We start from the raw sequence: 57,671 nt of genomic DNA, 5'->3' as shown, positions 1-57,671 counted from the left end.
CCGGTTCACACCGGTTGCTGACGTTGCGCAACGGGATGGTGGCCGGGGAACCGCGGGGTTGCCGGGCGTGACGTCATCCGTCCGGTAGCGGGTCGCTGCCTCAGGCGCGACGTGTGGTGCCCCTTAGTTCTGTACGTCTCCGATTGTTCTGTGCGCCCACGGCGTCCGCCGGGGTTCTGCACACTCGTTCCTGACCGCTTCGATCCACGGGAGTCGTTCGTCATGCATCGGCAGTCTGCTCACGACGGTGGGGCCAGCGGCCTCCCCGCGTGCGGTGGTGCTGTCGTGCGGCTGCGGCTCTCCGTCGCGGACCGCGTGTGGCGGCTCGTGCGGTGGACGTTCGGTCTGGCCGGTGCCGTTGCGGTGCTGTGGATCGGCGCGGCGTTCCTCGCCTCGCCTGCATCCGCGGCCGTGGTGGTTCCGGTGGCGGCTGTCCAGCAGGGCGTGCTGAAGGGAGGGAACAGCAGGCCCGCCGGCGGCAAGAAGGACGACTCCGACTCCTCGGACAGCGACTCCGGCGACAAGAAGAAGTCCGAGAAGAAGGACAAGGAGTCCGGCGACGACAAGAAGTCGGAGAAGTCGGACGACAAGAAGAAGTCCGAGAAGAAGGACGAGGAGTCCGGCGACGACAAGAAGTCGGAGAAGTCGGACGACAAGAAGAAGTCCGAGAAGAAGGACGAGGAGTCCGGCGACGACAAGAAGTCCGAGAAGTCGGACGACAAGGAGAAGTCCGAGGAGAAGTCCGAGGACGATCCGGAGAAGTCGAAGGATAAGCGGGAGTCGGACGAGTCCGACAAGGACGGCAAGGAGCGGGAGAAGCGCTCCGCCTCCGAGTCCTCCTCCGATCAGGAGTCGAAGACCGACGCCGGTCGCGATGGCTCGGACGGCGACCGGGCCGGACGCGACGCGGATCGCGAGGACGTGCAGAGCGCACGATCCGAAGAGGGTTCCGACTCGTCGGATCGGAAGGCCGAGAAGAAGGCCGAGAAGAAGGCCGGTGAGAAGTCGGGCGACGACGAGCGGAACGGTGCCGATAGGCGGTCCGGGAACCTGCGGTCGGACGGGTCGGCCGGCGAGGAGGACGAACGGGTCGACGGATCGGGCGAGGAGCGGGCGGGCCGTGATGAGCGCGCCGACGGCGACCGCGCCGACCGTGACCGCGCCGACCGTGACCGCGCCGACGGTGAGCGCGCCGACCGTGAACGCCGGGACGGCGAGGGCGCCGAGGACGTGCGCGGGGTGAGCGGGCGCGCCGACGATGGCGAGCGCGCCGAGAGCCGATCCGAGGACCGCGGTGAGCGCGCCGACGCCGAGCGCCGCGAGAGCAAGCGCGACAAGAGCGACGACAAGAGCGTTGACAAGAGCGACGCCGACGACATCTCCACCGCCGTCCGCGAGGCGCTCGACGACGGGGAGAGCGTCCGCGAGCGCGTGAAGAAGGCCGCCCGGGACGAGCGGGCCGACGGGCGCGACCGCGAGGAGGACGTCGACCGCGAGGCGCGGTCCGTCCGAGAGCGGGCGGGGCGCGACAGTAGCGAGCGCGACAGTAGTAAGCGCGATAGTAGTAAGCGCGACAGCAGCGATCGCGACGGCGACGCACGGCGCTGGGCCGAGGAGTTGGCCGACCACCTCGACCGCGGCAGCCGCGACCGGGACGAGGACGCCGGCGAGAAGCAGGCGAACCAGAAGCAGGCGAAGAACGAGAAGGCCCGCTCGAAGGACGGCGACGGCGAGCGGAGCGCCGATGCGCGGTGGGTTCGTGAACTCGCCGAGGGCATCGCGGATGCACGGTCCGTGGACGTGGACGTGGACGTGGACGAGAGCGACCAGGACGAGCGCAAGGACAAGAAGAAGGACAAGGACGAGCGGGCGTCGGCTACCGAGGCGCACTGGTCGGAGCTGTCCGAGAAGTTCGGTGAGGACCGCGCTGGGGAGCGGGACGGCGAGAGCAACCGCAAGGAGGCTCGCCGGTGGGCGCGGGACCTGGCCGAGGAGATCGACGGGACCCGCGCCGACAAGACTGACGACAAGACCAGCGACAAGACCGACGGCGAGAGCCGTCGGAGCGCCGACCACGCCGGCTGGAAGTGGGCGCAGGAGGCGGGCGAGCTCGTCGAGCGGGTCGAATCCGAGCTGTCGGACCGCTCCGACGAGCGCGCCGAGGAGAAGGACACCCGGTCGGAGAAGGCCGTGCGGAAGGAAGTGCGCGACGCGCGAGACGCGGCACGCAAGGCGGGGGAACGGGACTCCGACGGGGAGCGCGACGCGTCCGCTGCGGTCGGCGATCTGGTCGACGGGGCGGTGCGGTTCGCCGCGGACCGGGCGGGGGTGTCCGACGACGACGCCGAGCGGGTGACCGGAGCGGTGCGCAAGGCGGTCCGGAAGGCAGCTGAGAAGGCAGCGGAGAAGGGCGCCGAGCGTGGTGACGGGAAGAAGGACGGGAAGAAGGAGAAGCGCGACCGGGCCGCGGCCGAGGAAGCGGTGCTCGCGCAGCTGTTGGGCTCGGGCGACGGCGAGCGCGTCTCCCCCGACGGTGTCGAGGGTGACCGCAACGGGCGCACCCAGGCCTGCGGTGGTGGAAGCGACGGGTGCGAGGGATCGCTGCTCGGCTCGCGCGAGTTCTCCGACGCGCGGTCGCGAGGCCCGCCGGCCGACCGACTCCTGCGCGCGGAGGCCGAGGACTCCGACCGCGACGAGGACGAGGACCGCGAGGACGAGGACCGCGAGGACGAGGATCGGGAGTACGACGACTCGGCCGAGCGCACCGAGCGGGTGCTCGAGGGTCGGATCGAGGCCGACAAGGGCGAGAAGGCACTGGCGCGGGACAAGAAGAAGGTCGCGTCGGGTGAGCTGAGCAAGGCTGCGTACGACAAGAAGGCCGCCGACCACGCCGAGCTGGAGCACCAGGTCGCGCAGGACCGGGCGGAGCTGTCGGAGGATCGCGCCGAGCTGGTCGACGAGGTCGTCGACGGGCACCAGGACCTGGACGCGGCGAAGAAGGAGCTCGAGGCCGAGGAGAAGAAGGTCTCCGCGGGGTCGGTGACGAACAAGGCGGCCAAGAAGGAGCACGCCCGCAATGCCGCGGAGTTCGAGGAGCGGCGTGACGAGGTCTACGAGGCCACCGACGAGCTGATGGAGGCCACCGACCGGGACGCGCGGGTCGTGCCCGAGGACGGCCTGGACGACGAGGGCTCGGCCGCGGGGTGCGGTTCGGACGGCGCGTTCGTCGAGTGCGGCTCGGTGTCGGAGTCCGAGGACGGGGAGCGCGACGAGGACCGGTGCGTGGCCCTGTCGGGTGTGTCGTCGGGGTGCGGTGCGTCGTCGAAGTCGGGGGAGAGCAAGAGCGAGGCCTCGTGCGACCTGTCCGGTGCCGATGCCGGCTGCGGGTCCAGCGCGTCGAGCCGGGGCGCCGACGGCGAGGAGACCAGCGCGTCCGCGCGGTGCGACGGCGACGCCCGCGGGTGTTCCCAGCACAGCGTCGCGACACCGGGCGGCGGGGCGTCGGCGTGCGAGTCCGGCGGCGGATCGTGTCGCAGTGACAGCTCGGGTCCGAAGCGGGCCGACGCGCCCGAGGACCGGACGTCCGCGGCGGCCTCGTGCACCGGCGAGTGCGGCACCGAGTCGCACGCCGATCGGTCGCAGGCCGGGTCGGACTGCGACACCGACGGCGGGTCGTGCGACAGCAGCAGCAGCGGATCCGGCACGGACCGGAACGCCCGTGCGGCCGACGTGGACGGCGAGGGCGGTGCCGAGGCCGTCACGGCGGGCCGGACCGTCGCCGCGGCGGGACCGGTGAGCGAGCAGCGTCGTGAGGGCACGGGTTCTGCCCACTGCGATTCGGCCGCGGGTTGCGGCACCTCCAGCTCGGTCGAGGTGTCCGACGAGGGCGGCGAGGCGCATGCGGAATCGTCCGTCGACTGCGACGCCGCCTGCACCGGCACGGCCACCAGCACCACCGACGCGGGCCACGACGACGTCACGGACGCTGCGGGCGCTGCTGCCGCGAAGAGCTCCCCGCGGAGCGCGACGAACGGATCGGCCACGTGCACGGTCAGCGGCGGCGGCTGCGAGACCCGCAGCGACTCCGCCACCGACGCCGAGGACGGCGACAGCGCCGGCGCGAGCGAGGCCGACGCCTCGGTCGACTGTGCCGGCGCCGCAGGATGCTCCGGCACGGCGAAGACCACCACGGGCGGGAAGGTCACCGGCACCGCCGCGCTCGCGGGCGGGGCTGCCCCGGTCCGCGAGACCAGCGCCTCCACGAGCTGTGAGGCCGCCGCGGGCGGCTGCTCGACCGACTCCACGTCGGAGGTGAGCGACCGGGCCGGGGAGCAGGAGTGGAGCGGTTCGGACGATGCGCTCGCCGCGGTGCGCCCGGTCGCCGCCCGCGAGCTGGTCGCGTCGAGCACGGCGGGATCTCGGGTCGACTGCGACGACGTGGCCTGCACGGGCTCGGGTCGTGCGACGACCTCCGGTGCGGCGTCGGGGGACGTCACCGGGGTGCGTGACAGCACGGCGACGTCGGCCTGTTCGGTGCACGGTGCCGGTGGTGGGTGCGGGGCGCAGGCCGACACGACGGTCGCCGACCGCGACGTCGTCTCGGCGCAGGAGGCCGCGGCCACCGGCGTGACCGCGGTGTCCGGCCCGGTCAGCGTGTCGAACGCGGGCGCGTCGGTGGCGTGCTCCGGCGGTGCCGGCTCCTGCGGCGGTACCACGGCGTCGGGGACGAGTGCGCGTGACACCGCGGTCTCGCCGCACGCCCGCGGGTCCCGCGCGTCCGCGGACTGCACGGTCACCGGTGGCGGGTGCGAGGGGTCGAGCAGGTCGTCGGCGTCGTCGGCGCCGGACTTCGTGGTGACCGACCCGGAGACCGGGCTCCCGGTGGCGGGGCAGCCGACCAGCGGCCCGTCCTCGACGTCGTCGTCGACGGCGAGCGTGGCGTGTGAGGGCGGGACGGCGTGCTCGGGCACGGTGAAGACCAGCACGGCGGCGTGGGACGGCGCGGTGAATGGTGGCGCGCCGCGCACGTCGGAGGGTACGGCGAGCTGTGCGAGTGGCACCGGCGGGTGCCAGGTGCGGTCGGTGTCGCAGGCTTCGACGGGTTCGGGGGCGGCGCTGGCGCTGTCGGGTGAGCAGGTCGATGCGAACGGGAACCCGAAGGCGATCAACGCCGCGCGGCTGTCGGCCGGTCCGTCGGCGGCGTCGGCGGCCGGTGCGGCGCTGACGTGTGACGGGTCGGTGGTCTGTGGCGGGAAGGTGTCCAGCGCGGCGACCGCGACGGACCCGTCGGTGTCGCCGGATGCGCGTGGCTCGCGCAGCGAGGGCTCGTGTGAGGGCGTGTCGGGCGGGGTGTGCCAGGCGGTGACGAACTCCGGGGCCTCGTCGGGCCCGGACGCGAACGTGATCGCGCCGCTGGTGGCGGAACGGTCGACGGCGAACGCGACGGTGTCGTCGGAGACCACTGGTGACGCTCCCGAGGAGCAGCAGGCGCCGGCTGATGGCCAGGACCGGCCGGCGGTGCCGCCCGCGCCGACTGCGCCGGGTTCGAGCGCGAACACCGGTGGCCCCACGGTGCCGGGTGCGTCGAGTTGGACGATGGCCTCGGCCACCCTGGACTGCGCCGGGAGCTCGGGCGACTGCGCCGGCACCACCCGGACCTCGGCCGCCGGCAGCGACGGCCCCACCGCCGTGAACGACGGGAACGGGGCGCGCGGCCCACCGGCCGGCGGATCCAGCACCACCGCGAGCTGTGCGGCCGGTGAGTCCGGTTGCCAGGCTCAGAGCAACTCCACGGCGGGATCCGGCCAGGTCGTGGCCGACATCATCGCCGAACAGCAGAACGACGCCGCCGAGCAGCAGGCCCAGCAGGCCGCGCAGGTGGAGAAGGACGCCGCAGACGCAGCGCGGATCGCCGCGCGGCCCGGCGCCACCCCAGAACAGAAGAAGGCAGCCCGCGAGGCGGCGACCGCCGCCACCGAGGCGCGCAAGGCAGCCGGTGAGGCGGCCGAGCTGGCCGCGAAGCCGGTGACGGACGCCCCGGCCGCGCTGGCGCAGTCCTCGGCGGCCGCGCAGTGCGCCGGGGCGGGCTGCACCGCCCGCACCACCGGGGAGACCTCGGGCCTGGCGGGCGAGTCGCGCACCGACGCGAGCTGCACCGCCGCCGAGGGCGGGTGCGCCGTCGCGAGCGATGCAGTCTCCACGGTCGTGCGCAACGCCGGGCAGACGCAGGGTGAGAAGCCGGAGACGATCCCCGGCGCCACCGTCACGGGTCAGACGAGCTCGCAGCTCTCGTGCCCCGAGGCCGGCTGCACCGGCACGCTGAACGGTTCTGCGGACGCGACGGCCGGGCCGGACGACCGGCGCAGCCACAGCACGGCCGACGGCACCACCGGATGCGTCGGCACCCGGGCGTGCCAGGCGCAGATCAGCGCGAACGCGACGGTGTCGATCAGCACGGCGGGCGACGCGGCCGCGAGGTTCGCCACCACCACCGCTGCGGTCGCCGCGATGTGCGACGACGGAACCGCTGGTGGTTGCGCGACCCGCACCTCGTCGACGACCGACACGACCGGCGCCACGGACGGCGCCGTCCGCGCTCGGGCCACGGCCACGTGTGCGGCGGCCGGAGGCTGCCAGTCCACGACGAGCGGGTTCGCCGCGAAGGACATCGTCGAGGTCACGGGCAGCTGCGTGGGCACCGGGTGCCGCACGCACACCGAAGGAACTGCGCAGGCCGCCGCACCCGGGGGGACGAACCGGGCGGAGACGCGCACCGACTGCACCGCGGGTGTGAACGGGCATTGCGCCGGCTCCGGCCAGGTCGGTGCCACCGAGGGCGGTGCGCAGGTCACCGCGGCGTGCCAGGGCTCGGAGGGCTCCACCTGCAGCCACAGCTACTCGGCCATGAGCAACGCCGCACAGGGCAGCGGCGGCAACCGGGCGGCGGCGCAGGCGAGCTGCGGCACGAGCGGAGGTGCCGGGTCCGGGTGGTGCGCGACGAGCGCTGTCGCGCAGACCGCGCCCGGCCAGGCGATGGCTGCGGCGACGTGCCAGGGCAGCGAGGGCTCGGGGTGCCGGCACAGCTTCTCCGCCTCCAGCTCGGCGGCCGACTCCGCCGGCGGGAACACGGCGTCCGCGAACGCGCGCTGTGGTTCCGGCGGTGGCGCCGGCTCAGGGTGGTGCGCGACGAGCGCGATGACGGACGCCGGCCCCTCGCACGCGATGGCAGCGGCCTCCTGCACGGGCAGCCCGGGGTCCGGGTGCTCGTACTCCTACCGGGCCCACAGCTCGGCCTCGGCGGCAGGCGCGTTCGCGACGGCGACCGGGTCCGGCGCGGGCGCCTTCGGCGGCGGCCAGGTCATGACGAGCGCAACGGCGACGTCGGGGCCCGGGTTCGCACAGGCGTCGGCGTCCTGCACGGGTAGTGCCGGTACGGGCTGCAGCCACTACTACGAGGCGTCGGTCTCGGCGTACGACTCGCACCCGTCGGGATCGTGGGCGTCTGCGTCCGCGTCCGGCTCGGGCGGTGGCGGCATGGGCGGCGGTGGGGTCGCCGTGTCGGCCTACGCGGTGGCAGGGGACGGCTTCGCGAACGCGGGGGCCAGCTGCACGGGCGCGGCGAACTGCTCGGCGACCTACACAGCGCACGCGGCGGCTCACGACGAGCTGGTCACGCCCTACGGCACCTACACGGCGGACAAGTGGGCGACGTGCTCGGGTTCGGGCAACGGCGGCTGCGGGGCGTGGGCGGTCGCGATCGCCGGGCCCGACGGTATGGGCGTCGCCGATTCGGGCTGCTCGGGTGACGGTGGGTGCAGCAGGGGCGGCGACGGTCTCGGGTTCATCGCGGCGGAGATCGACGTCAGCGGCCTGGGCATGGCCGTGGACGAGAACGGCGATCCGATCCCGATCGAGGAGGTGGGACCGGACCAGGCCGCGGTGGAGGTCACCCCGGGCGAGAACGGCACGATCATCATCAAGATCAAGCCGCGGGGCCAGGACACCGCGACGACCTACACCTGCCAGGCGCCCTGCACGGAGACGAAGGGCGGCATCACCGGCGGCAACGACAAGGGCCAGCAGAACGCCAACGGCGACTACTACGCGGGTATGCCGGTGGAGGGCGAGCCCGGCAGCCGTCACCATGTGCGGGGCGAGAACGGCGTCGGTATGGCCCAGGACGCGCAGGGCAACGCCGAGGCATGGGTGCGCGGCAAGGGCAAGGCCGTCGACGGTCGCAGCGGCAACGAGATGGTCTTCACGCGCAAGTCGGCGTCGGAGGCCGGGCAGAACAACGTCCGCTTCTCGAACAAGGCGGGCTCGCCGTTCGCCAGCTCGTGCAACGGTGGCTGCGAGTGGACCTCGCCGACGGGCGAGAAGCTGACCGTGAACGGCAATTGGGGCGAGATCCAGGCCCAGGACGCGGGCGGCGCCCCTGCGCGGATCAAGTTCCACGGTGGCGGCGAGTTCACCAACGAGCAGGGCGACGTGGTGCACGCGAACGGCTCGGAGGGCCCGGGCGCCGGCCTCACCAGCATCATCGGGCGGGGCAAGGACGGCTCGCCCGGCATCTACTCCATCAAGGGCACCACCGGGTACCTCCAGTTCAAGGACCCGAACTACAACAAGGACAACAACCCGAACTTCTCCGACGCCGCGGGCACGGACCTGTTCAAGGTCGAGCTGACCGGCGGGGACCTGACTCACGGGATCAAGGGCACGACGCCCGACGGCGAGGGCAAGGGCGGCTCGCTGTGGTGCGAGGGCAACTGCAAGCGCACGATGCCGGGCGTCTACAACGACGCGTCCAACGGCAAGCCGATGTACGACCCGGTGACCGAGTGCTCCAACTGCCGGATCACCGAGCAGCTGCCGACCGGGACGGGTCGGTTCCCCAACGGCTACGGCAGCGTGGAGCTGTTCGACGACAGCAACGGTGGCCCGGTCTCGCGCTACACCCCGTGGGGGGACAAGCAGAGCTGCACCGCCGGCGATTACTGCGGGTTCACGCAGTACAACCGTTCCCTCGCCGACGCGGACGGCAAGGGTGCGGGCAAGGGCGGCGGGGCGATCTGCAACGCCTCGGGCGCGGGCGGTGGCTGCTACGGGCAGAACGCGGCAGGCGACATCCAGAACGCCACCGTCCCGGTCGACAGCAAGGGCAACCCCCTCAAGGACGCTGAGGGCAACGAGATCGGGGTGCGGACCGGGCTGCTCTACCGCACCGAGACCGACGACTCCTACGCCGGCCGGTTCTGTGCCGGCGGTGGGGACGCCTGCCAGGGCTCGGGCGCGCCGGAGATCAAGGCGCCCGGCGAGTCGAACGGGGCGATGGTCGCGGTGCTCGACCCGAGCCTGAAGGTCTCGAAGGAGACCGCCGCGGACCTCGCCGCGATCGAGGGCCCGGACGGGGAGTCGCTGCTGGGTCGCGACGCCGACGACCGCCGCCCGCTGAGCCAGTCCGAGTACGACGCGCTGAAGGACGCCGGCAAGGACGATGAGCTCGCCGCCTACAACGACGACCTCGGCCAGCTGTCGCGCACGCAGCTCGACGGCGCGCAGATGTCGATCCTCGACGACACGGTCACGGAGCGGAACCTCGCGCCGGAGTACGAGGCGATGGAACCGAAGATCGACGAGCTGGCGCAGCTGACCGAGGACGCGTTGGCCGGCGACGACCACATCGACGCCGGCGAGTGGGCCGAGATCTCCCCGCTGCGCGAGGAGATCGATGACAAGGCGCCCGGCCTGCTGGAGAAGTGGGCCCCGGTCCAGCAGCGCCTGCAGCAGATGCGCTCGGCGTCGTGGACCATGGACGACTTCCGGGCGGCGAACCAGGAGGTCGGCAACAACCGGCAGCTCATGGAGCACGTGCTCGGCGACGCATACGACCCGTCGAAGGCGCCCACGGCGGAGCAACAGCAGGACGCGATCGACGTCGTGGCCGGGCAGCAGCAGGCAGTCGGGCAGGCGCAGCTGGCCCTGCATTCGGCGACCGGCGAACGCGCCATGGCGCTCAACGAGCGGATCACCCGCTTCAACGCCGCGTACGGCCGCGTGCAGGAACGTGGCGGTCCGAACCAGGCCGAGTCGATGTGGCTGCTGGGTGAGCACAACGCGATCACCCAGGAGCAGGGCGCGATCGCCGACATCGCCAGACCCCTGCAGGGGAAGATCGACGACAAGGAAGAGGTGCTGCGGCGCACCGACCTGGCCTACGCCGACGCCTCGGGCAACCCGGGCTGGGCGGGTGAGCTGCACGGTGCCTTCGACCGGCACAACCGGGTCAACAATCTCTACCAACGCCTGTCGGTGTCGCCCCAAGCGCGGCAGAAGGACCTGTCGACGACCTTCGGCACGCTCTCGTCACTGACCGAGTTGCGGTACAACTACGTCCGCGACAAACCGTTCGAGGCGCCGCGGAACTACAAGCCGGGCGATTCCATCGGGCCGAACCAGAGCCTGCTCGGAGGCAGATCTCTGCCCTCGACGATGATGCCGGACTTCCGCTACATCCACACCGCGGCGAAGTTGCAGCCCAAGTGGCGCAACTACGGCGGCGAGCTGCGCACGCTCATCGACGACACCATGGATCTGGACGCGCAGGCTGCCTCGGCCGCCGTCGGTCGGACGCCACTGCTGATGGAGGCGGAGCGGCTGCCGCATGCGATCGAGAACGATCGCGAGGTCATCGCGGACCTGCTCGGCGGCGACGACGAAGCCGCGGGGAAGGTGCGCGACCGGATCGACGAGCTGAGCGCCGACGGCCGGGTCGAGGCCATCGACATGCCCTACTACCAGCCTGAGACCGACGAGAAGGAAGGCTTCTGGACCACCGTCACCCTGTTCCGGGTGAAGCAGGACGACGGCACCTACCGCTTCATCGACGCCAAGGGCGGGCATTACGACGGGCTGGAGGACTTCCGCAACGAGAACGAGATGCTGGCCGAGGACGGCAAGCTGGTCTCGCCGACCGACCTCACGATCGCCGGTGTCGACGCCGACGGCGAGCTCGCCGACGGTTCGAGGCCCGAAGGGTGCAACGGGTGCACCCTGACCACCGGCGAGGGCAAGCACATATCCGGATGGGACAAGGCCAAGGGCTGGGTCGTCGGCGGGGCGATGGTCGTCGGCGGTGTCCTGCTCTGGGCCGGAGGCGGCGTGGCCACCCTCGCCACGCTGGGCGCGGCGTCGCCGCTGGGCGTGGCGGCAGCGGTCGGTGGCACCGCGTTGATCGCCGGCGGGGTCGCGTACACGACCTACGACGCGGTCAGCAACATCGTCAGCCGCAACAACCACGGGCAGTCGAACAGCTGGTCCAACCCGGCGGCCAGGGCGGACTACCTGGGGCTCGCGGGCAACGTGCTGGTCGTCACCGGACTCGGGGTCGGGCTCAAGGCCGCGGCGAGCGGCGCGGCCGCGGCAACCGCGAACGCCGGTGGACTAGGGGTCAGAGGCGCGAGCTCCAGCTCCGGGTTGTGGGCCCGCGCCACCACCGGAGCGCCCGGGTGGAACGCCGCGTGGAGCGGTGCCCAGGCCGCGTCCAGCACCAGCTGGCGCGGGATGGTGGGGCTCACCGCCGCGAGCCCCGCGAGCCGCGTCGTCTACGGGGCCAACGCGGCCGGCATGGGTGTGTTCGGCTCCATGGCCGTGGAAGCGACCGGGTCCTACTTCGCCAATCGCGGTTCCATGACGGACGGGCAGAAATCCCAGGCGGTCTCCGGGCTGTTCCAGAGCTGGGGGATGCTTGCCGCGCCGCTCGCGATGGGGGGCGCCGGCAAGTTCTCCGGCCACCGCGCCTTCGGCCTGCCGCGCATGAGCCGCAGCGGCGTCATGGTGCCCCAGAAGGGCGCGATCGCGCCGATCGCACGGCCCGGCAGCACCCCACTGCGGTCGGTGACCCCGGTGAAGCCGCTGCCCGCCCGCGGCGGGAAGGTGGGCGAGGGAGCCTCGTACCGGCCCCCGACCGCCCGGCAGCTGGCGCGCGAACGCGGTATCAGCACGTCGGCGGCACGCCAGATCCTCCGGACGAAGGCGAACGCCCGGCTCCGGGAATGGGTGGGCTCCGGGTCGCGGAGCGCGGTCCGGCCGACCGCATCAGCGCTGGCCAAGCAGCTCGGTGTCACCAAGGCGCAGGCGCGCGACGCGCTCGCCCACACCGGCGTCCAGCGGCTGAACGAGCGTCTCGCCGGCCTGAGCCAGCGGGGCGTGCAGGAACCGGTCCGGGTGCTGGCCCGCGACCACGGCGTGAGCCCCTCGGTCGCGCGTGCGGCGCAGCGCATGGCGAGCGTCAACCGCTTGGCGGAGCGGATCGGATCCGTGCCGACCACGACCAAGGTGGCGGACCTCGCCCGGGAGTTCGGCATCTCGAAGGCCGAGGCGCGGGCGGCGCTGAAGACGGTGAAGTCGGCGCGCCTGGTCGAGCGGATCGAACTGCTGTCGCACACCACCGATCGCCCGTCGGTCACGCAGCTCGCCCGGGAGTTCGGGATCTCCAAGCTCGAGGCCCGTGCGGCGCTGCAGGCAGCGGGCAACCCCCACCTGGCCGCCCACATCGCCGAGATCGCCCGCAGCGCGGCACGGCCGAGTGTCGATGTGGTGGCGCGCGAGTTCGGCCTGACCCGGCCCCAGGCGCGGGCCGTGCTCCGGGCCGCAGGCAACCCGCAGCTGGTCACCCGGCTCGGTGCGATCGCGCGCGGCGCGAAGGCGCCGTCCGTCGGCACCATGGCCCGAGAGTTCGGCATCACCCGGGCCACCGCGAGGACCCTGCTGCGGGTGGCCCGCAACCCGCAGGTCGTGCAACGGATCGCGGAGATCGCGCAGCGTCCGGCCCGACCGACGGAGGAGGGGATCGCACGCGAGTTCGGGATCGGCGTCCCCGATGCGAAGGTGCTGCTGGGCATCGCGCTCGGCGAGTCCGGGCACGGTGCGCTGGGCACGCAGACGGCGGCCGCCGCTGCGGGATCGGCCCGTCCCGGGGCGCGTAGCAGCGGCGACGACGCGAGCGGTGGCGGTCCCGCGGCCGGACGCAACCGTGTCGCCGCGGACCCGAGCGGACAGGACCCGCAACCCGGGCGGCAGGCACCCGGTGACGACAGCGGAATGCCTGTCGAGTCGGCCGGCAACAACCGGTCGGGACAGACCGGCGGTCCCGGCTCGGGGGGCGCCAAGTCGGACACCCCCGGCTTCCAGCCCGGGGTGAACCGTCCCGCCGGGTCCGGTGAACAACCCAGCGCCGGCTTCCCGACCGAGCCTGCACCGATGTCCGGGCGCAGCACCGGCATCCCGCCACCGGGGACGAAGTTCACCGTGGAACTCCCCGGCGGCCAGAAGGTCGTCGTCGAGATCGTGGCCGCCCCCTCGCGGGCCGGTGTGAAGGAACGTGTCCAGGCGCTCCAGGAGCGCATGGTCGAGATCGAGACGGAGCTGACGGCTGCGCGCGCAGCGCAGGGAGAGGCGGTACGCCAGGACATCACGACGAACAGGCAGCTTCGGGACGAGCGGTCCCGGCTGCAGAACCAGCTCGACCAGCTGCGCAAGCCGGACGACCCGGGAGCCCCCGAGGCGACCGACATCCCCGGCCTGCACTACCGCGACGTCGGTGAGCCGATCGAGGTCGCACCCGGCGTCACCGTGCAGCGCGTCGAACCAACACCGCAGCGGGCGCAGCTGCGGGCGCAGCGCATCGCGCAGATCGAAGCGCGGCTCGCGGAGATCCAGGCACGCCTGGGTGACCGCAGCGGCGGAGTCGCCGCGGGCGAGCGTGTCGCAGTGCTCGAGGCCAAGCTGGACGGGCTGCGGTACGAGCTCGCGACCGAACGCGCCGAGGCGGACGGGCCCGGCGTGGTCGACCTCGGGTTCCTGACCGGGATTCCGGTGCGCAAGTCCGGGGTGGACGCCGACGGCCCGTCGTCGACGAGGCAGAAGACGGCCGAGGCGGACGAGGGCCCGCTGCCCGAGGCGCCGACCACGCCCGCGAAGCCGTCGGGCTGGACCAAGACGAAGGCCCGCGCGCAGGCGTTCTTCGTCAAGGGCGTCATGACGGTCGCGGTGGGGCTCTACTCGGTCGTGCCACATCCGCAGGCCGCTCCGGCGCACGTGTTGCAGTCGTCGCACACCGCGGTCGTGTCGCAGGTGGAGGCGGTGGGCAAGCCGGCACTCCCCGGCGACGGCCTCCTCGCTCCTCAGGGAGCTCGCAACCTGCCCGAGCCCGGCGCGCGCCCCGCGAGCACCGATGCGAGCGCCGGCACGCCGCACGCCGGGACGCACAGCGCGCCGGCGCGCCAGTCGCCTGTGCTCGACTCCGCACCCGGAGGCGCGCCTGCCGGCGGGACGGCGTCCGTCGCGTCGCTCCCGCACACGGGTTCGGTGGCTCCGGCGGCCGGGAGCGGACTCGGTTCCGGTCCAGGGGCCGCGAAGGGTGTGCCGGAGATGCTGACGGGCGACGATGCCGGCGCCGTCGTGGCGGAGACCGGATCGTGGCTTGCCGAGGTGGCGCCGCGGTTGGTGCCGATGAACCCCGTGCCGGGTGCCCCGACTACGAGCGTCGGGCCGATTCCGGTGTGGGACCGGCGGCTCCAGGAGATCGACGGCAAGATCCACTTCAGGGTGTTCCCCCGCAGCCTCTCGCGTGCCGAGTCGGTGCGCCCGTCGCACATCAGCACGGCGGAGTGGGCGGGCTACACGCCGGCGCAGCGGGCGGAGGCCTGGTACGTCGCAGGCGACGCCGCGCGCCAGCAGCAGGTCGGTGATCTCGACATTCAGCTCGGCGCGATGCGCTCACTGCTGGTGCAGGTCACCGAGGCGTTCCGCTCCCTCGACCGCGCCACCACGAAGATCCGCGCGAAGCAGGCGATCCCCCAGCGGACACGGAAGAAGGGCGACCGCTTCACGCGCCCGGAGGTCTCCTGGCAGCGCGAGGCCGAGCGGGCCCGCGAGCAGCTCGCGGAGCTGCGCGAGGAGCGCGACGCGCTGCAGGAGCAGATCGCCGAGCTCGAACGAAAGCGTGTCGACCTGGTCGAGCGCCAGGCCGCGACGACGTGGCCCGCGGCGGGTACGCCGCGCATGCCCGGGTTCGGTGCTTCGCCGAAGCTGCAGGAGTTCTCCCGTTTCGCGCAGGGCTACGGCGACATGCACCGCAAGGTCGCCGAGGGCAGCCGGGGCGGGAAGCGGCAGATGGCGCAGATCGAGCGGCACCGGGTCGAGGGCCGGACGTCGGTCCAGGTGCGCGACGCGGCGTGGGCGCAGCAGCTGGGCCGCTGGCTCGCCCGCCGGGTGCCGGCCGAGGTGATGAGCGATCTGCAGCGCTTCGTCGACGCCGGCGACGCGCGGACACTGATGACAGTGGTGGGAGCAGGCCTGGCGCGAGAGCATGCTGACCTCGTCCTCGCCCGCTTCGCGAAGGCCCACGGCTTCGGCTGGCACGTTGACACCCGGGACGCGCTGCTCCGGGGGCTGCCGAGGACGATGCGACTCGCATGGCGTGTCACCCAGCCGCCGCGCAACGCGGCCTGGCCCGACACGCAGCAACGCAACCACCGCTTCCGGGTGGGGGCCGCTGCCGTCACGGGGACACTGCTGCTCGGCGGCGGACTCGCCGTCCTCGGCGGGGGTGGCTCGGTGCTGCTGGTCCTCGGCGGGCTCGGCGCGCACTGGCTCAGCGCGGCCGCGCTGCACCTCGTCCCCGACGCCGTGCGGATCCGCGGACCGCCAGCGCTCGCGCGGATCGTCGCGGCGGCAGCGGGACTGTCGGCCGTGCTGCTCACCGGCGCCCCGGTACTTTCCGAGGCCGGTGCCCTCACCATCGCGGCCGGTGCGGTCGGGGCGACGCTCGGTGCTGTCGTGTTCGCCGCCCGCGGGGGCGACGAGGCCCATGCCCGTGTGGCGGAGGGCAACGGCGGGCACGGTGGGGTCGGCGGTGGACCGATCGCCGAGGGTGGGCTCAGCCCGGAGGAGATCCGGCTGGTCCAGGGCGCCCTCGAACGGATGTGGCGGGCCGAGTCGGCCCGTCGCGACGCCCTCCCGGTGCGCAACCGCGGTCCGCCGGCCGCGCTGCGCGCGGAGGCGGGGCTGCGCGAGGGCGAGGAGCTGTTCGTCCTGCCCGTGTCCGATCTGATCGGGGCCATCCGGCGGCAGGACGGGGTGACGCGGCGCCAGGCCGCGGAGATCGGCCGGCGCCTGGTCGAGTTCTCCTGGCGGGACGAGGGCACCGGCATCGGTGTGATCGTCGTGCCCACCCACCGCCTGGCGGAGCTGCGCGGACGGAAGTTGCTCGGCAGCGCCGTCGAGCACGCCCGACTGTTCCACCTCGACCCGGACGCCACCCACGACGAGGCCGTGCACGCAGCCGACGCGGCTCGCATCGCCGAGCAGCTCGGTGACCGGCCGGCCGGGGCGACGCCTTCCCGGGAGCTGACCGCAGACGAACGCGTCCTCATCGACCGGGAGGTGGAGCGACGGGGCGGCGTCCTGAGCCGTCGGGCGGAGCACCGAGTGAGGTTCCGCAGCGATCCCCGGGCCTACGCGCGCACCCAGCCCTGGGCGGGTCAGGTGAGTGGTGGTGTGCTGGAGGAGCTGGCCAGGCCGCTGATGGCGGAGCTGGCCGCCGGCCGGGGCGAGCGTCTGTTGAAGAACGTCCTGGTGCGGATGGTCACCGAGTCCGGGACGGTCTTGGGTGACCTCCTCGAGCTGGACTACCTCCTCGTGGGTGACACCGGCCCATCGCTGGTGGTCAGCGTGAAGGCGAACCCCGCCAGGTTCCAGGAGAGCCGCGAGCGGGACGCGGTGGCACGCCTGCTTGCAGATCTGCCTGCGGACTCGCCGGAGTCGTTGCAGCGGATGCTGGGCGAGCTGCGGGTGCAGATGCCCGAGACCATCGCCCGGATCGTCGACCTGAACGTGTCCTGGGACGGATCGGACGGCGCCATCACGCTGGCGCAGTTCCGGGACCGGTTCGTCAAGGGAGCCGACCCGGCGCTCGTCCGGATCGAGAAGCTCACCCCGGCGCGTCCTGGCGGCGACGGGTTCCAGGTGGCACTGTCCCGTGACGAGCTGGCGGCTGAGGTACTGCAGGCGATCGAGCGGTACGTCGGCCGGATCGAGACGCAGCAGCCTTCCGACAACGACCACCGCCCCGGTCGCACCGCCTCGGGCACCTCGCCACCGACCGGCGAGCAGAACGGCGGCGGCCCTGCCCGCATCTCCCTCGAGGACCTGACCCCGGACCAGCGCGTGGCGATCGCGGCGCTGCTCGCCCGGGCGCTCGAGGTCGACCGTCTGACGCCCGAGCAGGTGGCCGAGCTGTTCGGGCTCCCGCAGGTCGAGGTGGACAGCGCGGACTGCGCGGGCATGTGCGTGGTCCGCGGGATGACCAGGGACATCCAGCGGGTGAGCGGCGTGGACGACGTGGTGCTCTACGCCGACGCGCGCAGCGGCCTGCTGTACATCGACGCCGACGTGCTGGCCGCGCTGCACCGCGGGGTCCTGGACCACACGGCGCTGCGGATGCTGGGCGTCCACGAGCTCGCCGAGCTGCGCAACGGGCGGTTGCCGGCCGGGGAGCGGCTGTCGCACGACCGGTTGCCGACGTTGCCGGACCTGAGCCCGCTGCAGGCGGGGCTCGCCACCCCGGACGGCCCCGGGACGAACGCGTCCCGGCTGCCGTCGCAGCATGTCGGCGACCTGCCTGGCCGGGCGGACGCGGGGTTGGCGCGTTGGCTGGCGGGCCTGTACCGCAACGGTCGTGCGGTGGTCGTGCCGGTCGCGGTGCGGGACGGGCGCGCCCAGGTGGTCGGGGTGCTGCGGCTGCTGCCGGTGCGGGGCCTGACGGAGCAGGCGGCCGACAGGTTCGGTGTGGACGGCGTGACCAGGTTCGCGTGGGCGGGCAGCCGGGAGCGCCTCGTCGCGGTGGACGCGGGCTGGTTCCTGCGCGTCCAGCGCGTGAACGAGGTCGTCGAGGTGGCGCGCGACCGGGGCCACGACGATCTGGCCGAGGAGTTGCAGCGCCTGCTGGACGGCTGGGTGCTGGATCTCTTCCGGTACTCGGAGGCGCGCTTCGACCACCCCGGTGCGCACCACGGCGACCGCGTGTTCGACGGGCGGCGAGAGGTGCGCGACCACCTGCTGGACGAGGCTGCGGCCTTCGCCGAGTACGTGGACCGGCGGATCGGGGTGTCGATCGGCCACGCGCGCGGCGGCGCGTTGCGCGGGCTGCTGGACGGGCTCGCTCGGTTGCGCGAGACGGTGGGGAACGCGCTCGGTGTGCGGGGCTCCCGGGAGCCGGTGCCGGTGGAGCGGATGCTCGACCGGCTGGCGCAGAGCCACCGCGCGCTGCGATCGGCACGGCCTCAGGAGCGGGCGGCGTTGCTGACCGAGGCAGGGCATCTGCTCGCCGCGGTGGATGCGCGGCTCGGCAGGCGCCCTGTGCGGGCGCCGGTGGTGGTGGGCCGCGGGTTGCGCGCCGCGGTGACGAGTTGGGCCCGGCTGCCGCAGGCCCGGCCCGGTACGGGCGACGACGCCAGGTGGGACGTGTGGCGGGTGCTGGGCGCCGCGTGGTGGGGCGCCGAGGTGCAGGGGAGCAACCCGCACGGGGTCTCGGTCGGCGAGCTGGGGGTTCTGATCAGTGACCTCGCGCAGCAGCGCGTGCCCGGCGCCCCTGGCTGGATGGTCTCCACGGCGCGGCAGGTGGCGCGCGCAGGCCTGCACCGGGACGCGGCTGCAGGCAAGATCGCCGGCTGGCTGCACGAGCTCGAGAGCGCCGGGCTGCTGGAGCGGGTGACCGACGGCGCCGGTGTGGAACGGTTCCGGCCGGGCGGGGTGTTCGGGCAGCTTCTGGCCCGAGCGCCGCCGCAGGTCGTCGACGCGTTGTGGCGCAACCCGCTGGGCGTGGCCGGTATGGGGCTGGCTGCCCTGCCGTTCGCGGCGCAGGCCGTCGCGGTCCGCACGTGGTTGCGCGACGCGGTGCTGGCCTGGGGCGAGGGCGAGCGTGGGTTGTGGCGGGTGGTCCCGCTGCGGCTGCGCGCGTGGCGGTTCGCCGGCGAGGTGCGCCGACGGATCAAGGAGTCGCGGGAACGGTTGACCGACCTGGACCGGGCGTCGACGGAGCTGGCCGGTGCGGTCGCTGCGGGCGCCACCGACGCGGCGCGGGCGCCTCTGGTCACGGCCCGGGACACGGCGAGCCGGGCACTTGCGCAGAAGGTGGGTGAGGCACGCGAGGCGGCCGCGGCGCGCGGGCTGGGTGCGCACCGGGTGCGCAAGGTGGGCACGCACGCGCGTTTCGGCACCGAGGGGCGGATCTACGTGCCGATCGTCCCGGCGGGGATCTACGCGCTCGTCTGGGCGGCGCTGGGCCCGCAGTGGGCGGTGGTGGTCACCGCGTTCTGGTACATGTTCCCGCACCTGAAGACGACGCGGGCGCCGAACGCGGGGCCGGGGCTGCGGGGCTTCCTGGGCTCGATCCGCTGGGAGCGCACGTGGATGGTGGCGCTGCTGGTCCCGCTGGCGAGCGTTCCGCTGTGGACGCACGCGTTCGCGCCGTTCGTCGCGCTGGAGCTGGTGGGCGTCGCCGGGGTGCTGCTCGGCACGTTGTCGACCTCGATGTCGAGGGGCTTGCACGAGGAGCCGGAGAACCGCATGAAGTGGCCGTTCACGGTCATTCCGGATGGGCGGTTGTGGCTGCGGCTCAACGTGCTCGGGCTGCAGTTCGGGCCGTTCGTGTACGTGTTCTGGCAGAGCCCGGCCGAGGTCACGACGATGCCGGGGGTGCGCGCCCCGAAGGCGATCGGGTGGACGCGGATGTGGAAGCGGCTCGGGAACTGGGTCGCCTCGTACGACAAGGGCATCGCCGGTCGGCGGCTCACCCTGTACACGTTCCACTTCGCCGGGTTGCTGCTCGCGTTCGGTGACCAGCCGATCCTGGAACCGCGCCGGCTGTACAAGGAGATCGTGCGCGAGCGGAACGCGCGCAGGCAGGTGGTCGACCTCTGGACCGGCGTGAGCCGGGTGGTGGGCACCCTGATCACCGCGCTGGCCCGGGGCCTGGTCAAGGTGGCGCCCGGGCGGTTGGGCCGGTGGCTGGCGGGTGTGCCCGACCGGTGGGCGGACCGGGCGTTCCGGCACCTGGTCAACCACGCGCAGCGGATGCTGGTGCGCAACCTGACCGAGCAGGCGTGGCAGCGTGCGCAGCTGGGGAAGGCGCGTTCGGAACGGCGGCGCGCGCGGCTGCAGGCTGCGCTGGAGGAGAACGAGGCGCGGGCCGCGCAGATCCGAGAGGTCCTCGAGCGGCTGCCCGGCGAGTTCGCACAGCGGGCCTCGGCGAGCCGTTCGGCGACGATCGAGCGGTTGGCCGCGCAGCTGGCGAGGATCGACGAGCGGCTGGACTGGAAGCCGGGGCGCAAGTGGCTGTCCTCGCGGACGGCGCGCCTGCGTAGCGAGTGGATGCGGGTGGCATTGGCCGCAGAGGGCGCGGCGGTGCCGCCGTTGCACGAGAGCAGGCACCTGCACTGGGCGCGGGGCAAGGAGCACGATCGGCAGCAGCGGCTGGCCGCCGCCCTGGCGCGGCTGGACGAGCGGCTCGAGGCCGCGCGGGACGCGGACGCGCAGGACCGCGTCCGTGCCCTCGAAGCGCGGCGGGGTCCGCTGCAGGCGCGGCTCGCGGCGGCGAAGGCGCACGGGGACGCACTCGGCCGGATCCCGGGTGCGGAGGTTCGCGGATCGGACCCGGAACGAGCCGGACTCGTCCAGAAGTTGCGTGCGACCGGCGCTGCCTTCGCACGGTGGGCTGCCGCCCACCCGTGGACGGCGCGGTTCGCCGTGGCGGTCCCGGTCGCCGTCCTCGTGCTGCTGGTGTCCGCTCCGGCAGCTGCCGCAGCCTCGGCGTCGGCGTCGGCCACCGGGGTGGGCGCACCGCTGCTGACCGCCGCCACGACCGCAGCGGCGGCCGGCGTCGGCGTGCTCGTGACCCGCCTGGTCCGGCACCGGATGACCGCGACGCGCACGGGCACCGAACGCTCGGACCAGGCGGCGGGCTGGGGGTCGCGCGTGCTGGCGGGGGCGGCGCTGGCACTCGTCATCGCCGGTGCGGGTGCGGGCCTCCTGGCCGGGCCGGCTCAGGCGGACGCGCAGCCGCGGGCCCCGCCGAGCGGGACGGTCGCCATCGAGAACCGCTACATCGTGCGGCCCGGGGACACGCTCTCCGGCATCGCCGCGGCGAGGGGCACCACGGTCGACGCTCTCGTGGAGACGAACCCGGGCCGCTTCCCGACGCTCGCGAGCCGGGACCTCATCCACCCGGGTGAGCGTCTGCGGCTTCCGCCGTCCGAGGCTGTGCGGGAGCCGGGCCGTGAGGAGCCCGGCCCGCAGGCGCCGACTCCGACTCCGCCCGGGACGTCGGAGACTCCGGGGCCGACCGCGACGCCGACCGCGCCGGAGCCGGTGGACCCGCCCGCCGCGCGGTCCGGCGGCGACGGCGGGTTCGGTGGGTGGCGCTGGATCCTGTCCGGCGCCGGCGCCGGCCTCTCCGCGGCGATGCTGTGGCTGGGTCGGCGGTCCGCCGTGCGCACGCGGGCGCGGGAGCGACTGCGCAGCGTGTGGACCGCGGTACCGCCCGCGGGGCTCCCGGTCCGCGGCCGGACGACGGCGGATGCGCTCGTCGTCTGGCGGATGGTCGCGGCGGTCGCTCAGCGCGAGATCGCGGCAGGTCGTACGCCCTCCGTGATCGGTGCCGGTGACCTGCTCGCGCTGCACGAGCGGGCGGGCACGCCGGAGTGGCTCGCGGCCCTGTCGCGGGAGCTGGCCGCGTCGGGGCAGCGCGGTGGCGTCGAGGCGCGGCTCCAGGAGCTGGCGACCGCCGGGCTGCTGGTCGAGGTGGCGTCCCGGAACGGCGCGCGGCGCTACCGTGTCGGCGGCCCGCTCGGTCGGTTGCTCGCCAGGGCGCCGCCGGAGTACCTGGCCGCCCTCGTGCGGAACCCGGTCGACGTGCTGGGCGACCACGGGCTGCCCCAGCGCCCGGCCGTCGAGCTGGCGGGCATGCTGAGCGCAGGGCTGCGCGACGCCATCTGGCGCACGGCGCCCGCGTCCTCGCGGTTGCGGGGGCTGTTGCCGCTGCGGCTGCGCGGGGCCGGGCGGCTGCAGGCGCTGTTCGAGCCGGTCCAGGAGGCGCAGGCCGCTCTGGCCGAGGCGGAGCGCGGGCTGGCCGGGCGCAGAGCGGCACAAGCGGCGGCCCCCGCTGCCGAGCAGGAGGCGGCGGCCGCGGCCCTCGACTCCGCCGAGTACGCGGTCGACACGGCGCGCCGCGACCTCTGGCGCGCGGCGACGGCCGCGCAGAACGGCGCGCTGCTGGGTGGCTTCACCCGCGTCGACGTGCTCCGGGCGCTGGACCGCGCGCCCGGCCTCCGGGAGCGGCTGCGCCGGACGGTCCGCTCCGCGCCGCGCACCGTCACCGAGGCCTGGCGGGCGCGGGCCGAGCGGGCGGGGCTGCGGTCCGAAGTCGTCCTCGCGCACGAGGCCCTCGTGAACGCGGCGATCGCGGACCGCCCGGAAGCGACCGCACGGCGCGACGCCGCGATCGTCGCGGCGCTCGACGCGGGCGTCCGCCCCCGGGTGGTCGTCGGGCAGGTCGGATGGGAAGCGGCGCTGTCGGGGGGCCGCCACGATGCGTTGAACCTGCTGCTGGAGGCCGGTGGCCTGCTGGACCTCACGCCCGCATGGAGTCGCGGCCGCGTGCTGGCGCGCATCTCGGACGGGGCCCGGGTCCGGGTGCGTCCGGCCGACCTCCGTGCCGAGGTCGCGCTGCTCGCCGGCCGGATCGACGACGGTGCGCCGACCGACCGGGTGCGGGCGGAGGCCGTGGCCTGGTGGGGCGCGCACCTGGGCCTGGCGCTCGGAACCGCCCCGATCGCCGGAGTGCTGAACGCCCTCGGGGTCCTGCACGCCACCGGCGACCCGGCTGCGCAGGCACTGGCCGATGTCGTGCTCGCGTCCAACGGTGGCCCGTCCGCCGTGGACCGTGCCGAACTCACGGTGGACGGAGCGCGGCTCGGCGACGTCGTGACCGAGACCGGCCCCGCAACCGGAGCCGTGCTGGGCCGGGCGGCGCTGCACCGCGACCTGGACGAGCCGATGGCGGCGATCCGGGCAGGCGTCGAGGAGCTGGCAGGCGCGCCGTCCGAGGATCTGACCGGCCTGGTCACGGCGCTCGCGCGGACGTTCGGGAACGTGCACGGCGAGCTGGCCGAGCGGGCGAGGGCCAAGCGCACGGCGTCGGCGGAGGCGGCGACGCAGGCCCGCTCGGCGTCGGCGAAGGCGGGCCGGACGCGCCGCCACACCGACCGGTCGGCCGCGGAGCGGCGTCGCAAGGCGCTCGCGGACGCGCTGGTGACCCGGGAGCGTCGCGATCGGCTGGTCCGCACGGCGGCGGCGTACGACGCGGCGGCGACGGCGGCCATGAAGGCCCGCGCGGACCTCGAGCTGCTGGCCGAGGTGCTGCGACGGCTGCACGGCCTCGGTGCGGGTGACGTCCGGGACGCAGTGCTCGCCGATGCGCTGCGGGCCGCGGAGTCGGCGGCGCGCCGAGTGGGGTCCTACCAGGCCGCGCTGGACGACGCGGTGCCGCCGCGGTCGGCGCTGCCGGCCGGGGTCCCGACGGATCGGCTGCCCGCGTTGCCGGGCCTGACGTCGGCCGTGGCCGGCCTGCTGAGTGGGCAGGGGGTGCGCACCCGGATCACCGAGCAGGAGCTCGCCGACGAGCTGGCCGCGCAGTTCCGCCGCGCCGCGACCGCGGACGGCCTGGTGCTGCGCGTCGGGGGCGCCGAGCTCGCGCTGCGGTGGGTCGCGGGCCGGGTCGTCGAGGACGTCGCGACCGAGGAGCAGGTGACGGAGGTGATGCTGGGTGACCTGACCCAGGCCGGCGCGTCGGTGACCGCAGGGGTGGCGCGCAGCCTCGGGCTGTCGGTCGGTACGGACGTGTTCGTCGGCAAGGCCAGCGGCAACGTCGGGCGCAACGAGTCGACGTCGGGCGGCGCGGCGGGCTACCTGGTGGGCGGCGGTGTGGTGGACAACCGTGGCCCGTCCGTGCTGCTGGAGGTGTCCGGCGGCTGGGAGATCGCCGTGCGCCGCGGCGACCACCGGGCCCGCTGGTCCGCACCCACCCGCGTCGAGACCCGGGACGAGGTGTTGCGCCTGGCGGTCCCGCACACCTACGAGGCGCGCGGACCGCCCGCGACCGTCCGGCGCGCGGCCACGCGTCCCGGGTTGCCGTTCCACGCGCCCCTGTGGGCCGAGGGGCTGCAGGAGCTCGCCGACGGCGTGGTCGCCGAGCTGGGCGCCCGGCACGGCCGGGTCGGTGCTCTGACCCGTGAGCAGGTCCGGGCGTTGCTGGTGCACGGGCTCCCGTCGCGGCTGGACACCACCGTGAACGACCCGGACGGGTGGCGTCCGACGATCACGGACGGGCGTGGCCGGCCACTCGCCGTGCTGACGGTGCGCAGCCGTGTCACGGGCTCCTCGGCGCTGGGTACGCCCAGCACCAAGGAGCACATCGAGGATCTCCACGTCGCCTTCTCGAAGGTCTCCGGCGGGTGGAGCTCGGGCCGGTCGCGGGGCGTCGGGATCGAACGTGGCCTTCCGCGGCCGCTGCGGTGGCTGGTGCGCCTGAGCGCCGAGCTCAAGGGGTCGCTGTCGCAGTCGTGGTCGCGCACGGTCGGGGCGAGCGTCGGCGGCGACGCCATCCACCCGGGCGTGCACCGCCACTCCGGCTACACGCAGGCGGAGCTGCTGGAGCTGGAGCACTCCGTCGCGATCCGGTGGCTCGACGCGCCGGGGCGGACGGCGGAGCCGGTGCGCGCCGCGGGTCGGGTGCTCGTGCGGATGGCCGAGGCGGACGCCTACGCGCACGGCTTCGAGGTCGCCGCGGCCGCGGTCCGCCGCCACCGCGACGGCACGGAGACGGTGCGCGGCGCGCTGGACACGGCGGCACCGGAGGGCCACCTGGCCGCGCAGCCGACGTTCATCGGCAGCGGTCCGGGACAGATCCGCGGGGTCGGCCACGGTCTCGTCCGGGAGATGACCGGGTTGGACCGGCTGCGGGCGAGGATCGAGGACCGGCTGCGGGCCGAGGGCCTGCTGCCTCCCACCGACCCCGCGGAGTGGTCCGGCGACCGGCTGCTGCTGGCCACGCAGTGGGCCAACGCGGCGGAGATCGCGGAACAGCTCTCGGGCAAGCGGGTGGCGGGCAGCCTGGACCAGGCGGCCCAGCAGGGTCTCGTGCTGTCGCTGCGGCGCTACCGCGCCCTGCGGGCACCCGAGCACGTCACGCTGCGGGTCCGCGTCGAGGCCGACTGGGACGACCTGGACTACCTGGGCCACTCGACGCAGTGGACGATGGTCGGGCTGGACATCGGCTCCAACACCTCCGGCCGTTCCCGCTCCCGGTCACGCACGAGCAAGCTCGTCGCGGTCATCGCCGCCACGCTGCACCTCGGCCCGGACCGCGACGCCGCCACGGAGGGGCTGCAGGGGGACACGACCCCGGGCGTCGGTGGCGAGTTCGGCTACAGCCGCGGCCGCAGCTGGGGCACCTCGGTGGGCGACACCGTGAACCAGGTGACGTTGGTCGAGTCGACCACGACCACCGCGGCCTTCCGGCTGGGCTACCGGGTCGTCGTCGAACGGCTGGCGCCCCGCGGTGGCCCCACGGTGCTGGGCTCGGAGCCGGGCACCGCGAGCGTGTACCTGCCGAGCGACTGGCTGCCGTCGACGGACCCGATCCGCGCGGCGTCCCAGCCCGTGCCCGATGAGGTGCTGGAGCGGATGACGGCGCTCGGCCTCGACACCGGCCACGGCCCGCGGAACGTGGCGGTGATCGCGGAGCGGCTCGCCGCGCGCGCGATGCGGGGCGACACCCCGGCAGCCCAGCACCTGCGGGAACTGTTGAGCGTCGACGGCACGCGCTCGCACCTCGGGGAGCTGCTGGCCGAGGGGTACCGCACGTCGCTCGCCGTGCGGGGGAAGGGGTGGCGGGCGCGGCGCGTCGCGATGCAGGTGTCCGGGACGCCGGGCGAGGCGACGTTCCTGGGCGCCTCCGCGCTGGTGACCGGCGACATCAACCTCACGCTCGGCAGCCGCGGTGCCGAGTTCGGCAGCTCCGGCGGGTGGAACGCCGGAGTCAACGGCAGGTTCGGCTGGCGGCAGGTGTCCGGCCCGAAGGCCTCGGTGGGGGCGAGCGGATCGGTGTCGCGGTCGAGTGGCGTCCGCAGGCTGTGGCTGCGGATCTGGGGCCGTGAGCGGCTCACCATCGAGACCGGCCAGCACTACCTCTACGCGATGCCGCTCGAGCTGCGGGTCGCTGCGGGCCGCCCCGGGAAGGTCGGCGCACCCGAGGCCGCCGACGCCGGTCTGGTGTTCGCGCTGCCCGAGCGCGTCGCCCTCGACCTCTACGCCCGCGATCTGTGGCAGCTGCCCCGCGAGCAGGTCGCCGACGTGATCGCCCGCTTCGCGGAGAAGAACCTGCTGCTCGACGACGCGCTCGCGCACCGCGTGCTCGACCGGTTCCTGCGGGAAGGCGGCGTCCTGGCGCCCGGGCGGGGTGCGGCGCTCGAGCGGCGGCTCGACGCGCTGTTCCGCACGCGGGACGGCTACCCCGTCAAGCGGCTGCGCGGCACGGTGGAAGACCGGGTCCGGGCCGGTGTCGAGCGGGCGCGGCGCGCCGTCCGGGTGGTGCTGCCCGAGCAGTTCCGCACGCGGCTGGGGCAGTCGTCGATCGAGTCGGTGTCCCTGTCGCGTGACGACGTCCGGGCGCGGCTGTTCGACCAGGTGCGCGCGGCCGTCGCGCAGCAGCTACCCGCAGGCGCCCTCGATCACGATCCACAGGTGTGGCAGCGGCTGTGGAACGACCTGGCGGGCAAGCGCTTCCTGGGCAAGCTCGACGCGATGCTCGACCGGGGCGGCTTCAGCGTGCGGATCCCGGTGCGGGTCCGCGGCCCGACGCCGGGCGCCGACCGCGTGCACCGGGTGGACGTGCGGATCACCGCCCGCCTCGTCGACGACGCGGTCCGCCTGGACGAGACCGACGAGGTCGTCCAGATCGTCCAGGACTACGGCTACCAGCAGTTCGAGCGCGGTGCGACGTGGGGCCGCACGGCGGGCGCCGGCGTGAACGGCGACCACGCGGCCGGCGGCAGCGGGTTCGGCGGGGACGCGAAGCTGAGCACCGACCACGCCCGTGGCAGTGCCGGCGGCGTCGTGCGGCAGCGCACGCGGCTCGACGGCACCGCCTCGTTCCAGGGCGCCGACCGGATCCGTCAGGGCCTGCGCGTCACCATCGCGGCGCAGGTGGGCGGGCGGTGGCTGCGGCGGCCGAAGGTGGGCGCCCCGGTCGTCCTCGACGGTTCCGTCGTGCGGCTGGTGCCCGACGGGCTGTCCGAGGCGGTCACGGCGAAGCCCGCGCCCCGGGCGGCGGTGCGGGCCCGCACCCACCCGGGCCTGCAGGACGTGCGGCCGTTCGGGCTGCCGGCGGCGTTCAGCGTGGAAGCCGTCGAGGCGCCCACCCTCGTCGACACGATCGTGGATGCACTGAGCGGCGCCACGATGCTGGGCCGCATCCGCGCCGAGGAGCACCGCGCCGACGTCGAGCACGCCATCGCCGCGAACGGGCTCACGGCGTTCCTGCGCGACATGGCGACGGCCGACGGGGCCGTGCTCCTGCCGATCCCGGTGCGCGGCCGCACCGTCATCGACGTCGTGGTGCGAGCCCGGCCGGCAGGCGGTCGCAGCCTCGTCGACGATCGCGAGCTGGAGCTGCGCACGGTGCGGCGCACGGAGACCCGGGTCACGACCGGCGTGTCCGACGCTCGGATGCTGCCGGTGGGCCGCGGCGTGGGCGGGAGCAGCAGCGAACCCGCCGGGAGCGCGGGACTCAGTGGCGGGGAGCAGTCCACGCACTCCGGGGCGGTGACCGCCGGCGCCCGTGCCGAGACCAGCATCTACGTCAAGGGCAAGGGCGCAACGGTGGCGGCCGAGCTGGAGCTCGTCGTCGAGCTGCGACGCGGGGTGCTGCGAAGCGACGACACGCTGGCGGTGCGGCGCACCGCCACCGCCTACGACCGTGGCCTCGCCACGGTGACCCTGTTCGATCGGGATCTCGCAGCGTCGCGTGCCGTCCAGGAGTCCGCGAGCCCGCAGGACCGCGGCTGGTGGCTCTCTGGCAGGGGCGCGACGACGCCGTTCGTGCCGTGGACCGGCGCGCGCAGGCACCGGACCGACCTCGCGCAGCTGACCGCCGACGCCGCGCTGGCCGACCCGCTCGGTTTCGTCGCCGATCGGCATGCCGCCATGGCCGCCCTGCTGCCCGCCCGTGGCGACGTCACGATCACGAGCACCGCCACGCGGGACCGCAACGCGGTGCTCACCAACGTGCGGCTGATCGCGGCGCGGCTGCACCGACCGATCACCCTCGAGGGCACCCGCAACGGGCGGACCGAGCAGGTGTTCGTGACACCGGAGGGCGGGCTGCAGGGCGAGCGCGACGGCGGCTACGCGGCGGCGCTGGCGACGCTGCCGCCGGAGTTGCTCGCGGCGGCCGACCGGCACCTGCCCGACCTCGCGCAGTTGCACGCGGCCGGCCCCGCTTCGTTCGCCGACGCGGTGCGGGCGGCGTTGGCGGACCGCGGACACGCGGTCGAGACGGACGCGCCATGGCCGGTGCGCACCTGGGGCGAGGGTGTCCTGCTGCACGTCGGAGGGGCCAGCGGGATCGGCGGGGCCGGGGCGCTCGGCCTGCTCTCCGACGAGGAGACGGCGTTGGCGCAGCAGGCCTTCGCCGCGGTCCGGCTCTCCCCGTCGCCGAGGACGGCAGCCACTTCGAGCCAGGCCCCGGCCCTGCCCGTCGGACCGGGCGAGGAGCTGGTCGTTCCGGAGCCGGCGGCGGTGGCGGACGCGCTGCGCGCGCTCGACGCGACCCCCGAGCAGGTCCGGCGGATCCTCGGGGTCTGGGCGTTCAGCTGGCGCGAGCCGGGCGGCACCCTCGTCGTCGCGGTGTTCGAGCACCGGCTCGCGGTGCTGCGCCGGATCGGCATGTGGCAGGAGGTGCTCGCCCACGAGCGGCGCCACGCCCGCGACGGGTTCACCGACGCGGCGGAGCACGACCGCGAGGTCCGCGGGCTGATCGGGCGGATCCAGCGTGCCGTCGCCGACGAGTACCGGGCGGCGCGCGCTGCCCGCCCGTCCCGGCGCGTGGGTGGCATGCCGCTGTACGAGCTGAGCGGGCAGCGCTACCTGCGGGACCTGGCGCCGGGCCGGGCGCTGCGCGACGGTCGCCCGAAGTTCCTGCTGACCGTCGACGCGGCCGGTCGCCGCTGGGTGGTCAAGCAGCGGGCCGCCGACGTCGACACGATGCTCCCCGGCATCACGGCGGCGACCGTGTACCGGAGGCTCGCCGCGTCGGGTGTCCGCGTGCCGGTGGTGCGGTTGGCCGTCGCCGTCGAACCGATCGTCGACCCGGACTACGGCGACCGCGTCGTCGAGGTCGGTGACGTGGTGGAGCTGCACGAGTACGTCGAGGGTTCCGAGGGCCGGCGGCACGTCTCCCTCTCCGCCCCGAACGCCGCGCACCTGCGGGACGCCCTGGCGCAGCAGTACGCGATCACGGCGCTGCTCGGCGACTGGGACGGGTTGCTCGAGACGAACCTGCTCCTGGGACGCGGCGGGGAGCTCCACCGCATCGACTTCGACCAGTCGCTGGGCGGGCCGGACGCGTTCTTCGCCCTGGTGGTGCCGATGTTCCGCCAGATCTTCGGCCGGCTCACCGAGGAGGACGTGCTCGCGCAGTTCGCCGACCTGCTCGCGGAGCACCCCGCGGTCCTGTCCGTGATGCCGAACGAGGACCTCGCGGCTCAGGTCGGACAGCGCCTGGCCTGGTTCGCCGAGGTGCTCGCGGCGGGCGTGCTCCCGCCGGTGGAGGGCCGGTCGCTGCAGAACGCCCGGGAGGAGCTGGCCCGCGTGCACCCGCACGAGGTGGTCGCGCCGGGCGCCCACCGCCTGCCCCTCCCGAACGCGGAGCCGCAGGTGCGGGACCTGCTCGCCACGGGTGAGCGTCAGGTCCTCACGTCCGGGCAGCTGGCGGACCTCGTGCGCGCCGGCGGCCCGGTGTGGGTGCACGACCACCGAGGCGCGGGGACGTGGGACGTCACCACGCCTGGTGTCGGAACGCCGTCGGCACCCGTGGCCGCCCGCCCGTGGTGGAGCAGGCTGTTCCCGCGCCACGGCGGCGGTGCGCTGGCGGTCGGCGACCTCCCCCGTCGCGTGGCGCGGCGGGTGCTGCGGATCCTGCCGGAGCTGGCGTCGCGGATGCGCCCGTTGTCGGGCGAGGAGCTGACGCTGCTGCCGCGCGGGCCGCCCGCGACGGTGCCGATCCTGACCTGGGACGCGGACCGCGCCACGGTCGACGCGCTGGAGCAGGCCGGCGTGCTCGATCCGCGCGGGACGCTGATCGCGTTCGGGTGGGTGCATCCCGAGCACGCCCCCGGCGGAGCGATCGTGATCTTCCAGCACGTGCTGGAGGAGGTGCGCCGGCTGGTCGGGTCCGGCCGGCTGGATCGCGAGTGGTTCGCCGACCTGCTCGCCTACGAGACCCGGTTCCGGATCGAGGGCTACCGCCGGGCGGTCGACGGCCGCTCCCGGAAGGCGGTCGCCGGCGAGCTGATCACGCGGCTCGACCGGGCGACGGGCGGCTACCGGTACTCCGTGGTGCCGGGCGATCGGGCCGCCCAGCGGCGCGCCGACACCCTCGACCGGGTGCGCGCCATGGCCGAGCACCCCGACGAGTTCCGCAACCGCCCGCGGAGCGCGGCGGATCCGGCCCCGGCCTGGGCGACGCTGCACGATCTCACCCGGGCTCTGGAGGAGGCGGCCCGGTCGCCGCGGCCGTCGTCGCTGGACGAGCGCACCGCGCAGCTGGTGCCCCACGTCCGGCGGCGGCTGGCGCTCACCGAGGCCGTCCACCTGCTCCGTACGGGGCGCCGCCCGGTGGGCGTCGACACCCTCGACCTGGCCCGGCTGGCGCAACTGCTGCCGCTGACCGCTCCCGCAGGGGAGGTTCCTGCGGATGCGGCGGATGCCGTCGACGGTCTGGACCGGCAGAGCGCGGAACTCGCCGCGCTGCTGGTGGGCGTCGAGGGACTGACCGGGGCAACGGACCCCGACGTCCTCGGGGAGCCGGCCAGGTCGGTGGTGTCGAGCGCGTTGCCGGCCGCCGGGCGTCCGGGCTGGCTCGACACGTGGTCGCAGGCGGCTCCTCGCGCCCGGCTGGCGGTGCTGGCGCTCGCCCTGCTGCCCGGCACCGCCGGCCTGCTGGCCGAACTCGACACCTCGCCCGGGCCTGCCGACCTGCTCGGGTTCGTCGAGCGTGAGCGGGCCGTCCTCGAGTCCGCGCCGGCGCAGACATCGGACCTGGCCGCCGTCGGTCGCCGCAGCGCGCTCGCCATCGCCCTGCTGGAGCTGGTGGACGACCCGGGTGGGTTGTGGCGGCACTGGTGGAACTCGGAGCTCGCCCTGCGCCAGGACCAGGCACGGCACGACCTCAACCGACTGTGGGGCCTGACCGTCCTCCTCGGCGACCGCACCGGGAGCAAGCCGCTGACGTCGGCGCAGCGGCGCGTCGTGGCGGAGCTGTTCGCCACCACCGCGCGCTTCGGCACCGCGCCCGCGACGGCGGACCGCCGGCGGATCCGCGATGCGGTGTCCACGGTCGTGACGGGCGTGGAGCCGGAGACCCTCGACCGTGCCGAGGGCTGGGCGGCGCTGCTGGGCCGGGACGCGATCGACTGGATTGGTGCGGTGCGCGGGCCGGGGGTGTCATGGACCCGGCCGCAGTGGGCCACCACCTCGTCGCGTGAGCGGACGGCGTCCGCGGTCGCGCTGCTCACGGCGGGCCGGCCGCTGCTCGGGCTGCTGCCCGACCGGATCACGCCCGCGCTCGCGGCCGGGTCGCTGGCCGACTGGTACACCCACCCCGACTTCACCAGGCTCGTCGAGCCGATGGACGGGCTGCTCGAGCTCCTGCCGCGGACGGGGGCGGCCGAGTCCTTCGTGGCGGCCTGGGCGGACCTGGTCCTGCTGCTGGTCGCCGACAGCGAGGTGCTCAACGGCGGCCGTGGGTTCGGTGCGCATGCCGCCGTCCTGATGAACCGGCTGGCCGACGAGGTGCGGGCCAGGGGGCCCGACGATCGCGCCGCGCCGCTGGCCGAGGTGACCGCCGCGCTCCGCGCCGTCGTCGCGCGTCGGCTCGCCGTGCCCGGACGGAGGGCCGCCGGCACCGGGGCGCCGTGGCGGGAGCCGCTGGAGGCCGGGCCCCGCCGGACAGGCGTGGCGCAGTGGTCCGACGCGGAGCTCGCCCGGCTGGCGGCGCTGCCTCCGGAGGAGGCGGTGCGCCAGGTGTGGGCCGCCCAGGGCATGGACGGCCGACCGGTCGTGGTGCGGGAAGCCGACTGGCCGCGGTTGGTGGCGGCCGGGCACGTGCCCGTGTACCGCGGGCTGCACGACGTGCACGCGATCCGCAGGGCGGAGCAGTTCCGCGACGGGCGGGCGTTCGTCGGGCACTCGGCCACCTTCTGGGGATACGGAACGAACTTCACGACCGACCGTGAGATCGCCACCGGGTACGCCCGGTGGCCTGCCACCTTCGCACCGGGCCGACGGGTGGGCCGGTCGGCGATGCTGCAGGGCTACCTGCACGCGGATGCGATCGCGTTGCACCGCGACGAGGCGATGCGGTGGCGCACGATGGACGCGGCCGCCGCCCGGCGCCGCGGTCAGGAGAACCTCGCCGTGGCGCTCGAGTACGACCTCGGGCTGTGGGCGGCCCTGAGCGGTGTGGACGCACTCTCGACCGGGCTGGGGAACGACAGGCTCTTCCTGGTGGGCAATCGGGCCGCGATGTTCGTGGACGAGGCCGCGGAGCCGGGAGTCGGGCCGCACCGGTCCGGTGACGGGTGGGTCGAGTGCCGCTGCGGGGAGTCCCACTGGGGTCGCTACGGCGCGGCCGGACTGCTGCTGACCCACCGGGATCCCGAGGGCACCCGGTGGGTGCTGATGCAGCACCGCTCCGGGATGAACCAGCACGGCGGGACATGGGGCCTGCTCGGCGGCGCCGCGGACTACCGGGAGTCGGCGGAGGTGGCGGCCCGCCGGGAGGCGTACGAGGAGGCCCGGGTCCTGCCCGACAGGTACCGGGTCACCGGCCGCTACGTCGACGACCACGGCGACTGGTCCTACACCTGGGTGCTGGCCGAGGCCGAGTACCTGCTCGACCCGACCGCGAACCACGAGAGCAGCGAGCTGCGGTGGGTCCCGGTCGACGAGGTGCGGGGTCTGGACCTGCACCCCGGCTTCTCCGCGCAGTGGCCCACCGTGCGGGCCGCGCTGCTCGACGGCGCCGACTCCGAGGCGAGAGACGTGGGCTGGGCCGCGTGGTCGGACGCCCGCCCGTCCGGGCCGGAACCGGACCTCGGGCTGCTGCACCGGCTGGTGGTCGAGGAGTCCGCGCGCGGCGACCGCCCGGAGGCGCAGCGGCAGCTGCTGCGCTACGCGCGGGCGCTGGCGCACCTCCGCCAGAGCCTGGACAGCATCGGGCCGCAGCTGCCCCGTGCCACGCAGCTGCCGGGCGGGCTGGCCGCCGCCGGGGAGTTGCTGTGGACGGTCAGCGTCCTCGGGGCGGAGCTCGACCGGCTCCGGCCCTTGCCGGGCCAGCTCGATCTGCTCCACCCCGACGTGCTGTACCGGATCGCCCCGCACAGCGTGCTGGGGTATGTGGTGGCGCGCCGGCTCGGCTCGGAGCTGACCCCGCAGGAGCACCTCGAGCGCGTGCACGAGCCCTGGGTCGCGATCGCGGACCTCACCGACAGCACCGGTCTGATCGCGCCCGAACACGCGGGCACCGAGGACGACGGTCACGGCGGGCCGCTCGTGGTCGGTGGCCGGATGGACCCGGCGCACGAGGCAGCGCTGCGCGCCGTGCTGCCCGCCGTCGCGCGCGGTGCGCCGCTGGTCACCGGGCCCGCGAGCCCCCTCGGCCCGGTCGCGCCGCCGGTGCGGCTGCTGGACGGCGCCACCCTCGCCGCAGCGCTGCGCGAGGCCGGCGTCGCCGATCCCGCAGACCTGCTGGAGGGCCTGATCGCCTACGCATGGCCTGGCCCGTCCGGCTGGGAGATCGCGATGCTCGCCTCGACGGCCGCGGAGATCACCGGGCACCGCGAGGCCGGCCGCCTGCCCCGCGGATGGCCGGAGCAGGTCGCCACGCACGAGACGGGGCACTTCCACGGGCCGCCGGCCGCGGACCACACCTCGGTGGCGGCCGCGCTCGCGCAGCCGCTGGTCGACGCGCGTGCCGTGGTGGCCCGCGCCCGCAGGGGCCACCACGACCGCACCGCCGAGCCGCGAGCTCCCCCCGCGGTCGGCGCCGGGTGGGGACACCTGCTGCTGCACCTCCCCGTGGTCGCGCTCGCGCTGGTGGAGCCGATGAGCATCGCGATCGGCAGCGCGGTGCGCGATGCCGCCCGCACGGCCTGGGCATGGGGGAGGGGTCGGTGGCACGCGGCCGGCATCGGAGACCTCCTCCCGAACCTGGCGCACCTCGGTCTGCAGGTCGCGACCACGATCGCGGCCGGCGTCGGCGTCTGGATGGCGGTGTCGGGGACGGCGCCGCTGGACGTGGCACGCGGCCTGGCGATCGTGGCGAGCTCGCTCGTCGTCGGCCTCGGGGCGTGGTGGTCGCCCATCCGTTTCGGGAGCCGGTGGGCCGACTCGCTGGCGCGGTGGCTGCAGACCGGCGTGGTGGCGCTGGCGGTGGCGGTCCCGTCGGTGGCGCTGGCGCTGCTGTTCCCCGGCGGGGCGAGCAACGCCGGGTACGCGTTGCGGGGTGGGTTGAACCTGCTCCCGCTGCGGCCCGGGCCGGCCGGGGTGGTGCTGGCGGTGGTGCTGGTGAGCACGTTCGTGGTCAACCTGGCGTGGTTGGTGCCGTCGGCGGTGTCCGGCTCCGGGGCCGGCGCCTGGATCTCGGGCCTCTACGCCGCCACGGCGGCGATGTTCGGGGCGTCGGTGGTGAGCGCTGCCTACCGCAGCGTGCACGCACGGGGAGAGCGGTTCGACCGCACCGCGGCGTGGCTGGTGAGGTGGGTGGCGTTCCCGATCACCTCGAACGCGGGCAACGTGCTGCTCACGATCGACACGGGCTGGGGCGTGTTCGATCCGGTGATGCTCGCGGCCACCGTCGTCCTGACGGTGACGTTCGGCTACGCGAGCATGCTGGGGATGGTCCAGGCGGTCCAGCCGGCCAGGTTCGGAGGGTCCTACCTGCGGGTGATGGGCGCGGCAGGCAACGTCAGCTTGCTGTACTGGGGTCTGCTCGCGCTCTGGCCGGCACAGTGGTTGCCGCTGGTGGTCGCGGGCGGCGTCGTGGTGGTCGCGCTCGCAGCTCTGCGCGGGCCGTCGAAGATCCAGGCCTGGCGGGCGCGACTGACCCACAGCCCGCCCGGGGTGCGACCGCCCGGCCTCCGCCGGGAGCTGGGCGCGGTGGCGCCGGTCCTGGCCGCGGCACTGGCAGGCGTGGCTCTGGTGCTGGCCCTGGGCCCGGACCGGCCGACGACCATCACGGCGATCTCCGGGTGGCTGAGCGTCACCGGGCTGTGGCTCCTGCACCGGCTGGTCCCCCACGAGGGCGGCAGGACCCCACCCCGCACAGCGGTCCGCCGCTGGATCGGCGGCGGCGCGGCACCGGGGTTGTCCGTGCTGCTGGGCGCCGGCAACCGGGCGGCGCAGGCGCTCGCCCGGGCGATCCGGGCCAGGTTCGGCAGGTAGCCGATCAGCTCGCGGTCGGCTCCAGCACGAAGACCGGGATCTGCCGATCGGTCTTCTCCTGGTAGTCGGCGTAGTCGGGGTAGGCCGCGACGGCCCGCTCCCACCACTGCGCCTTCTCGTCGCCGGTGACCTCGCGAGCCACGAAGTCGCCCTTCTCGGTGCCGTCCTGCAGCTCGAGGTGCGGGTCGGCCTTGACGTTGTAGTACCAGACGGGGTGCTTCGGGGCGCCGCCCAGCGAGGCGACGATCGCGTAGCGACCGTCGTGCTCCACGCGCATCAGCGGCACCTTGCGCAGCTTGCCGCTCTTGGCCCCGCGCATGGTGATCAGCACGACTGCGTTGCCCTTGATGTCGACGCTCTCGGTCGTACCCGTCTCGAGGATCTTCTGGGTCTGGTCGCGGACCCAGCCCTCGGGGCTCAGCTCGAACTCACCGTCCAGTGGCATATGGGCATCCAACACCGGAGAGACCGAAGATCTTCCCTCCGCTCCCGGATCGGGTTACGGTCGGCCGGACGGGAGCTCGCAGCAGCGGGCTGAGAGGGTGGCTGGAGCGCCACCGACCGCAGGAACCTGTCCGGGTAATGCCGGCGTAGGGAGGCAACAGATGGCTCTGCCGACGGTGGGAACCACCCCTCCGCGGGTGCTCACGATCGCGGGCACGGATTCCGGGGGCGGCGCGGGCGTCGCCGCGGACCTGCGGGCGATGGCGGCGTGCGGCGTGCACGGCTGCGTGGCCGTCACCGCGGTCACCGTGCAGAACACCCTGCGGGTGAGCGACTTCCACCCGATTCCGCCCGAGACCGTCGCGGCGCAGATCGAGACCGTGGCCACCGACATCGGCCTGGGCGCCGCGAAGACCGGCATGCTCGCCGACACGCCGATCATCGAGGCGATCGTCGGCGCCTGCGACCGCGTCGGGATCGGGCGCGACGGGATCCCCCTGGTCATCGACCCGGTCGCGGCGTCCATGCACGGGGATCCGCTGCTCGCCGACTCCGCCCTCGACGCCTACCGCACCCTGCTCTTCCCCCGTGCCACGTTGGCCACCCCCAACCTCGACGAGGTGCGGCTGCTGGCAGGCGTGGACGTGCACGACCGCGCCGCCCAGTACGAGGCGGCGAAGGTGATGTACGCGTTCGGGCCCGAGTACGTGCTGGTCAAGGGTGGGCACCTGCGCGAGGACACCGACGTCTGCGTCGACCTTCTCTACGACGGCCACACCTTCACCGAGCTGCCCGGGCCGCGCTTCGACACCGGCAACACCCACGGCAGCGGCGACAACATGGCCTCGGCCATCGCGTCGGGGCTCGCGCGCGGCATGGACGTGCCCGAGGCGGTCGCGTTCGGCAAGCGCTACATCGTCGAGGCCGTGCGGCACTCCTACCCCCTCGGCGCGGGCCACGGCCCGATCTCGCCGCTGTGGGCGGTCCGCAACTGGTGGGAGCAGCCCTCCTGAACCCCTGATCACAACTCCACACATCGCGGGAGCTCGTGCGCGCAACGGGCTGAGAGGGCATGTGCAGCCGACCGCAGAACCTGTCCGGGTAATTCCGACGTAGGGAGAAGCGACGATGACCGCTGTCGCGCCGTCCGTCACCACCGGCCCCGTGCGGGGCTCACACAAGGCGTACGTGGACGGGCCGGACGGCCTGCGCGTGCCGGTCCGCCGGATCGCGTTGTCCACCGGCGAGCACCACGACGTCTACGACACCTCGGGCCCGTACACCGACGACACCGCGGCGATCGACGTCCGCGCGGGCCTGGCGCCGCTGCGCGCGCCCTGGATCGCGGCCCGGGAGCCGGGCACGCAGCTGTCCTACTCGCGCGCCGGCGTGATCACGCCCGAGATGCGCTTCGTCGCGATCCGCGAGGGCGTGGACGCCGAGTTCGTGCGCGCCGAGGTGGCGCGGGGCCGGGCGGTCATCCCGGCGAACCGCCGCCACCCCGAGTCGGAGCCGATGATCATCGGCAAGCGGTTCCTGGTGAAGGTCAACGCCAACATCGGCAACTCCGCGGTGACCTCCTCGATCGAGGAGGAGGTGGAGAAGATGGTGTGGGCCACGCGTTGGGGCGCCGACACGGTCATGGACCTGTCCACGGGCAAGGACATCCACGTCACCCGCGAGCGGATCCTGCGCAACTCGCCCGTCCCGATCGGCACCGTGCCGATCTACCAGGCGCTGGAGAAGGTGAACGGCGACCCGGCGCGGCTGTCCTGGGAGGTCTACCGGGACACCGTGGTCGAGCAGTGCGAGCAGGGCGTCGACTACATGACGGTGCACGCCGGCGTGCTGCTGCGCTACGTGCCGCTCACCGCGAAGCGCGTCACCGGGATCGTCTCGCGCGGCGGGTCGATCATGGCGGCCTGGTGCCTGGCCCACCACCGCGAGTCGTTCCTGTACACGCACTTCGCCGAGCTCTGCGACATCCTGCGCGCCTACGACGTCACCTTCTCCCTCGGCGACGGGCTGCGCCCCGGCTCGATCGCCGACGCCAACGACGAGGCGCAGCTCGCGGAGCTGAAGACCCTCGGCGAGCTGACGGCGATCGCGCGGTCGAAGGAGGTCCAGGTGATGATCGAGGGGCCCGGGCACGTGCCGCTGCACAAGGTCGACGAGAACGTGCGGCTCGAGGAGGAGTGGTGCGGCGAGGCGCCGTTCTACACCCTCGGCCCGCTCGCCACGGACATCGCGCCCGGCTACGACCACATCACCAGCGCCATCGGCGCGGCCCGGATCGCGCAGATGGGCACCGCGATGCTCTGCTACGTGACGCCCAAGGAACACCTGGGGCTGCCGGACCGCGACGACGTGAAGACCGGCGTGATCACGTACAAGATCGCCGCGCACGCCGCCGACCTGGCCAAGGAACACCCCCGCGCCCAGGCCCGCGACGACGCCCTGTCCGCGGCCCGGTTCGAGTTCCGCTGGCTCGACCAGTTCCACCTGTCCCTCGATCCGGACACCGCCCTCGCCTTCCACGACCAGACCCTGCCCGCCGAGCCGGCCAAGACCGCGCACTTCTGCTCCATGTGCGGGCCGAAGTTCTGCTCGATGCGGATCAGCCAGGACGTCCGCGACTACGCCGAGGCCCACGGCCTCACGACGGTGGCGGCGATCGAGGCGGGGATGGCGGAGAAGGCGCAGGAGTTCACGGGGAGCGGCGGGCGCCTGCACCTCCCGCTGGCCGACGGCTGACACGCAGGGCTGTCGGTCCTCCGGTGGCCGGCGCTCGACGGGACCTGGTGTCCCCCACCGGAAGCACGGGCCCCGGGTCGGACATGATCCGAACTTTCGGGTGCACATGGTCGTGATCACAACCATGGACAACCGATACCGCGGATCATGCGCGCGGCCACCACCCGAACGGCCTCTCCCGCCGCCGAAACACCCGTTGGTCACGTGGCGATCGCCAACGGTGGTCGCCACCGGGTTGCGGCCGCCCGACGGTCCCGTTCCACCTGCGTCATGCCGGTCCCGGGGAGTGGACGAGCCCCGCGGGACCGCCGGAACCGGTGGGTGAGCGCGGCGACCCGTTCGCGTGAGTCGTCGCCGGTTCGGGCGACCACCGGGGTGGCGAGCTAGGCTCCCCGACGATGAGCATCATGGGCACGCGCGTGGTCCGCACCGAGGATCCGGTGTTCCTCTCCCGGGGCGCGATCTACACCGACGACCTGACCGACGAGCGGCTGACCGGTGCACTGCACCTCACCCTCGTGCGGTCCCCGATGGCGCACGCTCGCATCACCGCGATCGACGTCGAGGCCGCCCGTTCGGCGCCCGGCGTCGTGGCGGTGTTCGGCGGCGCCGATGTCGACCTGGCCCCGGCCCTGCTGTTCCCAGCAGCCGCCAAGGGCATGGTCCGGCCGTTCCTCGCCACCGACCGGGTGCGCTTCGTCGGGGAGCCGGTCGCCGCCGTGCTCACCGAGCAGCCCTACCAGGGTCAGGACGCGGCGGAGCTGGTCGAGGTCGACTACGACCCGCTGCCGGCGGTGATCGGCCTCAAGGACTCGCTGGCCGAGGAGGTGCTGCTGTTCGAGGACGTGGGCACGAACCTCGCCCTCGGGTTCGGGCACGACCAGCCCTTCGACGAGCACCTGTTCGACGACTGCGAGGTCGTCGTCACCCAGGAGGTCGTGAACCAGCGCCTGGCGGCGGCACCGCTGGAGACCCGTGCGGCCTCCGCGGCGTGGGGTGAGGACGGGCGTGTCACGCTCTTCGCCTCCACCCAGAACGCGCAGGCCGCGCGGGACGAGGTGGCGGGCTGGCTGGGCGTCGAGCCCGGCCTGGTCCACCTGATCACCCCGGACGTCGGCGGCGGCTTCGGCGCGAAGATCGGCGCCGACCCCACGTTCGCGCTGGTCGCGTGGCTCGCCAAGCGGGTCGGGCGGCCCGTGCGGTGGAGCGAGAGCCGCTCCGAGAACATGACGGGGATGCTGCAGGGGCGCGCCCAGCTGCAGACCCTCACGATCGGCGGCCGCCGCGACGGCACCGTCCTGGCCTACCGCCTCGACGTGCTCGCCGACGCGGGCGCCTACCCGGCGCTGGGCACGTTCCTGCCGTTCTTCACCCGGCAGATGGCGCCGGGCGTCTACGACATCCCGAAGGTCGAGTCGCGGGCCCGCACGCTCGTGACCACCACGACGCCCACCGGTGCCTACCGCGGCGCGGGCCGCCCCGAGGCCACCGCGGCGATCGAGCGGGCGATCGACCTGTTCGCCGCCGAGATCGGGATGGACGCCGCCGAGGTGCGCAAGCGCAACGTCATCCCGCCGGAGGCGTTCCCCTTCACCACGAAGGGCGGTGCCACCTACGACAGCGGCGAGTACACCAAGGCGATCGACCGCGTGCTGGAGGCGTCGGGCTACGCCGACCTGCGGGCGGAGCAGGCGGCGCGCCGCGAGCGCGGCGACGTCCTGCAGCTCGGCATCGGCGTGTCCTCGTACGTCGAGATCACCGGTGGTGGCGAGTTCAGCGAGGACGCCGCGGTCGAGGTGCACGCCGACGGCACGGTCACCGTGCTCACCGGTACCTCTCCACATGGTCAGGGTCATGCCACGGCGTGGGCGATGCTCGCGAGCGAGCACCTGGGCATCCCGGTCGAGAAGATCACCGTGAAGCACGGCGACACCGATCTCATCCCGCGCGGCGCCGGCACCATGGGCTCGCGGAGCCTCCAGACCGGTGGCGTCGCGGTCTACCAGGCGGCGGGTGAGCTCGTCGAGCTGGCCAAGCAGCGGGCCGCGGACCTGCTCGAGGCGAGTGCCGAAGACCTCGAGGTCACCGAGGGGCGGGTCACCGTCAAGGGCACCGGTGCAGGCATCGACCTCGCGGAGCTGGCCGAGCGCGAGCAGCTGCGCGTCGACACCACCTTCGACAGCGGCGCGCCGACGTTCCCGTTCGGCGCGCACGTGGCCGTCGTGGAGGTCGACGTCGAGGTGGGGAAGGTCGTGGTCGACCGGATCATCACGGTCGACGACGCGGGCCCGGTGCTCAACCCGCTGCTCGCCGAGGGCCAGCGCCACGGCGGCATCGCGCAGGGCATCTCGCAGGCCCTGCTCGAGGAGGTCGCCTACGACGCCGACGGCAACCCGCTCACGGCTACGTTCGCCGACTACGGGTTCCCCTCGGCCGCGGAGCTGCCGAGCTTCACGCTGCTGGACATGGAGACGCCCACGACGCTCAACCCGATCGGCGCGAAGGGCATCGGCGAGGCGGGCACCATCGGCGCCACGCCCGCGGTGCAGAGCGCCGTCGTCGACGCCGTGTCGCACCTCGGCGTCCGCCACATCGACATGCCGACCACCCCGCTGCGGGTGTGGGAGGCCATTCAGGCTGCGCAGGCAGGAGGGAACCGATGACCGAGAAGGTCGAGATCACGGTCAACGGCGAGCCGACGACCGCCGACGTCGAGCCACGGCTGCTGCTCGCGCACTACCTGCGCGATGTGGTGGGGCTCAAGGCCACCAACATCGGCTGCGACACCACGTCCTGCGGGGCCTGCACGGTGCTGCTGGACGGGGAGTCGGTGAAGTCGTGCACGGTGCTCGCCGTGCAGGCCGACCGGCAGTCGGTCACCACGATGGAGGGGCTCTCGCCCGACTCCGAGCACCTGCACCCGGTGGCCGCGGCGTTCCGGGCCGAGCACGGGCTGCAGTGCGGCTTCTGCACGCCGGGCATGGTGATGGCGACGGTGGGGCTGCTCTCGGAGAACCCGAAGCCCACCGAGCGCGAGGTGCGGGAGGGGCTGGAGGGCAACCTCTGCCGCTGCACCGGCTACCACAACATCGTCCGTGCCGTGCTCGCCGCGGCGGGGCGCGACCCGCGAGAGGCGGAGGACAAGCCCGCCGAGCTCGCCGCGCCCGGATTCTCCACCGGGAGCAGCGAATGATCCCCGTCGGTTTCGACTACGCGCGCCCCGACTCGCTCGACGGCGCGCTCGCGCTGCTCGCCGAGCACGGCGAGGACGCCACAGTGCTCGCCGGTGGCCACTCGCTGCTGCCGGTGATGAAGCTGCGGCTGGCCGCCCCCGAGCTGGTCATCGACATCGGCAAGCTCGCCGAGCTGCAGTACGTCCGCCTGGACGGCGACGAGATCGCCATCGGTGCGGGCACCCGCCACCGCACCCTCGAGGCGTCGGAGGAACTGGCGGCGGAGTGCCCGCTGCTGCCCGCCGTCGCCCGCACGGTCGGCGACCCGCAGGTGCGCCACCGCGGCACGCTCGGCGGCTCGCTCGCGCACGCCGACCCGGCGTCCGACCTCCCGGCGGCAGTGCTCGCGCTCGGCGGCACCGTGGTGCTGCGCAGCCCGCGCGGCGAGCGCCAGGTGCCGATCACCGGCTTCTACACCGGCGTGTTCTCGTCGGTGAAGGAGCCGGACGAGCTGATCGTCGAGATCCGCGTGCCGCGCACCGGCGGCGTCGGCTGGGCGTACGAGAAGTTCACCCGGCGCGCGAACGACTGGGCCATCGTCGGCGTCGCGGTCGTGGACGGTCGGGTCGGGCTGGTCAACATGGGTTCCACGCCGCTGCGCGCATCGGCCACGGAGGCCGCACTGGCCGACGGCGCCTCCATCGAGGAGGCCGCCGTGCTCGCCGACCAGCGCACCGAACCCCCGAACGACCTCGCCGCCACCGCCGACTATCGTCGGCATCTCGCCCGGGTCCTCACCCGTCGAGCGTTGAGCACCGCCGCCGGAGTGTGACGCTCGTCCGGGCGTTGTTTTCGCGGAATCGTGCATGCGCTGCCCCGGTCGGGGGAAGGTCACCCTCATGGCCCCCGACCAGGCTGGTGCGACCGACGACGCGATTCGCGTCGTCGCGGGTCGTTACGAGGTCGGGCCGGTGCTCGGCGCCGGGTCGTCGGCGGTCGTGTACCGCGCCCGCGACCTGCGGTGCGGCGACGCGGTAGCGATCAAGTGCTTCCGGCCGGGGGCCACCGAGCACGACCTTCGCCAGCAGCGCCAGGAGATGACCGCTCTCGCCCAGCTGGACCATCCGGGTCTCGTCCGGCTGCACGATGGGGGGAGCGAGGACGGCTGCCCGTTCGTCGTCACCGACCTCGTCGAGGGGCCCACGCTCGCCGAGCGGATCGCCGTGGGCCCGCCGCTGGCCCCCGGCGCCGTCCGCCGCCTCGGTGCCCAGCTGGCGGAGGCGCTCGCCCACGTCCACGCGGCGGGGATCGTCCACCGTGACGTGAAGCCGGCCAACGTCCTGCTCGGCGACGGCGGCCATCCGCGCCTCGCCGACTTCGGCATCTCCCGCACGCTGGACGCCACCACGGCCACTGCGAGCGGATGCGTGGTCGGCACCGCGGCCTACCTCGCGCCGGAGCAGGTGCGGGGTGAGCTGGTCGGGCCGGCCACGGACGTCTACGCGCTCGGGTTGGTGCTGCTCGAAGCGCTGACCGGGCGCCGTGAGTTCCCCGGGCTGGCCGTCGAATCGGCCACCGCCCGGCTGTACCGCTCGCCCGCCGTGCCTGACGGGCTGCCCGCCGGGCTCGGCACCGTCCTCACCGCCATGACCCGCGACGAGCCGCGCCGCCGGCCATCGGCGGAAGCCCTCGCCGTCGCCCTCGCCGCCGATCCGGCATCGCCTGCGGCCGCGCTCGGCCCGGCGCTGCCCGTCCCGTCCCGAGCGGTCCGCCACGGCCGGCACCGCCTGGGCCGACCCGGGTCGCGTGCCGCGTCGCGGATCGCGCTCGCGGGCTTCATCGCCGTGCTCGCGTCGCTCTCCGCCGCGGCCGCCCCGCCGGCACCGCGGTCGACCGCGCCGCCGCTCACGAGCGTTGCCGACGCGCTCGAGCCGCCGCACCGGATCGGCCCGTCGGTCCGGATGCGTTAGCGAGCGCCGCACCGCCGCACGGCCCGGCATCCACAGCGCGACACACGTGCGCGCAGACCCCGACTCGCGGGGTTGGAACAACCGCAACCCCGCGAGTCGGGCCCTACGGGCGGCCGTGTCGCTGTCGCCTGCCCGGCTCAGGTCAACCCGGAGTCCTGCGCCGCGATCGCGGCCTGCACCCGGGAGCGCAGGCCGAGCTTGGTCAGCACGCGCGAGACGTGCGTCTTCGTGGTGGCCTCGGTGATCACCAGCTCCGTCGCGATCTCCGCGTTGGACAGGCCTCGGCCCAGGCAGGCGAGCACGTCGGTCTCGCGGGGGGTGAGGTCGTCGAGGCCCGCCGGTCGGACCGGCCTGCGGGACGGGGCGCCGAGGCGTGCGATGACGCGGCGGGTGATCTCCGGAGCGAGTACGCCGTCTCCGCGCGCCACCGCGCGGACCGCGGCGAGCAGCGCGGGCGCATCAACCGACTTGAGCAGGAATCCCGCCGCCCCGGCCGCGAGGGCGGAGTCGACGTACTCGTCGAGGTCGAAGGTCGTGAGCACGAGGACCTCGCACACGCCGTCCCCCACGAGGCGGCGGGTGGCCTCGATGCCGTCGATGCCGGGCATGCGGATGTCCATCAGCACGACGTCGGGCTGCTGCTCGCGGGCCATGGTGACAGCGGCGAGCCCGTCGGCTGCCTCGCCGACCACGGTGATTTCCGGGGCGGCGTCGAGGATCATCACCAGGCCCGTGCGGACGGCGGCCTGGTCGTCGGCGACGACCACCCGGACCGGCACGGGGGGCGCGGTCACCGCGATGCCTCGGCCGCGGCGGGCACCGGCAGTACCGCGCGTACCCGCCAGCGCTCGCCGTCCGGGCCGGCCACGACGGTGCCGCCGACGGCGTCCGCGCGCTCGTGCAGCCCGAGCAGCCCGGTGCCGGTGCCCCCGCCGGGTGGGGCATCGGGCACCAGGTCGTTCTCGAGTTCGATCACCAGTTCTCCGTTGCGGTCGTCGAGGTGCAGGCCGGTCAGGCTGCCGGGTGCGTGCTTGGCGGCGTTGGTGAGCGACTCCTGCACGATGCGGTACGCGGCCAGGTCGACCGCGGCTGCTGCCGGTGCCCCGGTACGGGCGTCGTCCACCGCGACCCGCAGCCCGGTGGCCCGTGCGGTCTCCAGCAACTCGTCCAGGCGGTCCAGTCCCGCGGGAGCGGTGCGCGGGTCGGCGTCGCCCGCGCCGTCGGCGCGCAGCAGGCCGATCATGGTGCGCATCTCGGTCAGCGACGCGACGCTGTCGCGGCGCACCGACGTGAGCACGCGCCGCAGCACGGCCGGGTCCGGATCGGGCAGGGTGAGGGCGGCCTCGGACTGGATCGCGATCCCCGACAGCTGCCCGGCGATCACGTCGTGCAGGTCGCGGGCCATCCGCGCGCGCTCCGCGGCCACGGCGGCCGCGCGGTCCAGCTCCGCCATCCGGGACGCCTGTTCGGCGCGTTCCCGTTCGACCGCGGCGTGCTCGCTGTGCAGGCGCACCTCGCGCCCCCACAGCACCGGCACTGCGAGCACGAGGCCGAGGTTGAGGAGCACGAGGACGGCGGCGCGACCGCCCTCGAACACCAGGCTCATCAGGGCCGTGCCACCGGCCACGACCGCGCACGCGCCGGCCACCGCCCAGCTGACCCGCCGTGCCGTGTACAGGACGGAGCAGTAGAGCAGGTCGCCGAGCACCAGCATGACCGCGAGCGGGACGAACGCCAGCTGCACCATCCCGACCAGGGCGACCAGCGCGGTCGCCAGCCCGAGGACCGGTCGCACCCGGCGCTGGGTCTCGCCGAGCGCCGCGACCGCGAGCCCCGCCAGCACGAGCCCCGTCGACGGAGCGGGGCCCTCGTTCCAGCGGACGGCGACTTCGGGCACGACCAGGTGCAGCAGCATGCCGACCACGAAGTAGCCGAGGGCGTAGAGGGCGTCGTCGAGCCGCGCGCGTCCCGTCGACAGCAGCGCCATCACGCGGCCATTGAACACGTGCCGCGCGCACGGCGCGTCGATCGAAGGTCGCACGACCGGGCGGGCGGGGATCATCCGCGCGACCGACGACCGGGGAGGGCCGCGGGCGCGATCCTGCCGTCATGGCATCCACCACCGTCGAGCGCGGGCCGGGCCGGGTCGCCGCCCTCGACGTCCTGCGCGGCGTCGCGATCCTCGGCACCCTCGGCACCAACGTCTGGCTGTTCGCGGCGCCCGGTGGCCCGGCGGCCTGGATCTCGCAGGGGTTCGGGTCCGGCGGGCCGGTGCAGACCGCGCTCCAGACGCTCGCCAACGGCAAGTTCCTCGCCCTGCTCACGCTGCTGTTCGGGGTGGGGTTGGAGCTGCAGTACCGGTCGGCCGTGCGGCGCGGGAACCCGTGGCCCGGCCGGTACCCGGTGCGGGCCGCGATCCTGTTCGTCGAAGGGCTCGTGCACTACCTGCTCGTCTTCGAGTTCGACGTCCTGATGGGGTACGCGATCGCGTCGTTGTTGGTCGCGCACCTGGTCGGCCGCAGCGATCGGGCGGTGCGGGCCTGGGCGGGCGCGGTCGGCGGGGTGTACGCGGCGGTGCTGCTCGGGGCCACCGCGCTGCTGATCGCCACACCCGACACACCGGTGTCGCCGTCGGCGTCCGACCCGTCCCTCACCGCGAGCTGGCCGGAGCAGGTGCTGCTGCGGTGGGAGTACATCGGCGTGTTCCGGATCGAGCTCCTGATGATCGTCCCGTCGTCGGTGGTGCTGTTCCTCGTCGGGTCCCGGCTGATGCGGGCGGGAGCGTTCGACGACACGGGCGCGGGTGCGCGCATCCGCCGGCGCCTGATGGCGGCCGGGTTGGGGGTCGGCATCCCGCTCAACGCGCTGACCGCGGCCCTCGGGCAGGACTGGTTCCTGGTCGACCGCTACCTGGTCCCGCCGCTCGTCGCGCTCGGCCTGCTCGCGCTGGGCACGACCCTCGTCCTGCGATCCCGCCGCGAGCCGGGCCCGGTGCGGCGCGGGCTGACGGGCGTCGGCCGCACCGCCCTGTCCTGCTACGTCCTGCAGAACCTGATCGCCGCGGTGCTCTGCTACGGCTGGGGGCTGGGGCTCGCGGAGCGGTTCGCCGACGCCGGTCCGTGGTGGGTGGTCGGGCTCTGGGCCGCGATCTCCGCGGTCCTGCTGCTGGCCGCCCCGCGGTGGCTGCGCAGGTTCGAGAGGGGCCCGCTGGAGCTGCTGATGCACCGGGTCCACGCGGTATCGCCCCCCGCGCGAACGCGCTGAGCTGAACGAACGGCACTCTCGTCGGTTCCTAGCCGACGAGAGTGCCGTTCGTTGCGCGGGCGACGGTTCGGCGGGTCCGTCGAAGGGTGTACGTCGGAGATCGGTCCTCCGGCCGACGACCTGCGCGTTGGCAGCGGGGAGGCTCGCGGCCATGGGTCGCTTCCTGTCGGAGAACCCGCTCGTGCTGCTGATCGGCGCCTGCGAGGTCGGTTTCTGGGTGCTGCTCGGCGCGGGTCTGGTGGCTCGCTACCTGCTGCGGGCGCGCCGTGTGAGCACGGTGCTGCTGGTGCTGGTGCCGGTGCTCGACGTGGTGCTGGTGACGGCGTCGCTCGTCGACGTCGCGAACGGGTCGGCGCCGGGCCTCACGCACGGGCTGGCCGCGGTCTACCTGGGCTTCACGGTGGCGTTCGGGCACTCGATGATCCGCTGGGCCGACCGTCGGTTCGCCCACCGATTCGCCGGCGGCCCGCCCCCGCCATCCCCGCCCCGCTACGGCGCCGCGAAGGTCGCCTACGAGTGGAGGGAGTGGGGCAAGATGCTGCTGGCCTGGGGGATCGCGCTCGGCGTGATCGCCGTGACGGCGGTGGTGGCCGGCACCGGCATCCCCGCGCCCGCAGAGTGGACCGCCGACCCGATGTGGTCCTGGGGCGCGCGGCTCGCCCCGGTCGTCGGCATCTGGTTCGTCGGCTGGCCCCTCTGGACGACGCTGTCCCCGCCGCGGGCGCCCGCCGGCACCCGGTGAGCAGGTGCCGAGCAGCCCTCCCGTCGTGAACCGTCAGTCCCCGGCGACGAGCTCCACCGTCCCGCGGCTGCCGTCCACCCGCACCCGGTCGCCGGTGTGGAGCACGCTCGTCGCGTTCCCGCAGCCGACGACGGCCGGGATGCCCAGCTCGCGCGCCACGATCGCGGCGTGCGAGAGCGGCGCGCCGACGTCGGTGACCACGGCGGCGGCACGCGGGAACAGCGGCGTCCACCCGATGTTGGTCACCGTGGTCACGAGGATCTCGCCGGGCCGCAGCTGCGCGCCCTCGTCCACCGACCGCAGCACGCGCACGGTTCCCTCCACCACGCCGCTCGCGCCCGGGAACCCGGAGACCGTTCCGTCGGACGCCGCGGGCGTGGCCGAGGCGTCGAACAGGTCCCCGCGCCGATCCGGGTCTGCCGCCCACGCGAACGGGTCGAACCGGCCCCGGATCACCGACGGGTAGGGCGGGAGGGCGGCGTAGCGCTCGTAGGCGGCGCGCCGCTGCGCCGTGTTCGGGGCGGGCGCGCCGCCCAGCACGGCGGCGACCTCGTCGAGGTCCAGCATGAACACCTCGTCGCCGAGCCCGGTCAGGTCGCCCGCGCGCAGCAGGTGTGCGCGCACCACGGAGAAGGTCCGCACCACCTCGGTGCGTGCCTGCTCGCGGGTCCTCGCCGCGCGGGCCCACCGCCGCAGCCGCTTGCGGGTGGCCGCCACCTTGCGCGGGTGCGTTGCGACCAGGCGGTCCCAGGCCGCGTGGTGGGCCGCCTCCTGCTTCCGCAGCAGCTCGAGCGGGTCGGCGCCGGCCTCGCGCAGCGCCGCGAGCTGGCCCTGCAGCCAGCCGGGCCGCTCCACCGGCCGCGGCATCGACACCTCGAACTCGTGCGGGCTGCGGTGCCCGTAGCGCTGCGCGTAGCCGGCCTCGTCGATGTCGCCGCGCTCCACGAGCGCCAACCCCACCACCGGGCCGAGGCTGGCGAGCACCTCGCCGTCGACGGTGAGGCCGGACGTGAGCGCGGCGGCGTCGGCCTCGCCGACGAGCTTCCGCAGCCGTCCCTGGGTGGTCAGGAGGGCGACCGGAGCGCTGCGCCCGGCGGCGGCGAGCATGTCGGAGCCGGTGACGACGAGTGGGCGCACCTCGTCCCACAACCGGACGAGCGCGCGCGGGTCGCCTGTCGCTTCGATCCGGGCAATGAGGTCCGCGCAGTGGCGCGGGTTGCCGGCGACGAACGCGGGGAGCCGGCGCAGGGTGGCGGGCACGCTCGCCACGAACCGGACGGCGGTGGGGACGATCCGGCGCAGGACCTCCAGCGACGACAGCGGGACGGGTGGGATCTCGACGCCGACCGGGAGCCGTCCGAACGTGTTCTCGGTGAGCGACCGGAAGCGGGATCCGGAGATGCCCACGAGCCGGGACATCGCAGCGGACAGGCTCAGGTTGAGGTAGAACCGGCCGCCGATGAGCCCGTAGCCGCGGAAGCCGGGCAGCGAGAGCGTCGGCATCGCCCGGGACATGAACAGTTGCACCAGCGACCAGGTGCTCGGCGTCATGACGTCCGGGATCGCCTCGCCGAGGTTCGTGTTCGTCCACAGGTAGTCGCCGTCGCGGCTCTCGTTCCACGGGTCGCGCAACCCGGTGATCGGGCGCGCCTGCACGATCGCGAACTCCCCCCGGGAGCGGGTCCACTCGACGTCCATCGGCCGGCCGTAGTGCGTCGCGATGCGCCTCCCGAGCACGACGAGCGCGGCGGCGCCCGCGTCGTCGAGGACCGGGGCGGCGCGGCGGTCGTCGGGCACGGGCCGTTCCACGGGTCCCTCCGGCGTGCGGACGGTCATCACGGCCTTGTCGCCGGTGCGCCGCTCGCGCACGGCGCCGGTTGCGGCGTCGAGCACCAGCTCGTCGGGGGTGACGTGCCCGCCCACCAGCGACTCCCCGAGCCCCCAGGTGGCGTTGACGACCATCCGGCCGGTCGCGCCGGTCACGGGGTCGGCCGTGAACAGCACGCCTGCCGCGTCGGCGTCGACCAGTTCCTGGACGACGACGGCGAGCGCCACGTCGCCGGGCCCGATCCCCTCGCGCCTGCGGTAGGAGATCGCCCGCGCGGTCCACAGCGACGCCCAGCAGCGCCGCACGGCGTCGATCACGTCGTCGGCGCCGGAGACGTCGAGGAAGGTGTCCTGCTGACCGGCGAAGGACGCCCCCGGCAGGTCCTCCGCCGTGGCCGAGGAGCGCACGGCCACCGCCGGCGCACCGAGCGCCGCGTAGGCCTCCCGGATCGGCGCAGCGATCTCGTCGGGGACCTCGTGCGCGGCGAACAGCGCGGCGATCCGGTCCGCGGCCTCCTCGGTCCCGGCGGCGGCAACGATCTCGTCCTGCAGGCCGTGTCGCTGCACGAAGTGCCGGTAGGCGGCCGTCGTCACGTGGAAACCGGGCGGCACCGGCAGCCCGGCGCGGGTGAGCGCCGCGAGGGAGGCACCCTTCCCGCCGGTGGTGGACAGGTCCGCCCCCGGATCGTCCAGGTCCCTCACGTACGCGGTGCTCATGGCTGGTCCTCCTCGAGGAGTCGTTCCGCCGCGGCCGTGATGTGCTCGTGCACCGCCCGATCCACCGCCGCCACCTCGTCGGGCGTGAGCGGTTCCGGGCGGCACAGCGCGCGCTGCACGGTCTCGGCGATGAGCCCGGCGACCGCGTCGTCGGGCACCCGGAACTCACCGGGCAGCAGCGGCTCGGTCAGGAAGTAGCCCAGGTACACCGCGGACAGCACCGTGACCTGCTCGGCGAGGGTGCGATCGGTGCGGATCCAGCCGCCGTCCCGCAAGGTGGCGAGGAGCTCGACGATGCTGCCCCGCCGGACGCCGTCGCCCGCCGCCGCGCGCGCCAGGCCCCCGAGGATCTCGGTGTTGCGGGTCAGGACGGCGATGACGAGCGGGCTGGCCTGGTAGGCGCGCACGCTCTCGGCGAGCACCAGCTCCAGGTCGGCGGGCCGGCCGGCGGCACGGACCCGGTCCCGCACCCGGCGCAGGACCGTCACCTGCTCGCGACGCAGCAGCGCCAGGAAGAGCTGGTCCCGGCTGCGCCAGTGGGCGTACACGCTGCCCTTGGCGACGCCGGCCTCCCGGGCGATGTCTCCGATCGTGGTGCGGTCGTGGCCGTAGCGCAGCAGGAGCCGGGCTGCGGCGTCGAGGATGCGGCCCGCCCGCTCGGCCGGATCGACGGGAACGCCTCGTGGCGACACCGGCACCTCCGCGATGATGACCAGATGGACGAATCTGGTCATCATGATGCCACACCCCCGCGAGTCACGCCCCCACGCCCGCGAGTCGCGCCCCCACGCCCGCGAGTCGCGCTCCGACACCCGCGAGTCGCGCCCTCCAGCATGCGAGTCGGGGCGTGGGCCGCCTACGTGTCGGTCAGGCGCTGAGGTCCGGCGCGCCGAAGCTGCCGTCGGGGCCCGGCGCGTAGGGCCGCACGTCCACCACGGCCGACGTCGGGATCGGGCCGTAGGCGTGCGGGAAGCGCATCGACTCCGGGTCGGTGGGCACGCCCGGCTCGAACCGGACCTCCACGCCGATCCGCTCCGGGTCGAGCACGAGTAGCAGCAGGTCGCTCCGCCCGCCGTAGATCCGGTTCGCCGGGAGCGCGACCTGCTCGGGCGTCGAGAGGTGCACGAACCCGACCTCGTCGAGCGACGGCGGCGCGATCACGCCTGCAGCGCGCATGGTCTCCCACTCGGTGGGGTTCGAGATGTGCAGCAAGGGGGTGGTGTCCACGACCCGCAGTGTCTCGCTCCTCGGATCGGCGCTGCGTTCGAGTGGCGGAGGCCTTGTCTTTGGCACCGGGTGCCAATTAGCGTCGACCCTGCCCAGCCAACGACGTCAGGAGGAACGCATGGCCCCCACGAACGACACCCAGCAGGCCGTCGAGGAGCCCGTGGTCGAGGAGATGCTCGTCGAGGAGGTCTCCATCGACGGCATGTGCGGCGTCTACTGACCGCCGTGTCCATCGAGGCGTCCGGTGCCGCGCCTGCGTTCGACCCGGCGCGGCCCCATCGCTGCAGCCCACGGGTGGCGGTGCGCCCTGAGCCGTTCGGGGCGCTCGTCTACCACTTCGGCACGCGCAAGCTGTCGTTCCTGAAGACACCGCAGCTCGTCACGGTCGTCTCGGGGCTCGAGCAGCACCCGTCGGTGCACGCTGCGATCGACGCGGCGGGCGTCGAGGAGTCGCAGCGTTCCGCCTACCTGCGCGCGCTGGCCGGGTTGGCCGCGAACGGAACCATCGAGGAGCGCTCGTGAAGCTCGTGGACCACTTCCAGTACGGCCTCAACTCCCCGATCTGCCTCACGTGGGAGCTCACCTACGCCTGCAACCTGGCGTGCGTGCACTGCCTGTCCTCCTCCGGGCGGCGGGACCCGCGCGAGCTGTCCACCGCCGAGGCGAAGTCGGTGATCGACGAGCTGCAGCGGATGCAGGTCTTCTACGTCAACATCGGCGGCGGGGAGCCGACCGTCCGCCCCGACTTCTGGGAGCTGCTCGACTACGCGGTCACCCACGACGTGGGCGTCAAGTTCTCCACCAACGGGATCAAGCTCGACAAGGCGCGGGCCGCGCAGCTGGCCGCCACCGACTACGTGGACGTGCAGATCTCGCTCGACGGCGCCACCGCCGAGGTCAACGACCACATCCGCGGGCCCGGCTCGTACGCCACGGCGGTACGGGCGCTGGAGAACCTGGCCGAGGCGGGGTTCGGGCAACCGAAGATCAGCGTGGTCATGACGCGGCAGAACGTCGACCAGCTCGACGAGTTCAAGGCCATCGCCGACAAGTACGGCGCGCAGCTGCGGATCACGCGGCTGCGGCCGTCCGGTCGCGGCGCGGACGTCTGGGACGAGCTGCACCCCACGTCCACCCAGCAGCGGCAGCTCTACGACTGGCTGGTCGCGCGCGGCGACGGCGTGCTCACCGGCGACTCGTTCTTCCACCTCTCCGCCTATGGCGAGGCGCTGCCCGGGCTCAACCTGTGCGGCGCGGGCCGGGTGGTCTGCCTGATCGACCCGGTGGGCGACGTCTACGCGTGCCCGTTCGCGATCCACGACAACTTCCTGGCCGGCAACGTGCGCTCGCCGGGCGGGTTCCAGGAGGTGTGGCAGAACTCGGAGCTGTTCACCGAGCTGCGGCAGCCGCAGACCGGCGGCGCGTGTCGCAGCTGCGGCTTCTACGACTCCTGCCAGGGCGGGTGCATGGCCGCGAAGTTCTTCACCGGCCTGCCGCTGGACGGCCCCGACCCGGAGTGCGTGCGCGGCTTCGGGGAGGAGGCGCTCGCTGCGCGGGACGGTTCGACCACGATCCCGCGGTCGGAGGTGGACCACTCCCGCTCGGCACCGCGCAACTCCCGGGGCCCGGTCCCCGTGACGATCGGCCGGCGTCCGGACAAGGCGTGCGAGACGAGTCCCCTGGTGGGCGTGGCCGACGACGCGAGCGACTCGCGGCTGCGGGTCCCGGTGGCGGGGAGCTGAGCGAGCCGACGAGCGACGAACGGCACTCCCGTCGGCACCTGGCCGACGGGAGTGCCGTTGGTCGGGGCGGCTCCTTGGGCGGCACCGTGCAACTGCGGGGGCGCACCGCCGCGAGTCGTGTCCTGTTCGGGCCGCACGAGACCAACCTCGCGTTCCGGCGGGAGATCTCCGATCGGCACGTCGCCTACTACGCCCGGCGGGCGGCAGGGGGCGCGGGCGTGATCGTCACCGAGGTGGCGAGCGTGCACGACTCCGACTGGCCCTACGAGCGCGCGCCCCGCGCGGCCGACGCCGTCGACGGCTGGGCAGCGGTCGTGGCCGCGTGCCGTCCGCACGGCGCGCTGGTGCTCGCGGGGCTCGGTCACGCCGGCGGGCAGGGCAGCACCGGGTACGCGCGGCAGGCGTTGTGGGGTGCGTCGCGGGTGGCCGATCCGGTCAGCCGTGAGGTGCCGATGGCGCTGGAGCAGCCCGAGATCGACGCGCTGGTGGCCGGGTTCGGTGCGTCCGCCGCGCTGGCGGCCGAGGCCGACCTGGACGGCGTCGAGGTCAACGCCGGGCAGCACTCGATCCTGCGCCAGTTCCTCTCCGGGCTCACGAACCACCGCGCCGACGGATACGGCGGTGACCGCGCCCGGTTGCTGCGCGAGGTGCTGGCCGCGGTCCGCGCCGGGCTGGGCGACGACCGCGTGCTCGGCCTGCGCCTCTGCGCGGACGAGCTCGCGCCGTGGGCCGGGATCACGCCCGAGGACGCCGTGGCGACGGCTGCGGCGCTCCCCGTGGACTACCTCGTCCCGATCCGCGGCTCGGGCCTCTCGGTCTGGGCCACCCGCCCCGACCTGCACGAGGAGCCGGGGTTCAACCGGGAGCTGTGCGCCCGGGTGCGCGCGGCCGTCGACGTGCCGGTGATCCTGCAGGGCAGCGTCGTCGACCCGGCCTTCGCGCAGGCCGCCCTCGACGACGGCGTGGCCGATCTCGTCGAGATGACGAGAGCGCAGATCGCCGACCCGGACCTCGTCGCGCACGTCCGCGCCGGCACCCCCGAGCGCATCCGCCCGAGCACCCTGTCGAATCAGCGCACGGCAGTCCGCGACCCCCACAACCCGCTGATCAGCGACGACGCGGAGCCCGGCGCAGGCCACGAGACGCAAGAGCCACCGTTGGACGGTGAGGCGGGGCGCGGCGGGCACCGGGAGCGCCCGGCGTCGGACGAGCGGCACGTTCGTACCGCTCTATCGGACGAGGGTGCCGTTCGTACGGGGCGGGAGGTGCTTGTCGTCGGGGGTGGGCCTGCGGGGCTCGAGGCTGCTCGGGTGCTCGCTTCCCTCGGGGTGCCTGTGCGGCTTCTCGAGCGGGCGCCGGTGCTCGGGGGAGCCTTGCGGCTCGCGGCCGCCGTTCACGGGCGGGCGCGGATGGGGGTGTTGATCCCGTGGTACGAGCGCGAGCTCGCCCGGCTCGGGGTGCGCGTGGAGACGGGGGTCGAGGTGGGTGCCGCCGATCTCGATGAGGGCCGGGTCCTGCTCGCGACGGGCTCCCGGCCCGGGCCCCGGGACTACCCGTGCGATGTGCCGGTGCTGGACGCCGCGGCCTTCGAAGCGGCGGTGTCGGGAGCGGCGGTGTTGCCGGCCGGGCCGGTCGTCGTGCACGACCCGCTCGGGGACTGGACGGGGGTGGGGATCGCCGAGCAGGTCGCGGCCACGGGGCGGCCGGTTGCCCTGGTGACCCCCGACCAGGTCGTGGGCCACCAGCTCGCGGCCACCGGCGACCTCGTGCCGGCGAACGCCCGCCTCGCGCGGGCCGGGGTCGCGCGCGAGCGGCGAGCCCGGCTGCGCCGCGTGGAGCGGGGCCGGGCGGTGCTGGAGGACGTCTGGACGGGCGCGGCGCGGGAGATCGACTGCGCGCTCGTGCTCGACTGCGGCCACCGCCTGCCCGACGACGCGCTGTGGGCGGCCCGCCCGCACCTGCCCCGCGCGGGTGACTGCGTGGCCCCGCGCACCGTCCACGAGGCCGTGCGCGAGGGCCGCGCGGCCGCGCTGGCGCTGTCGTGATCGTCCACTCGCCGCTGGACGTCGGCCCGCTGCGGCTGCCCAACCGGATCGTCTTCGCCGCGCACCTGACCAACGCCGCGACCGACGGCCTGCCCACGGACCAGCACGCCGCCTACTACGCCGCACGCGCCGCGGGCGGGGCCGGATTGGTGATCACCGAGGAGCACTCCGTGCATCCCGCCGATCGGCCGTACGAGAAGCTGATCCGGGGGTTCGACCCGGCGGCCGTGCCCGGCTACCGGCGGATCACCGAAGCGGTGCACGCGCACGGCGTCCCGGTGCTGGCGCAGCTCAACCACAACGGCGGGCAGTCGAGCGGCCTGTACTCGCGCCGAGCGCTGTGGGCACCGTCGCCGGTGCCGGACCCGCTGTTCCGCGAGGTGCCGAAGGCCGTCACGACCGCGGAGATCCGGGAGGTGGTGGCCGGGTACGCCGCCACGGCCGCGCACTGCGTCGCGGGCGGGTTCGACGGCGTCGAGCTGCAGTGCTCGCAGGCCTCGCTGCTGCGCCAGTTCCTCTCCCCGCTCACCAACCACCGCACCGACCGCTACGGCGGGAGCCTCGCCAACCGGGTGCGGGTCGTGCGGGAGGTGCTCGCGGCGGTGCGCGAGGCCGTCGGGGCGGCGGGTGCGATCGGCGTGCGGCTGTGCGGCGACGAGGGGCTGGCCGGCGGCATCGGGATCGCCGAGGCCGTCGAGACGGCGCGGATCCTCGCCGCCGACGGCGTCGACTACGTCAACACGACCACGGGGGTCGCCACCGCGACGCTGCACCTCGTCGAGGCGCCGATGCCGGTGCAGGCCGGGCACGCCCTGCACGTCGCCGCGGCGATCCGGCGCGCCGTGGCCGTGCCGGTGGTGGGGATCGGCCGGATCACCGGCCTCGACGCGGCCGAGCGCGCCCTCGCCGACGGCCACTGCGACCTGGTCGGTGTCGTACGCGGCCAGATCGCCGACCCCGACTTCACCACGGCCACGCGCCCGCGGACGTGCCCGGCCTGCAACCAGGAGTGCGCCGGCCGGGTGGGGCTCAACCAGCGGCTCGGGTGCGCGGTCAACCCCGTGGCCGGCCGGGAGTCCCTGCGGCTCCCGCTCCGGCCTCGGCGTGGGCGGCACGTGCTGGTGGTCGGCGGCGGGCCGGCCGGGATGCAGGCCGCCGCGACGGCCGCGGAGCGCGGGCACCGGGTGGTGCTGTGCGAACGCGGGCCCCGCACCGGCGGTCAGGTGGTGGTGGCGGCTGCGGCGCCGGCCCGGGCGGGGCTCGGTGTGGTGGCCGACGACCTGCTGGCCGCCTGCCGCGGCGCCGGCGTCGAGGTGCGCACCGGCGTGGCCGTCGACGCGGCGTACGTGCAGCGGGAAGGCCCCGAGGCCGTCGTGCTCGCCACCGGCGCCCTGCCGGGTCGGCCCGCCTGGGCGAGGGGCCTGGACCGCGTGGTCGACGTCCGCGACGTGCTCGACGGGCGCGTGGCGCCGTCCGGCTCGGTGCTCGTGTACGACGAGACGGGGTTCCACCCGGCGACGTCGGTGGCGGAGCTGCTGGCCGCGCGCGGCTGTGCGGTCGAGATCGCCACGCCGGGCCTGGTGGTCGCGCAGGACCTCGGGCTGACCCTGGACCTGGAGCTGTTCCACCGCAGGGCATACGCCGCCGGTATCGCGACGACCACCGAGCGCGTCGTGCTGGACGCCGCGCCCGGCGTCACGCTCACCGTGCTGGACCACCTGGTCGGTGCGACCACGCAGGTGCGCTACGACTGGGTGGTGTGCGCCGTGCCCTCCGAGCCCGAGGACGAGCTCTGGCGCGCGCTGCGCGGGGGCGAGCTGCCGGTGCACCGGATCGGTGACTGCCTCGCGCCGCGGCGACTCGACGCCGCGGTGCGGGAGGGCCACCACGTGGGGGAGGCGCTGTGAGCCTGGGGGAATCGACCT

The 57,671-nt window shown here is 74.4% G+C and carries 21 protein-coding genes and 2 riboswitches (1 of these 23 running past the window's edge); of the genes, 15 read left to right on the top strand and 6 right to left on the bottom strand.

Features of this window, described 5'->3' with window-relative positions; all coding sequences use genetic code 11:
• Window positions 1-285 precede the first annotated feature (285 nt).
• Window positions 286-35,841, top strand: a complete 35,556-nt coding sequence (locus CFP66_RS07680; protein WP_094921765.1) for an NUDIX domain-containing protein — start codon at window positions 286-288, stop codon at window positions 35,839-35,841.
• Window positions 35,842-35,845: 4 nt separating this feature from the next.
• Here CFP66_RS07680 and CFP66_RS07675 read toward each other — a convergent pair whose 3' ends face one another.
• Window positions 35,846-36,286 (bottom strand): nitroreductase family deazaflavin-dependent oxidoreductase, encoded by a 441-nt coding sequence (locus CFP66_RS07675; RefSeq protein ID WP_094921764.1) that lies wholly within the window; start codon window positions 36,284-36,286, stop codon window positions 35,846-35,848.
• A gap of 58 nt (window positions 36,287-36,344) precedes the next feature.
• Window positions 36,345-36,456, top strand: a riboswitch (TPP riboswitch).
• Here CFP66_RS07675 and thiD point away from each other — a divergent pair.
• The 6 genes from thiD (at window position 36,447) to CFP66_RS07645 (ending at window position 44,182) form a co-directional block, all read left to right on the top strand.
• Window positions 36,447-37,298: a bifunctional hydroxymethylpyrimidine kinase/phosphomethylpyrimidine kinase gene (thiD, locus tag CFP66_RS07670; RefSeq protein ID WP_094921762.1), complete on the top strand. Its 852-nt coding sequence runs from the start codon at window positions 36,447-36,449 to the stop codon at window positions 37,296-37,298. Its footprint overlaps the riboswitch before it by 10 nt.
• 15 nt (window positions 37,299-37,313) lie before the next feature.
• Window positions 37,314-37,421, top strand: a riboswitch (TPP riboswitch).
• Entirely contained in the window at window positions 37,414-39,039 is a 1,626-nt protein-coding gene (gene thiC / locus CFP66_RS07665) for a phosphomethylpyrimidine synthase ThiC (protein ID WP_094921761.1), read from the top strand. (Overlaps the previous riboswitch by 8 nt.)
• 398 nt (window positions 39,040-39,437) lie before the next feature.
• Window positions 39,438-41,702, top strand: a complete 2,265-nt coding sequence (locus tag CFP66_RS07660; protein WP_094921759.1) for a xanthine dehydrogenase family protein molybdopterin-binding subunit — start codon at window positions 39,438-39,440, stop codon at window positions 41,700-41,702.
• Entirely contained in the window at window positions 41,699-42,232 is a 534-nt protein-coding gene (locus tag CFP66_RS07655) for a (2Fe-2S)-binding protein (protein WP_094921758.1), read from the top strand. Before CFP66_RS07660 ends, CFP66_RS07655 begins: the two co-directional genes overlap by 4 nt.
• Window positions 42,229-43,044 (top strand): xanthine dehydrogenase family protein subunit M, encoded by an 816-nt coding sequence (locus CFP66_RS07650; RefSeq protein WP_094921756.1) that lies wholly within the window; start codon window positions 42,229-42,231, stop codon window positions 43,042-43,044. The genes CFP66_RS07655 and CFP66_RS07650 overlap by 4 nt, the downstream gene beginning before the upstream one ends.
• 67 nt (window positions 43,045-43,111) lie before the next feature.
• Window positions 43,112-44,182, top strand: coding sequence for a serine/threonine-protein kinase (locus tag CFP66_RS07645; RefSeq protein ID WP_158228044.1), 1,071 nt, complete (start codon window positions 43,112-43,114; stop codon window positions 44,180-44,182).
• Between the two features lie 137 nt (window positions 44,183-44,319).
• On the opposite strand, the gene CFP66_RS07640 is transcribed toward CFP66_RS07645, so the two are convergent.
• Both CFP66_RS07640 and CFP66_RS07635 read right to left on the bottom strand, forming a co-directional pair.
• Window positions 44,320-44,961, bottom strand: a complete 642-nt coding sequence (locus tag CFP66_RS07640; RefSeq protein WP_094922328.1) for a response regulator transcription factor — start codon at window positions 44,959-44,961, stop codon at window positions 44,320-44,322.
• Window positions 44,962-44,972: 11 nt separating this feature from the next.
• The gene (locus tag CFP66_RS07635) at window positions 44,973-46,169 is read right to left on the bottom strand and encodes a sensor histidine kinase (protein WP_233159265.1); all 1,197 of its coding nucleotides are present in this window, start codon (window positions 46,167-46,169) and stop codon (window positions 44,973-44,975) included.
• Window positions 46,170-46,291: 122 nt separating this feature from the next.
• Here CFP66_RS07635 and CFP66_RS07630 point away from each other — a divergent pair, with 122 nt between their 5' ends.
• Complete coding sequence (locus tag CFP66_RS07630) at window positions 46,292-47,446, top strand: DUF418 domain-containing protein (RefSeq protein ID WP_094921752.1); 1,155 nt, start codon at window positions 46,292-46,294, stop codon at window positions 47,444-47,446.
• A 151-nt stretch (window positions 47,447-47,597) separates the two neighbouring features.
• Window positions 47,598-48,188 (top strand): hypothetical protein, encoded by a 591-nt coding sequence (locus CFP66_RS07625; RefSeq protein WP_094921750.1) that lies wholly within the window; start codon window positions 47,598-47,600, stop codon window positions 48,186-48,188.
• Window positions 48,189-48,221: 33 nt separating this feature from the next.
• Here the strand turns inward: CFP66_RS07625 and CFP66_RS07620 are convergent, their stop codons facing one another.
• The 3 genes from CFP66_RS07620 to CFP66_RS07610 form a co-directional block, all read right to left on the bottom strand.
• Entirely contained in the window at window positions 48,222-50,732 is a 2,511-nt protein-coding gene (locus CFP66_RS07620; RefSeq protein ID WP_094921749.1) for a PEP/pyruvate-binding domain-containing protein, read from the bottom strand.
• Window positions 50,729-51,469, bottom strand: a complete 741-nt coding sequence (locus CFP66_RS07615) for a TetR/AcrR family transcriptional regulator (protein ID WP_094921747.1) — start codon at window positions 51,467-51,469, stop codon at window positions 50,729-50,731. Before CFP66_RS07615 ends, CFP66_RS07620 begins: the two co-directional genes overlap by 4 nt.
• 130 nt (window positions 51,470-51,599) lie before the next feature.
• The gene (locus CFP66_RS07610) at window positions 51,600-51,959 is read right to left on the bottom strand and encodes a DUF952 domain-containing protein (protein WP_255413824.1); all 360 of its coding nucleotides are present in this window, start codon (window positions 51,957-51,959) and stop codon (window positions 51,600-51,602) included.
• A gap of 118 nt (window positions 51,960-52,077) precedes the next feature.
• Here CFP66_RS07610 and mftA point away from each other — a divergent pair, with 118 nt between their 5' ends.
• From mftA to mftE, 6 genes are all read left to right on the top strand, one after another.
• A complete protein-coding gene (gene mftA / locus CFP66_RS47050) occupies window positions 52,078-52,179 on the top strand; it encodes a mycofactocin precursor MftA (protein ID WP_143517164.1) in 102 nt (33 codons plus the stop codon).
• A 5-nt stretch (window positions 52,180-52,184) separates the two neighbouring features.
• The gene (gene mftB, locus CFP66_RS07600) at window positions 52,185-52,481 is read left to right on the top strand and encodes a mycofactocin biosynthesis chaperone MftB (protein WP_369804980.1); all 297 of its coding nucleotides are present in this window, start codon (window positions 52,185-52,187) and stop codon (window positions 52,479-52,481) included.
• Complete coding sequence (mftC, locus tag CFP66_RS07595) at window positions 52,478-53,701, top strand: mycofactocin radical SAM maturase (RefSeq protein ID WP_094921743.1); 1,224 nt, start codon at window positions 52,478-52,480, stop codon at window positions 53,699-53,701. Before mftB ends, mftC begins: the two co-directional genes overlap by 4 nt.
• 74 nt (window positions 53,702-53,775) lie before the next feature.
• The gene (locus tag CFP66_RS07590; RefSeq protein ID WP_094921741.1) at window positions 53,776-55,746 is read left to right on the top strand and encodes an FAD-dependent oxidoreductase; all 1,971 of its coding nucleotides are present in this window, start codon (window positions 53,776-53,778) and stop codon (window positions 55,744-55,746) included.
• Window positions 55,743-57,653 carry a mycofactocin system FadH/OYE family oxidoreductase 2 gene (locus CFP66_RS07585; protein WP_198961309.1) on the top strand — a complete coding sequence of 637 codons (1,911 nt, stop codon included), beginning with the start codon at window positions 55,743-55,745 and terminating at the stop codon, window positions 57,651-57,653. The genes CFP66_RS07590 and CFP66_RS07585 overlap by 4 nt, the downstream gene beginning before the upstream one ends.
• Window positions 57,650-57,671 carry the 5' end (the start) of a mycofactocin biosynthesis peptidyl-dipeptidase MftE gene (gene mftE / locus CFP66_RS07580; RefSeq protein WP_094921740.1) on the top strand. Its footprint extends 665 nt past the window's final position, so 22 of the gene's 687 nt are visible here — the first part of the coding sequence; the start codon lies at window positions 57,650-57,652; its stop codon lies beyond the right edge, outside the window. Before CFP66_RS07585 ends, mftE begins: the two co-directional genes overlap by 4 nt.

Origin of the sequence: Pseudonocardia sp. MH-G8, from assembly GCF_002262885.1 — a bacterium.
Taxonomy (GTDB): Bacteria; Actinomycetota; Actinomycetes; order Mycobacteriales; family Pseudonocardiaceae; genus Pseudonocardia.
This window is presented reverse-complemented; position numbering and strand designations above follow the sequence as displayed.

Bases quoted from the DNA above. Each gene is read 5' to 3' on its own strand.
- CFP66_RS07625 (WP_094921750.1), top strand. From the start codon at position 47,598: ATGGGTCGCTTCCTGTCGGAGAACCCGCTCGTGCTGCTGATCGGCGCC.
- mftA (WP_143517164.1), top strand. From the start codon at position 52,078: ATGGCCCCCACGAACGACACCCAGCAGGCCGTCGAGGAGCCCGTGGTC.
- CFP66_RS07620 (WP_094921749.1), bottom strand. From the start codon at position 50,732: ATGAGCACCGCGTACGTGAGGGACCTGGACGATCCGGGGGCGGACCTG.
- CFP66_RS07645 (WP_158228044.1), top strand. From the start codon at position 43,112: ATGGCCCCCGACCAGGCTGGTGCGACCGACGACGCGATTCGCGTCGTC.
- CFP66_RS07635 (WP_233159265.1), bottom strand. From the start codon at position 46,169: ATGGCGCTGCTGTCGACGGGACGCGCGCGGCTCGACGACGCCCTCTAC.
- CFP66_RS07675 (WP_094921764.1), bottom strand. From the start codon at position 36,286: ATGCCACTGGACGGTGAGTTCGAGCTGAGCCCCGAGGGCTGGGTCCGC.
- CFP66_RS07630 (WP_094921752.1), top strand. From the start codon at position 46,292: ATGGCATCCACCACCGTCGAGCGCGGGCCGGGCCGGGTCGCCGCCCTC.
- thiD (WP_094921762.1), top strand. From the start codon at position 36,447: ATGGCTCTGCCGACGGTGGGAACCACCCCTCCGCGGGTGCTCACGATC.
- CFP66_RS07660 (WP_094921759.1), top strand. From the start codon at position 39,438: ATGAGCATCATGGGCACGCGCGTGGTCCGCACCGAGGATCCGGTGTTC.
- CFP66_RS07655 (WP_094921758.1), top strand. From the start codon at position 41,699: ATGACCGAGAAGGTCGAGATCACGGTCAACGGCGAGCCGACGACCGCC.
- thiC (WP_094921761.1), top strand. From the start codon at position 37,414: ATGACCGCTGTCGCGCCGTCCGTCACCACCGGCCCCGTGCGGGGCTCA.
- CFP66_RS07650 (WP_094921756.1), top strand. From the start codon at position 42,229: ATGATCCCCGTCGGTTTCGACTACGCGCGCCCCGACTCGCTCGACGGC.
- CFP66_RS07615 (WP_094921747.1), bottom strand. From the start codon at position 51,469: ATGATGACCAGATTCGTCCATCTGGTCATCATCGCGGAGGTGCCGGTG.